Below are 57,671 nucleotides of genomic sequence, written 5' to 3'. Positions count from 1 at the left end.
AGCGTTGTGATATTTGGTTAATTTATTGGGATTGCTTGCTTAATCTAGGTTGAATTAAACGTTTTGTTTGAAGATTTTGATGTTTATTATTTCACCTTTGTCATTTTTTTCAAAATGCACCTGATAGCTTTTATCAATTATTTCTGAATAATAGCTTGAATCTTCATCGGAAATTGTAGAAGCTTTTGAAGCATCGTCCTCCATAAAGTCGTGAACATGTTCATTAATGGCATGAGCGTCTAATTTGGGATCCAAGGGTAGATCAGAAAAATCTTCTTTTACTACATTGATTGACATATCACTGTTAACACCATAAGTTACATAATCTAAACTTTTATCCTTATACGCTCCATCTGATAAGTTTTCACCTTTAGCAGTTAATTGACCATAGACTTTGTTGTCAGAACCTTTGTCTGAGTTGTTTTCGGATGATGAACCGTTTGTGACAGAGTGGGGATCGTTCTGATTTGATTCGTCGTTTTCGTTACTTGAAGAATTGGTCGAGCTTTCTGCATCATCTTCGGAGTCATCATCAGTTTGTGCTTCATCTTTAGGATTCGACCAGTTATCTTCTTGTGAAGAACTCGTCTTGGACGGAGATGAACTAAGTCCCGATGCATTAAAAAATATTATTACGAATAGGGCTAACAATATTGTGGTGAGTTCAATTAGCTTTAACGACTTCTTTTTGAACCATAAAATGATCCAAAGAATTATTGCGATAAAAAGGAAAATGACAGAGAGCAACAGCAGAAAGGCAAATACGTCGTTCATTATCGTAGACTCCAATAAAATTCAGCTTTTTATGTCGTCAGTATTTGGACTTGAGTTTATATGAGGCATTGAAAACTATTATGAGAAAAGATAGGAGGATGATTGAAATGATATGAAAACTTGCATAGTACGTCAATGACAATTATTAATAGGTTAAACAACAGCTTTTCAAAATTTACTTTTTACTAAAATGATAATCTAAGAAAATAATTGAATTGTTAAAAAATCCCCGTCTGCAATGTGATTTAAATGCAGCCAGGGTCAGTGTGCGATAATCCCTCTGTGGTTGTCAGATGAAATAATATAATTCATCTGATAGTTACGGAGGGATTTTTCGTATGCCCAGAACTAAACATACAGCTCCAGAAAAGCTGGCCATTCTAACTGAATATCAGCAATCTGCTTTATCCATGAAAGCCACGGCCAAACAATACAATATTGACGCCAGCACACTTAAGCGCTGGCGTGATAAATACAAACGTGATGGTTTAGAAGGATTGAAAGAAACCCACAAGAACAACCATTACTCTAAGCAACTTAAACAAATGGCTGTGCAGTCTTATCTAGCGGGCGACGGAACTTTACAATCACTAACAATGAAGTTTGATTTGCGTTCAGCGAAGCAACTGCAGGACTGGGTTTCACTGTATAATGGGGAAAAACCTTTAACGGCCTCGCCGTTTAGAAAGCAGGTCCCCACTATGAGCCGCAAAACGACATTTGATGAACGGATTGAAATCGTTGAATATGTGACTAAAGATAACCATTCATACACCGAAGCGGCTGCTCACTTTGGCGTGAGCTATCAACAAGCCCGTTCTTGGGTGCTCAAGGTAAAGGCCGGTGGTTATGAGGCTTTGGTTGATAATCGCGGACATCATAAGGAACTTAGTGAATTAACAGACCTAGATAAAGCCAACCGGCGGATTCGCGAGTTAGAAGACCAGCTAAAAGATCAAGAACTGAAGGATGCATTCGTAAAAAAATTGCTGGAACTTCAGCACAAGGGGTGAATGAACAACATCGGCTGGCCTACCGTGCAATCAAGGAAGTCAGCCACCAGCATCACGGTGCCATCACAAAACTCTTAGCAATTCTTGGAGTTAGTCGACAGGCATACAACAAGAGTTTTAAACGTGTTGAAACACAGTGGGAAAAACATGATAAAGTACTTAAGCAACGCGTCCAGTATTGGTTTGATTTTCATTACCAAGGGATCGGCGCTGGCAACTTATTGATTAACCTCGAACAAGATGAACAGATCACCTTTGCGGTGACCCCAAAGCAAGTTCGTCGTGTGATGCGAGCGCTGAATATTCGATGTCAGATACGGACAAAGAAACATAATCGAATTAAGCAGTCAGAGCAATATACGCAGGATAATCTTCTTGATCAGGAGTTTACCGTTGAGCAACCCAACCAGGTTTGGTTATCTGATTCAACAGAAGTCACTTATGGTGTCAACGGTGAGCATAAAGTGAGATTTAGTGGCGTGTTAGCTCTGTATGGACGTCGTTTGATGGCTTATCACCTAAGTCCGACAGAGACCAGTAAAGCTGAAATTGCGGTTTTCCAACGCGCGTTTGATGCCGTTGGTGAAGAAGTTCATCCGATGATTCACACTGATCGTGGTTCTGCATACACATCCAATGAATTCAATGACTTCCTGGTACCATTCAAAGTCACCAGAAGCATGTCGCGACCAGGCACACCGTACGATAACGCACCAATGGAGCGATGGTGGAACGAGTTCAAACTACGCTGGTTAGCACGTCACGCACGTCCTAAAACGTATGAGGAACTGCTTCAATTAATCGAAGCAGGTATCGAGTACTTCAATCACCAGAATCGTTCGGCGCAAAGAAACGGCCTCACTCCAGATGAATACTGGAATGAAGCCGCTTAGAGAATACCAAAACTTTATATTATTTCATCTGTCAACTTGACAGGGCACAGTGCAGTGAAAGGATTACTTATTTATTTTTGATTTTTCATACAACGATTCACGCTGCGTAAAATAATAGTAAGCACAGATACCAACGTATATCGCTATGGTCAGTACTGTGACAATGATATTAGTGGAGAAAAGAATACCAAAGAAAACGAGTACTAATGCAATTAAAGAAAAGTACGATGTCCATGGGTACAAGCTGACGTGGTAGGTAGTGTCATCAAATTTATAGCGACGACTGCGGATATGGCCCAGACAAAGCAGAATCCATATTACTAAAATTGTATAACTAATTGAGCCGACTAAATAATCAAACAATGTATTACCAATAAAGTAGGTAAGCAGTACACCGGCAAATAAAGATAATGAACACATGAGGACGGCCATGTAAGGGACAAAATGTTTATTCAACCGGGTTAAGGCAGTTGTAACCTTCGTTTGACGTTTGTTGCGTTGGTTTTGAACGAATAAGAGTCGTGATGCTGAGTAAATACCAGAATTGATGGAGGAAATCAACGCTAGAATAATCACGAAGTTAACGATGTCGGAGGCAAACGGAATGTTTAATAACCGGAACACTGAGACAAATGGACTGACTTTATCCGTTAATTGGTCCCATGGAAATAGAGTGACGATGATGAAAAAAGGAATTAGATAGAATGAAATGATCCGGAACATGATGCCGTGAACTGCGTGCGGGATGACTTTTTGTGGATCCTTCACTTCGCCTAATGTAATTCCGATTAATTCTGAGCCGGCAAATGAATAAATTACGATCAACATAGCGCTTAGAAAGCCAAAAGCACCATGAGGGAAGAAGCCACCGTGAACGGTTAAATTAACAAATGCATGGTTAGTGGTCATCATGTTTCGAGCAATTAGGAAGATACCAGCGAAGATGAAGAAAATAATAACCGCAATTTTCATAATGGCTAGCCAGTATTCCGTTTCGGCAAACCAGCGGACTGAAAGTAGATTAATGCCAGAAATGACGACCGCAATGACTAAAACAATTAGCCAGGTAGGAACGGTTGGAAACCAGATTTGAATAAAACTGGCCGCGGCCACGGCTTCAGCTGTTAAATCCACAAACCACATCGTAAAGTAGGCCCAGTCCACTAGATAAGCCGCAAAGGGACCAAGAATTGGTTGTAGCAAACCTGAAAAGCCGGTGGCGGATGGATTATTTGCGGCCATTTCAGCCATGCCTTGCATGATAAATAGCAGAATTAAACCACCAAGCAGGTAACATAAAATAACCGAAGGGCCGGCAGTATGGACGGCGTTGGCACTGCCTTTAAACAGACCAGCACCGATAGCACCACCTAATGCCAGCATCGTAATATGGCGGCTTGTTAATGATCGTTGCAGATGCGCGTTGTCGTTGCTTTTGGTTTCGTTTGTCATTGCAAACTCCTTTTCTCTATATCTGACTGTTTTGATTTTTAAAATGAAAAATAAAAACGTCCTTTGAATCAACATGGATTCAAAGGACGTTTACACGTGGTACCACCTTTGTTCGAGCAACAGGCAATTTGTCTGTTGCTCCTTACTGCACACGAATATGCAGTTTACGATAACGGGTAACACCGGTATTTCTCATAAAAAATACGCTCTAATGGGTCTTTAGTTAATCAGTCAACACACCGTTCCAGCCGTTGGTGCTCTCTTTAGATCACTAATTAACGCATCCACCACATCAGTTCAGCAGAAAAATTAAGTTAAAAACATATTAAACGACAATGAGAAACATGTCAAACGAAATTTATAAGATGACTACCCCAAAACTTGTTACCCAATGTGCCAACAGGCTTTTCTTTAGCAAAACCAATGGTTTCATGATACCAGCGAATAAAAATGCCAATTATGGTTTTAACACTGTGACATGGCGAATATCGTCAAGACGCAGAAAACCATTCTCTTCAATATACACACTGACATCGTCGTAGCCCTTCACATGACCGATGATGTCAGCGGAGAGCTTACCCTCACTATTGTGGGCGTAACATTGGATGCTGACACGATAAATATTGGCATATGCTGTGGCCAGCAGTTGACTTATTTCGGTCATAGATTGTAGTGGCTTGGGTTCAAAGTGACGCTGCTTTTCTTCTGCTTCTTTGTTTAAAGCACTTGTGTGATCTGATAAATAATAACCTTGCCACTTCAGCATGCCACGATCGACATAATGGTTATCGAAAAAGTCTTGCACAATTTTAGGATCGTAATCAGGATACCTTTCATCACTCATCCCAATGCTTCTTTCTTTGGATGATCCGTTGTGATTTTGGCCAATGCTGACCAGTAAAACCTTCAAACTGAATGCTCAATTGGGTGTGCTTTTGAATATCTTCAACAAGCTCCTCAAGATACGTTAAATCATAAATGGTGACAGTATGTAAGGGGACAGATTTCTCTCGATGAGCTTTTTTTAGACTGTCAAAGAAAAAATTATACGTTTTGTCATAGGGATCATCGACAATCTGTAGCCAATAGCGGGTATTGTACTGCCGTAGAAATAGCTCATCGATGCGTTGGCAAATTAAATCTAAATCTTTATTCATATGCATTTCCTCCGTTATGTCCACCTACCAGTGAGGCACGGTTAATAGCTGTACCGCCGTGAATAATACTTCGAGCAAAAACGATGGCACGAAAACCGTAACGGTCACGAATAGCATCAACAATGGCTTCAAAGCGGGCATTTTTAATTTGTCGTTGAGGGTCTGAAAATAAGTCAAGTTGCTGACCAGTATTAGGAGATAATCGTGAAGTATAAACAGCAATGTTACGAATAGTTTGACCCTGCCAGTGGTTGCGAAACATATTGGTTAGGTGGCTCACAATGATTTTGTTGCTGTCAGTTGGATCAATGCGGATCGATTGATGGAAACCACCTCGGCCATCTTGTTCGCTAGCAGCATAGGAAAAGCCAATGGAGAGGGAAAGACAGCCAGCTAATTTGTGATGGTGGCGCAAACGAGCCGTAACTTGTTCGCCAATCTCTTTAATAACTGTTTCAATTTCAAATTGATCATTATAATCACGTGGTAATACTTGTGAATTTCCTAGACTAGCTTCACGAACTTTGACACGTTTACGTATTTGGCTACGATCAATGCCCCATGCTAAAGCAAATAATTGGGCGCCAATAATTCCCATTTCAGCGGTCAAATCGTAGGGATCATGGTGAGCCAAATCGTTCATCGTGTGAATTCCCATTCGTTCTAAATGAGCGGCTGTTCGATGGCCGATACTCCAGACAGAGTCCAGCTGAGAAATCGTCCAGATTTGACTTGGAACAGTATCGTAGCGGATTTCACCGATTAAATCTTGGGCGTGTTTAGCGTATACGTCCAAAGCAATTTTAGCTTGCACAGGATTTTCACCGATACCAATTGTGACGTACAGGCCTAACTCTCTACGAATTGTGTGTTGAATGAGCTTGGCAACTTCTCGCGGTTGTTGTCCAAATAATTTATAAGAATGAGTCATGTCTAAGATGGATTCATCAATTGAATAGGGCCATAAATCTTCATCTGCAACAAAACGGCGAAAAATATCGTTAATTTGCAAATTCTTTTTAATATATAAATTCATTCGTGGCGGCACAACAATGAGTTTTTCGTCCTGGGGCAAGTCACGCTGGCGAGACACATTAGCTGTGAGATGGTACTTCTGCTTAGCATCAGGTGAAGTCGCCAGAATGAGACCACCATTGGTGTTTTTTTGTTCACTCATAACAACCAGTAATTCTTTTAGGGGATTGAGACCGCGTTGGACGGCCTCGACACTGGCATAGAAGGACTTGTTATCAATAAGAAAGTAAACGCCGTGTGGTTCCTTTGAAGCATCGTAATCATAGGGCATTAAGATCACCTCGAACATCCGTTTGCTATGAATAAATAATACAAACAAGCGTTCGCAACGTCAAGCGAAACTTTATGCTTTTTTAGCGCGATTGTGTACTAAGACACACTCTTATTAAATTGTAATTAAACCCATTACAGTTTAGACTCTGATAATCCCATTTTTAAGGGAGATTAAGCTCATAATGAGGAATGTGAAAATAAATGTTTGTGAAAATTTATTGCCATTAATTGCTAAGAAAGCCTTTTAAAAACTATAATGAAAGCGAATTCAAAGATAGTGAATAATCATTAATCCGCTTGGAGGTAAATAGTATGGCATATCAAACAGTTAATCCCTATACAAACGAAGTTGTTAAAACATATCCTGATGCAACCAGTGATCAAATCGAATCTGCGTTGGCAAGTGGCGATAAGCTTTATCATGAATGGCGACACACCGATATTCAGTCCCGTGCAGAGATCTTACATCGGATTGCAGATTTAATGCGTAAGCACGAAGATAGTTTGGCTAAAACAATGGTTATTGATATGGGAAAGCTCTTAAAGGAAGCTAAGGGTGAAGTTGAGTTATGTGCGATTATCGCGGATTACTTTGCTGATCATGGCGCTGACATGCTCAAGCCAACCCCAATTAAATCTGGCGCTGGTGATGCGTGGGTAGAAAAACACGCGACTGGGGTTGTCTTGATGGTTGAACCATGGAACTTTCCTTACTACCAAATTATGCGTGTCTTTGCGCCAAACTTTATCGTGGGTAACCCGATGATTTTAAAGCATGCCGCTAACACACCCGGGTCAGCAGTAGCATTTGAACAGCTCGTTAAAGAAGCGGGAGCCCCTGAGGGTAGTCTGATCAACCTATTCTTGAATTATGATCAAGTTGGTACTGTGATTGCAGATCCTCGTGTCCAAGGTGTTGCGTTGACTGGTTCTGAGCGCGGTGGTCGCGCTGTTGCAGCCGCGGCTGGTGAAAACTTGAAGAAATCGACGATGGAACTTGGTGGGATGGATTCATTCATCGTATTACCAGATGCCAACCTGGACGAGGTCATGAAAGTCACCCGTCAGGTTCGTTTGTACAATGCAGGGCAGGTTTGTACCTCATCTAAGCGATTCATTGTTGCAGAAAATTTGTACGACGAATTTTTGAAACGATTGGGGCAGGAGTTTGCCAGCGTAAAGCCTGGTGATCCGCTTGACGATGCTACGACATTGGCACCAATGTCATCTGCTAAAGCTAAACACAAATTGCAACAGCAAGTCGATGAAGCAATTGAAAATGGGGCAAACTTGTATCAAGGTAATCAACCAATCGATTTACCTGGGCAATTCTTTGAACCGACGATCTTGACAGATATTAAACCAGACAATCCAGCTTATTCTACGGAAATGTTTGGGCCAGTAGCACAAGTTTACAGAGTGGCTACTGAACAAGAGGCGATTGATTTGGCCAACGATTCACAGTTTGGACTTGGCGGTATTGTGTTTGCTGGCAGCAAAGAGCATGGCGCTAAGGTGGCTAGTCAAGTTGAAACGGGGATGGAATTTGTCAATACGTTCATGTACACATTGCCTGAATTGCCATTTGGTGGTGTGAAGAAGTCCGGTTATGGACGTGAAATGAGTACGTTAGGCCTCGAGGCATTTGTTAATGAAGAATTGATTGTAGCTAAAGATCATCCTGAACTGGATAATTTAGCCGGTGCCTTATTCTAAAAATTAAATTGATTAATGAAACAGGTTCGTTTGAGACAGGTGATTGCCTGAATCAAACGAACCTGTTTTAAGTTACATAGATTAACGAGATGAATCTTTAAAGTTAGGGTAGCCATATAAAAATATGAAAAGTGTTGAAAAAACATCAAAATAGCCTATTGTTAAAGGTGATTGAAAAAAGATGAAAAAAGGCACACTGATTACTTGCAGATTCCAATCAGTGTGCTAATATATAAATGCATGTTAGAATGATTCTAAACAGAGAGAACGTACCAATCTTCATTTATTATAAATGGTGATTCTGGTATTGAAAAGGGGCAATCACGTGGAAACGACACAACCGCAAAAAAGTAAAAAAGGTGCATCGCTTGCCCAGCGGATAAACATCATGCGGGCGAGCGTCATGGGTGCCAACGATGGTATTTTGTCCGTTGCCGGTATCGTTATTGGGGTAGCTGGTGCAACCAATAGTCCTCGGGCAATTTTCCTAGCAGGGATTGCTGGTATGCTGGCTGGTACAATCTCAATGGCAATGGGGGAATGGGTCTCCGTTAGTACGCAACGTGATTCTGAAAAGCGTGCGATTCAACGTGAGACAAGCGCAGTGGACAATCACGTGGATACAGAAATTGATTTTATTAAAGATAAGTATATGGCACAGGGTATTTCGGAACAGTTATCCAATCGCGCTGCTCATGAAATGATGTCTGGCGATCCGCTATATACTGGTGTACGTGAACGTTATGGGTTTGATCCAAAGGTTAAAACTAGTGCCATTGGTGCAGCGATTGCTTCTATGATTTCATTTCCGACAGGATCAATTTTACCGCTGGTCGCCATTACGTTCTTTCCAGCAAGAATTCGGGTGTTGGCAACCGTAATTTCTGTGATTATTGCATTATCAATTACGGGTTATATCGCTGCCTCATTGGGACACGCCAACCGTGGCAAGGCAACCATGAGAAACGTCATTTCAGGCTTATTAACCATGGCGGTCACATATGCCATCGGACTATTATTTGCCCATTAGTCATGTGTTGAAGAATGGCGTTTGAAGAGATAGAGAAAAGAGGTAGTGTTTTATGCAAGTAAGTCCAACTAAACCAAAGAAACGAACTAAAATGACCATGGCTGAGCGTTTAAATACGTTACGTGCCGGTGTTTTGGGATCAAACGATGGTATTTTAACCGTTGTCGGGGTGTTATTTTCTGTTGCCGTCGCAACGACGAATCAATTTACAATTTTCATTGCCGGATTGTCCGATTTATTAGCTTGTGCTTTTTCTATGGCATCTGGCGAATATGCCTCAGTTAGTTCACAAAAAGATACTGAGCGGGCTGCGGTTGCACAGGAAAGTGAATTGTTAAAGACGCAACCTGATCAAGAAGCTGCGATTGTTCGTGATTACTACGTTAGCCGGGGTGTCACCAAACAAACGGCGCAGGAAATCACTGACGAATTGATGACAAAAAATCCGCTGGGGACGCTGGCACGAATTAAGTATGACCTTGAACTAGGGCATTACATGAATCCATGGAACGCCGCTTTTTCCTCACTGATTGCCGCATCGACGGGTGGAATTTTCCCATTATTTGCCATGACTTTTTCACCGGTCAGCATCCAGTGGCCAATGACCATCTTGGCCGTTACACTATCAGTTGCCTTGACTGGTTATTTAAGTGCCAAACTTGGTGATGGTTTGACTAAGACGGCGATTATTAGAAACGTGATTGTCGGGTTGATTACGATGTTTATTCACTACCGTGTTGGGTTACTGCTCTAATTGAATTAGTTAGATCTCGAAAACTGTTATGGCTTTCGGGATTTTTTTATGATTGCAAAATGAAAGTTAGAACAGAGGTGACTTACGCCTACGGTTGGCAACATTGATACGCTCGCCGTGGGACCGGTTCAAGCCGCCTGGAACCAGCGTCTTTCACCTCGCCACAAAGCCTCGTGGGGAGCCGAGTCTTTGCGACCGTCCGTAACTTAAATTCGAGCAAACCACTCGAATTTAAGTTACCTTCACGGTTTGGTATCAATATTGCCGCCCTCCAGCTGAAGTTGTGGCAAGCTGTCTGTCATGTTCATCCGATAGTAACTATCAGAAAGCTTAATCGTTGATTATAATTGTTTACTATAGAAGTGAAGCTGACCTGAAACAGAGTTCCGTGTCGGAAACACTTGGCTGCGGGAATTTAGCCGCTTAGTGTTGCGGGATGACTTATGAGACGTGTACTTCGGCTCATAATCAAGGTAGAAGACTCCGGGCTTCAGGAGGCTGAGACCGATTCCCATGGAACGGCGTTTCGGGTCAGCGTAACGGCATGAAGGTTGTCTCCAAAAAAATTACTAGCGGTTTAATGGTTTTACACGTATGTGAGTTGTTTAGGCCACTTCAAACTTTCACTATTTTGCGGTAAAACTAGTGGTAATATAGTTAACAAATTTAACGTTAGGAAGTGGCCCAGCATGTTACAAGACGCGTTATTAGTGATCGATGCTCAAAAGGGAATGGTCAATGCAGCCAATTACGAACAAGTCATTAATCAAATTAATGATCGAATCGATGCCTATCGTGCGGAAAATAAACCACTATTATTCATTCAACATACGGATGATGAACTTGTTTATGGTTCTGACCCGTGGATGTTGGCACCGCAACTACATCGTCAACAAACGGATCAAGTCATGTTGAAGTACCATTCAGATTCTTTTTATGAAACAGGGTTGGCATCATTGTTGCATCATCGGGCCGTTCGATTTGTTGAAATCTGCGGTTTTCAAACGGAATATTGTGTTGATACCGCTATGCGAGTTGGTCATGACCAAGGCTTCGATATGTCAATTATGCAAGGATTGTCTTCGACGATGGCCAGTAATGGGTTGACAGCTGCTCAAATCATTAAGCATCATGAACAAATTTGGCAAGGGACGTTTGGCCACGTAATGCCGAATCCGACAGTCCAATCTGAATCAACGACTGAAGGTGCGGCGCATTAATGAAAATTTATTTATGTGGATCAGTTGGTAGTGGTAAGTCAACAATTGCTCGAAAATTGGCTAGTCAGACCGGGTGGCCCGCGTGGTCACTGGATGATATTACCTGGGTTCGTGGACCAGTTGCTCAAAAACGGCCAGAAGCAGAACGAATTGCAAGGGTGAATGAAATCTGCCAACGACAGGATTTTATCATTGAAGGCGCTCAACTAGGTTGGATTGGCAAGACGACAATATTTGAGCGTGCAGACTTATGTATATTACTCGAACCGAGTATCAAAAAAGTTCGTTGGCAGATTGACTCACGTTTTGTAAAGCAGTTGTTGCATTTAGAACACGCAGACTATCAGCCGACTTGGCAAGGATTAAAAGATATGCATCGGTGGCAGCGCCAATATAACCAAAATGATCGGCAAAAGGTTCGTTTGCTCATTGCTCAGGCCGCAAAAACGCCAACAATTTGCGCTAATTTTGTGGAAGTGCAACAGGCAGTTTTACGTTTTTCAGAAAAGGGTGGTCAGGAACATGTGGATAAAAGAATTTAAGGCGTTAACAACACGGGAATTATTTGAAATTTATCGTGCACGAACGGATGTCTTTGTCGTTGAACAAGCTTGTGCTTATCCCGAAGTGGACACCGTAGACTTAACTGCCCAGCATGTATTTTCAACAGCTGCAGACGGGCAGGTACAGGCGTACTGTCGAATTTACCGTGATGAGTCGCAAACAGACCATTGGCATATTGGACGCGTTCTGGTTGTTAAGACGGCTCGTGGTCACGGTGTAGCCCGTGAATTGGTCCAAACGGCGATTGACTGGATTAAAAAGCAACCGGAGGCCAAGGTTATTGATATTGAGGCACAAGTTTATTTATCTGCCTTTTATCAACAAATGGGATTTGAAATTATGAGTAAACCGTTTGATGATTTTGGTATTGCGCATCAGGAAATGTCACAAGCTTTAGTAAATTAATTGACTTATAGACTGGCTATGCCAGCAGGGCAGTAAAACGCGGTTTCGCTCAAGCAAATAATATTGTGTTTCACAGCCGTAGTTGGTATAATAGCTTGCGTTCACGTTTGAAGAAGTAGTCTGTATTGGTATTGTTAAGCGAGTCGCGTTGGTGGAAGGCGATCAAGAGAGCAGACGAAGCGTGTCAAACGGTTAAAGTTAAATATTAAATGAGTGGATTGGGTAATTACCTGATCAAAAAGAGTGGTACCGCGGAAAATCGCCTCTTACATACACATGTAAGGGACGTTTTTTTGTTTTTTAACACGACATTTAGAATTTGAACCATGAAAGGGAGATTTAATGAATAATCGCGAACAAGTTGCGCAAGCCATCAGTGAAGCGTTAGATGGTCAATTAACAGCTGAGGATATTGTTGTCAAAATTGAACAGCCGAAAACTTCTGACCTTGGTGACCTAGCATTTCCAACGTTTGTATTAGCCAAGACACTCCATAAAGCACCTAATTTAATTGCCGCTGATTTGGCAGATAAAATTGACCAAACGGTCTTTGAAAAGGTTCAGGCGGTTGGCCCTTATGTTAACTTCTTCCTAAAGAAGGGCAACTTTGCTGCAACTACGTTGGCTGCCATCTTAACTGATAAGGATCAATACGGTGCTCAAAACCTTGGTAATGGTGGTAATGTGCCCATCGACATGTCGTCACCGAACATTGCTAAACCAATGTCGATGGGTCACTTGCGGTCCACAGTGATTGGTAATGCGATTGCCAATATTTTATCTAAAACTGGGTATCATCCAATTAAGATCAACCATTTAGGTGACTGGGGTACACAGTTTGGTAAGCTAATGCAAGCCTACAAAATGTGGGGAACTGAAGCCGAAGTGAAGGCGGATCCCATCAATAAGTTGCTTGAATACTACGTTCGTTTCCATAAAGAAGCAAAAGAGCATCCGGAAATGGACGAAGACGCCCGTGAATGGTTTAAAAAGCTTGAAGATGGTGATGAAGAAGCAACTCGCCTATGGAAGTGGTTCCGTTCAGAATCACTTAAATCCTTTATGCGGATTTATGATGAATTAGGCGTGAAGTTTGATTCTTACAATGGTGAAGCTTTCTACAACGACAAGATGGACGAAGTTGTCCAGATTCTTGAAGATAAGCATCTTTTGCATGAAAGTAAGGGTGCGGAAGTTGTTGATCTGGACAAGTACGACTTAAACCCAGCGTTAATTAAAAAATCAGATGGTGCAACGTTGTACATTACACGTGATTTGGCTGCTGCTATTTATCGGAAACGTGAATACAAGTTTGTCCAGTCGCTTTACGTTGTGGGTGCGGAACAAGTTAACCATTTCAAACAATTAAAGGCAGTGTTGACGGAAATGGGCTTTGACTGGGCCGACCAGATTCACCACATTCCGTTTGGTCTCATTACCTTGAATGGTCAAAAATTATCCACGCGTTCTGGGCGGGTTGTTCTACTGGAAGATGTGTTAAAAGATTCCATTGATTTGGCCATGAAGCAAATTGAAGCGAAGAACCCATCATTAGCTAACAAGACTGAGGTTGCTCATGAAGTTGGTGTGGGTGCCGTAATTTTCCACGACTTGAAGAATGAACGGTTAAATAGTTTCGACTTTAATCTTGAAGAAGTAGTTCGTTTTGAAGGTGACACTGGTCCCTACGTTCAATATGCACGTGCGCGGGCCGAAAGTATGTTACGGAAAGCCAACAAGACGACGTTTGATTTGGATGACATCAGCATTGACGATCCAGCAGCTTGGAATACGATTAAGGCGTTGAGCGAGTTTGGTGATGTTATCAAACGGGCGGCTACAGAGTATGAACCATCTGTCGTGGCAAAATACGCGATAAATTTGGCGCGTGAATTTAACAAGTACTACGCTAACTCGAAAGTCTTAGTTGAAGATGATGGCTTAAACGCTCGTCTAGCACTTGTTAAGAGTGTCAGCATCGTGTTGAAGGAAAGCTTGCGGTTGCTTGGCGTTGAATCACCAGACGAAATGTAGGGCGGTGGTCACGCATGCAAAAGCAACAACGGCAAGCGGCCATTGTAAAGTTGATTGAATCAGCTAATATTACTAACCAAGATGCGCTGCAAAAAGCGTTGGTTGCACAGAATGTGCACGTAACACTGGCCACACTCTCACGTGATTTGAAAGAACTGCATATTGTCAAGGAACCTAATGCGGAAGGACACGCAGTCTATCGAGCTTTAAAAACGACTAGTAGTGTGTCGAATAATCGCTTTGAACAACGCTTCGGTGAAGTGGTGATTGACTTTACTCAAGTTGAGTTTATGAATGTTGTTAAGACGACGCCTAGTGATGGTAACGCATTAGCGGCGTTGATTGATGACATGGATGACGATGCTATAACGGGCACGTTGGCGGGTCATGATACGATATTAGTTATCAGCCCTAACCGTGAGGCAGCGAACACTTTGCATGACCGGTGGGCAGCGTATCAGCATTAAAAGCAGGATGTTAGGTAATTAAAGCTTTCTTAGTTGTAAGCTAAATTAAAGGTGATGTTTGAGAACGTTTTGCGACGTTTTTGAACATCACCTTTTTATCATCCATGCGGATAAAATGCGTGTTTATCGGGTTACATTCATAAACGGACTAATAAAAATTGTTAAAACTGCCGATTTCAACGCTGACGCCACGGTTTAGTGTGGTACGATACACTGGATTAATTTAGACAGAAGGGTACAAATTTATGAAGCGCAATCAGCATCCGGATTCCGGTCAGTCTTGGCGGGATTCCGCCTTTATGCAGGGCCTAAAACAATTTAAAAACTCTGCATTTATGCAGTGGTTAGGACGTTTGTGGCATGCCATGTGGCGTCACATTCGCCATTTCTGGCGTCGCTTTCAACTCACCCGTTGGGTTATTGTGGCTATCTTAAGCGTTATTTTCGTGATGAGCGCTTACTTTACATTCGAGGCAAAGACGGCCCACGTGGGTAATTTAAAAGCAGCATTGTCGCAGCCAACGGTAATTTACGACCGGAAGAGTCAAAAAGCCGGGGAGCTGTACTCACAAAAAGGGACTTATGTTTCATTAGATAAGATTTCCCCTAACATTCAAAACGCGGTGTTATCAACAGAAGATCGCAATTTTTATCACGAACACGGGTATTCGATTAAAGGGTTGGCACGGGCCTTCTTTCTGTTAGCTCGAAATAAGCTCCTTCACCGAGATTATATTAGTGGTGGTGGATCAACGTTAACTCAACAATTGGTTAAGAACGCTTATCTGTCACAAGAACAAACGGTGACACGTAAGGCACGAGAAATCTTCTTGTCTATTGAAGTTGAAAATGTTTATTCCAAACAGGACATTTTGGCAATGTATCTCAACAATGCTTATTTCGGACATGGTGTTTGGGGCGTTGAGGATGCATCTGAGCGATATTTTGGTAAGCATGCGACTCAGTTAACTGTTCCGGAATCGGCGGTATTGGCGGGGATGTTAACGTCGCCCAGCGGTTATAATCCGGTAGATCAGCCGGCCGCCTCGAAAGCGCGGCGAAACGTTGTGCTCGGCTTGATGGCAGACAACAAAAAGATTTCATCGGCTGACGCGGCTGCCTATCAAAAAACAGCCTTAGTGACGACGGATAATTATGCGCCGGATAGTTCTTACCGGTACCCTTATTTCTTTGATGCAGTGATTGATGAGGCCATTTCTAAATATGGCCTAACAGAAGCTGACATCATGAACCATGGGTACAAGATCTATACAACCTTGGATCAAACGCAGCAAACAACCATGCAGAACTTGTTTAAGAACTCTGCTAACTTCCCAGCTAACGCTAGCGATGGCACAATGGTTCAGGCAGCAAGTATTGCAATGGATCCTGATAATGGGGGCGTGTCTGCCGTTATGGGAGGCCGTGGTGAACACGTCTTCCGTGGCTTTAACCGAGCAACACAATCATTGCGTTCACCAGGCTCAACGATAAAGCCATTTGCTGTTTATACGCCGGCACTTCAAAATGGTTACTATTATGATTCTGAGTTGCAGGATAAGAAACAATCCTATGGCGCTAATCATTATTCACCAAGTAACTATGGCGATACTTATCGTGGTGAGGTGCCAATGTATCAAGCGCTTCAGAACAGTTACAATGCGCCAGCGGTTTGGCTGTTGAACAAGATTGGTGTTCAAAAGGGTTATGACTCTGTTCAACGATTTGGAATTAACTTGGATAAATCCGATAATAATCTGGCAATGGTGCTTGGTGGTATTAAGAAAGGTGTGTCACCTGAGACGATGGCACAAGCGTTCACGACGTTTGCCAACGGTGGTAAGTTAACTCAGGCTCACTTTATTACTAAGATTGTGGATGCTTCCGGAAAAGTCATCGTAGATAATGACTACGATCAGCCAAAACGGATTATCAGCAAGAATGTCGCTAACGAAATGACCAGTATGATGTTGGGGACATTTACCCATGGTACCGGTGTCTACGCCAAACCAGCGGGTTATCAAGTGGCTGGGAAGACCGGTACCACTGAAGCAGACGGTGTTGGCGACACTACTGGAACGACAGATATGTGGGTTGACGGCTACACGCCGGACTTAGTCATGGTTAACTGGGAAGGTTTCGACCAGACTAATAAGGGGAACCATCTAGATGTTCCCCAGGGGTTAGCTGTTAGTCAGCTCTACAAGGCCGAAATGACGAGCATGTTGCCGAATACCAAACAAACGGCGTTTACCGTTAAAGATGCCAATACGTTGGCAGCAACTGAAAGTTCAGCGGAAAGTGGCAACGTTTGGGATGAGGTGCAACAAGGCGCTGGTAAAGTCGGCAAATCAATTGGTAAGGGCGCCGATTCGTTGCTTCAAAAAGCTGGCGATCTTTGGAACCAGTTCACCGGTGTTCTAGGACGTTAAACGATAAGGCACTGACTGATTGAAAATTTGATGAGATTTTCAAAGCGAACAGCTGTTTCCTTTTGAAGGAAATGGTACACTAATAAGGAATTAAAAAATGAGGAGGCTACCGTTTATGGCAGCAGATATTTTGGCCGACGCAAAGTCCATGGCCACGACCCTAGAAGCAAGCGACGAATTTCAAGCACTGAGTGATGCCTACGATAAAATGAAACAAAACGATGAGGCTTATAAAACTTTTCAAGAATTTCAGTCAACTCAATTGAGTTTGCAACAAAAGCAGATGCAAGGTCAAAATCTGAGCGAAGACGAAATGAACAACGCCCGTGAGTTAGCCACGAAGTTTGGTAACTTTGAAGAGATCAAAACATTGATGCAAAAAGAAGAGGCTGTTAACAACTTGTTGAACGAACTCAACAATGTGATTACTAAGCCAATTCAGGATTTATACAGAAAATAATTAAGTTCGATATCGCAGTCTGGTAGTAACGGTTAGTCCCGTGACTGCCAGACTGTTTTTAGTAAGCGATAGGCGAGTATTGCGTTAAACAAAAAGTACCGAGGTAAAGGAGACATCAGCATGAAGTTCATTCATACGGCTGACCTACATTTAGACAGTCCGTTTTTGGGCCTTAAAGGTTTGCCGGATGCTTTATGGCAAAGAATTTATGAATCGCCTCTAACGGCCTTTAAACGGTTGGTTAGCGACGCCATTGACACACAGGTCGATTTTGTTTTAATTACCGGTGACGTTTATGATCGTCAGGAACGTGCGATTAACGCTCAGGCAGCCTTTTTAACCGAGATGGAGCGGTTGAATCAGGCACAGATTCCAGTGTATTTAAGTTATGGCAATCATGATTATCTGGATGCGGCAACAGATGGTCTTCAACTACCTGCCAATGTCCATTCGTTTGGTGAAGAGGTGTCTAGTTTTAAGCTGACGACGCGAGATCAAACAAAAGTTGAAATAGTCGGTTTTTCATATCCGGCTCGAGTTGTTGCCACAGATATGGCGGCCACATTTCCTGATCGCGATCCGCAAGCGGACGTTCAAATTGGCATGTTGCATGGTTCAATTGCTGGCAAACCAGGACCACATGACACCGATGCGCCGTTTACTGTTGATGAGCTTATGAGCAAGCATTACGATTACTGGGCGCTTGGCCACATTCACAAACGGCAGGTTTTATATGAGGAACGACCGTGGATTATTTATCCGGGTAATATTCAAGGACGCCACATAAACGAAACTGGTGAAAAGGGGTACATGCTGGTTCAACAGGAACAGAGTCGTTTGGTGCCAACTTTTCATGCGGTGGCTCCCGTCGTGTGGAATATGCAAACGGTGGACTGTGACAGCATTACCAGCACAAGCAGTTTGCAACAAGCAATCGCCAAACAGTTAAGCCAGTTAGCTGACCGAGTGAAAGCACATTCCACTAAACAGTCTTTAGAAATGTTGAGTCTTAAACTAATCCATACAGATCAATTGGCCGCTGAAACTAAGCAACGGTTGACTAACGGGAGTCTGTTAAGCTTACTTCAATCCCAAGAAATGGCCCGATTAGCTGAAGCTAACCAACTGGTTGTGGATCTGCAACTGGCAGATGAAGACAGTGAATCGACACACTTTACACAATTGGATCAACATTATTGGAATCAAGCGGCGGATTCAGTTTTTGCGGCGGAAAACATTGCGAAAACTGCTGATCAACTTTTTGCTGAGCCGACAATTGCAAGCGCGTTGGCTCACAGTGGCGAAGATCTGAAACAGGCTGTCATTCGACAAGTTAACGCGGCTGGAAGGAATGAGTAATCGATGAATATTACAGAAATCAATATCGACGGTTTCGGTAAATGGCAAAACAAAACTTTTCCGATCAATCCGCAGCTACAAGTTTTTTATGGCGAAAACGAAGCAGGAAAGACAACGATTCAAAAGTTCGTTAGCAGTGTGTTATTCGGCTTCGCGACGGCCAAACATCCGGCTGAACAATACTTACCGAAAACGGGCGCCGGCTATGGTGGTAGCTTGACGTTTACGATGGATGATGCCCAGCAGACACAATATCGGCTACGCCGTACTTCGGGTAAGAATGGTGGCGACATTCAGCTGACAAATTTGACCACTAACCAAGTAATGCCACCCGAGCTGTTGGACCAATTGTTAGGACCGGTTGATCGAACATTGAACGATGCTACGTTTAACTTTGACCTGAGTGGGTTACAACTCTTGACCACGGTGACGCAACCCGAGTTGATGGCAAATGTTCAACGTGTTGGGGCAGTCGGAAGTACATCGTGGATTGAGCTGGCTGAGCAATTTGATAAAGACGCAGACGATTTATACCGTCCTAGAGGTCAAAAGCCAGCCTTAAATCAACAGTTAACAGCTTATCATGATTTGCAGGCGCAACTTAAAGCGGCAGAAGCGAGCTATCCCGATTTTGTCAAACGTCAACACGACATTTTATCTGGTAAACAGAGGATTGCTCAACTTGGTGATCACATTAAAGAATTAACGAGTAAGCGGGACGAGTTAGCAAGAATTAAGCAGTTGTGGCCGGTCTTTGAAAAGTACCGGGACATGTCAGATGGTCTGCCTGACGTGAATGAAAAACTGATTACGGCAGAAGATTATGCTGACTTTTTAAAACTGCAAACACAGCGTGAACAGTTGATGCAAACGTCAGTCCGTCAGGTGGCTCAACTAAAGGAACAGACGGCAGAAACGCCTCACGACGTTCAATTCTATATTGATCATCAAAGTGCCTTTAAGTCGCAGGCTGCGTCGTTTGATCAGATTGAAACGGCAATTCATGAACGTCAGTATAGTCGACAGCAAGTTGCTGAGCAAAGTGATGAACGGGATCAAATCGTGGCAAAGCATCGATTTAATGCGCCGTGGCCGACACCACTAAATGATTCGGAATATGAGCAAGTTAGTCGACTTACTCAAGCTGGACAGCAACGGGCCACAAATGGTTCAAAGACGCGTGAACAGTGGTTAATGATGGGCGTCGGTCTTGTCCTTTTGTTGCTTGGACTGATAATGAGTAGCGGTGTGAAATGGGTGTTTGTCCTTTTGGGTATCGCTGGCTTGGCTGGTGGCTGGTTCAATGTTTTGGACTGGTTTCGGGCTCAACAGGCTCATGGAACGGCGGCAACAAAAGAAAGTAGCATATCCGAGTTAACCCAGCAACATCACATGGCCGGATTTCCGGTGGACACATGGTTAGCCTTACAACCGGACATTCAACGATTAAATCAGTTAACGGATCAAATTGATTCATTAAAAAGTAGAATTCAACAGTTGAATGCTGATATCAATCACTTCTTTGAAGGCTATCAATTTGCTGAGACACAATTGCCGTTAACGAATTTGTCAGCAGCAGATGCGTTATTAAAGGCACGACAGTATACATCGGAAAAGGAACTAGCCGTCGCAACTGTGCAGGGACAATCACAGCAGCGCTTGCAACTTATCCGTGAAAATAGTGACTTACAGTCCAAATTAAGTGAGGTAACGACATCGTTACAACAAGTGATGCAACGTTATCATATACAAACGCCAAATGATTTTGAAAATCTATATCAACAGCAACTTCAGTTAGCTGATCAAACAGCGGAACGTCGTGCACTTGGTAATCAGTTGACACCGGAGTGGCTAGCCAAACTAACTTCATATCAGGATCTATCAGCCGTTGACCAACGCCAGGCGGAAGTGACAGCAGATTTACAAAGCGATATTGAGCAACGTGATCAGGTGCAAGAAGACATTGCAAATCAACAGGCGCTGTTTGCTCGTCAGAGTGAAGATGACACCATGCCAATGCTCCGACAACGTTTGGCAAACATGGAAACTCAGCTAGTTGAAACCGCGCAACAATGGTTGGTTGACCGGCTAAGCGCACAGTGGATTGATGGGGCACTTAATGCTGCGTCTGCTGACCGTTTGCCAGCAATTGTAGAGCGCGCGCAAACATATTTTGCGACGTTAACACTGGCGCACTATACTAAGATTGAGTTTATTAACGAGGCGTTAACAGTGACGACGTCTCAAGGAACAGTTTTCGACGTTACTGAATTATCTCGTGGTACGACCGAGCAACTCTATATCGCGCTTCGACTTGGCTTTGCCAGTGTCATGGCCGACAGGACTGCAATGCCGTTGATTATTGATGATGCGTTCGTTGACTTTGATCGTCATCGTAAACAGGCAATGTTTAACTTGATGAAAGAGCTCGCTCAACAGGTTCAGGTAATTTACTTTACCGCGGATGCAGGGGCACTAACTACGTTTGACGACAATCAGATTACTGAGCTTTAGCGACTGCATAAGTTAGTGTTGGTTTCGGAGAGACAAAAATAAACGTAAGGAGTCGTGGACATGGCGGAAAAACAATTGCTGTCATTTCAAGTAGATGAACAATTTGATTTGTTCTTGTTACTGAAAGGGGCAGACGTAAGAACGGCTAAAAACGGAAAGCAATTTATTCGGATGACGTTTGAGGATCCTTCTGGCGAATTGTCCGGTAATTTTTGGGATGCAACGGATCAAGATATTGCTACGTTTGAACCGGGAAAAGTGGTCTTGGTTAGAGGCAAGAAAGAACTTTATCAGGGAAATCCGCAACTCAAAATTATGAATCTGCGGTTGGCTAATACCAGTGAACCCAATGATCCGTCTCAGTACGTCGCCCACGGGCCGATGACGCGGGCTGAAATGGAAGAGTCTGTCTCAAACATTATTTTTGAAATCACTGAGCCAACATGGAATCGGGTAGTTCGAACTTTGCTTCAGCGCCATGCAGATGATTTCTATAATTTTCCGGCTGCCAAGAAAAACCATCATGCATTTGCAGGTGGGTTAGCTTATCACACGATTTCAATTGTGAGACTGGCCAAGACTGTTGCCGATCTGCATCCAAATATTGATCGTTCATTGCTGTACTCCGGAGCGCTTCTACATGATTTGGGCAAAACCATTGAATTGTCGGGGCCAATTTCAACAACCTATACATTGGCTGGCAATTTAATTGGCCATATTGTCCTGATTGATGAAGAAATTGTGAATGTCTGTCAAGAATTGCACTTTGATCCCGAAAGTGAGGAGATGCTGTTGCTGCGGCACATGATTCTGGCGCATCATGGTTTATTGGAATACGGTTCGCCAGTGCGGCCACATTTGCTAGAAGCAGAAGTTCTCCATGATTTGGATGAACTGGATGCTTCGATTCAAATGATGACCACGGCAGTTGAACATACTGAACCTGGTGATTTCTCTGAACGAATTTTTGGGTTAGATGGCCGTAATTTTTACCGACCAACAGCATCCAAAGCTAATCAGTCAGAGGATGATTAGTGATTCGTTATTGAACATTAAAACGTGTTCAGCATGAGCCATGCTTCATTCGGTGGCAAACTTCAATGCACGATAAAAGGCAACCCCATAAATGAGGTTGCCTTTTATCGTGCATAAACTAATTCAATGACCTAATTGCTTAGTTTGCAGAAGATGATGAGGTTGAAGTGTACTGTGAAAGCACATTCTTCAAGTCATTGTCCTTAATGTTAACGTTACCTTTCTTCAATTCCTTAGCAATAACGGATTGAAGGACAGTACCACCGTTGCTGGTGTCCATGTCTTGGTTCCAAATTTGTTCCTTAAGATCTTGTTTGTGTTGTGTCCAAGTACCCTTAGAAGGCTTGTTCAACATCTTAATAACGTAGTAACTCTTTGTTCCAGTTTGTGAGTTAGTGTCTGTCACAGGAGTCTTCGTATATTCACCATTGTTCAATTTGAAGGCAGCTGTTTTAATACTGTCATCAACTGAAGAGGTGGCATTATCAAACGTTGGCACTTTTCCACCTTTATTTTTGGTACTCGTGTCGTCTGAATATTTCTTAGCGACTTTAGCAAATGAAGTACCAGAGTTTAATTCATCAATGGCTTTGGTGGCAGTGGCTTTCTTGCTAGTTAGGATAACGGCCGTTGAAACTTTAGGTTCCCAACTCTTGAACTGTTTCTTCAAGTCAGAGTTAGTAATCTTGACGTCGTTTTTCACGGCCTCTTTTAGTAACAGGTTCATGCGAAGGGTGTCTTTCAAGCTGGAAGCTGTCATCCCTTGTTGGGTCAACATGCTGTTGAAGCTAGAACCGTACTGTTTCTTAACCGTGTCATATTGCTTGTTGACTTTACTGCTTGAAACCTTGCTACCGTAATTCTTTTCAAGCACTTTTTTGATGATCATTTGTTGCAGGACTTGCTTACCCTGACTAGTGGTCTTCATACTTGAGTAGTATTGGTCCTGGGTGATTTTACCACCATTGGTCGTTGCCACAGTTTTGTTTCCACACGCAGCAAGTGAAAAGGCCATCATTAAACCAGCTGGAACAAGAAGCCATTTTTTCATAAAAAATATTCACATCCATTTCGATTTTTGTTTGCCATGTCAACATGGCGAAACGTACAAAGGCTATATTAACATAGATTAATGCCGATGTAGAAACAAGCTGCCGCCTTAACGGAAACTTTTACTTGCGTTAAGGTACCGTTAAGCTACTGAATAAAAAATGCACTAAGGCCTAGATAGCAGGCATCAGTGCATGTAAACAACATTATTTTTTATCCTTGTGACGATTAATGGCAGCTAAGTCATCATTCAACTTGTCCAAGTTTTCTTGAATGACTTTTTCATGAGCTGCTGTTTTAAACTGAAATTGTTCAACGGATTTCTGAATATCATTAACCGTTTCTTGTGCTTTAGCTGTTGATTCAGACAATTGCGAAACACTATTTTGCAAGCGATGTAGTGCGGTGGTGAAGCCTTGAACTGAAGCAACGAGTTCTCGAATGGGCGCAGTTAGTTTAGCAAACATGGATTACGCCCCCATATGTGCCATGATGTCTTGCTGAATTTTGCGGTAGGCCGCATCATCATAGTTATCACTGTTATCTTTAAAAATCATTTTGAAATCATCGTCATCGCTATAGCGAGGAACAATGTGAAAGTGTGAGTGGAACACAGACTGATAAGCGACCTTGCCGTTGTTGTTGACAATGTTCATGGCAACAATATTAGGGTTTGATGCACGGACAGCACGGGCGATTTTAGGAATCCTGGCAAACACACGTTGTGCCAAATCTTCGTCATAAGCAAAGATATCTGGTACGTGTGTCTTAGGAATGACCAAAGTGTGGCCTGGCGTGCCTTGTGAGATATCTAAAAACGCTTTAACTTCGTCATCTTCATATACCGTGTAGCTTGGAATTTCGCCTTTAATAATCTTACAAAAAATGCAGTTATCGTCTAGCATTACAGTTCCTCCTCATTTACGTATAGGTGCACACGTTTCGTTTGATTTAACGATTCGTGATTTAACCCATATGCACCTATACATCTTTTCACTTATCTTGATTATACACATCTGTCTTGACTGCGGAAAGGATTGTGAGACGTAAGTGTGTTAATCACTTGCACCACGCAATCCGTTTTTGAGGGGGATATATGCTATAATCAGGGACAGCATTTTTAAATGTAAGCACCAATACTAATGAAAATAGTGTTGTAACAGGTTAACGTTTATTTGCGCCGAGACCTAGTCTAAATATGGCACGATGATCGGAACAGAATAACAAAATAATATGAATGTAGATAAAATAATTGAAAGGATATAACTATGGGAATTGAAGTTGAACATTTAGTGGGCGGTTATTCGCAGGTTCCAGTACTAAAAGATGTCAGTTTTTCCGTTGCAGACGGCGAAGTGGTCGGCCTCATTGGTTTAAACGGGGCCGGCAAGTCGACGACGATTAATCATATTATTGGTTTGTTAACACCAATTCGAGGACATATCCAATTAGGCGGGGTGGACCTCAAAACGGATCCGTCTGCGTACAAACAGCAAATTGCGTATATTCCAGAATTACCAGTGTTATACGATGAGCTAACCCTTCAAGAAACACTCACGTTGACCATGATGGCTTATGGTTTAGATGTCGAGAAAACGTGGATTCGGGCACATGAATTATTAAAGACATTCCGTTTAGATAACAAGTTGAACTGGTTTCCTGCCAATTTTTCTAAGGGAATGAGACAAAAGGTTATGATTGTGAATGCATTTATGACCAATGCGAAAGTTTTTATTATTGACGAACCGTTTTTAGGCTTAGATCCGGTTGCTGTGCATGACTTGCTTCAATTGATTGAGGAAGCACGTGGCCGTGGGGCAGCCGTTCTCATGTCGACACATGTGCTTGCAAACGCTGAAAAATATTGTGACCGATTCATCTTGCTAAACCAGGGCGAAGTGAAGGTTTCTGGGACGTTAGATCAGTTAAGGGCCGCTTTCCCAGACGTAGGTGATTCTCTGGATGATATTTATTTGGCACTTGCAAATGGTGAACGTAATGACTGATTTGCAGAAACTGTTTTCCCAACGTTTATCACGCCATGCCGGCCAGTTATTGAAATATTTACGGCTTGTCTTTACCGATCACTTTGTTATTGCGTTATTTTTCTTCTTTGGCGCGTTGGGATTTGCCTACCAGAATGAATTAAAAACGTTAACATTAGGTGTCTGGTGGGGACCATGGTTAACGATGCTGATCTTAGTTATTACACTACAAATGGGAAGATTAGCAACCTTGTTGGAACCTGCTGACGCTGTCTTTTTGCTGCCCGCAGAAACAACTCTTCATCAGTATTTAAAGCATGCCCGCAATTATAGTTTGTTAATGGCAAGTTTCATTCAAATTGCGGTTGGCGTGGTTTTATTACCATTTTTAGCTCGTGGCGACCAGATGACGTTGCTTGAAGCGGCTATCCTTATTATGACTCAGTTAATTACTAAGGCAGCATGGATGAATTGGCAGCTACAGCAAGGCGTTCAACAGGTAAAGCATTCGATTGGCCAAGTTCGATTGGTGAACTGGTTGGGCGCAATTGTTATTTTCGGCCTCAGTTTGTTTGTGTCTGTCTGGGTTGGTTTGATCGCAGCTTTACTAGTTTTGAGTGCCTCAATTGCTGGTCTTGGAAAGCGTTGGCACAATGGTCAGTTGGCTTGGCAGTCGCTAATTACAAATGAAAATGGACGCATGATGGTTTTGTATCGTTTCTTTAACCTATTTACAGATGTTCCACAGGTTAAAGCAACGGTTAGAAGACGACGTTATTTAGACCCATTGTGGAAGCTCGTTATCGGTCATTCGACCAATCCGTATTTGTTCCTATTTACGCGAGGGCTTGGCCGTGATAGCGATACGTTTGGACTCATCACACGATTGACAGTTATGGGAATGATCATCTTAATCTTTTTGACTAATCAATGGGCCAGCCTTGTTGTGATGCTGCTAGCAATCTATTTGATTGGTTTTCAATTGTTACCTTTCTATCGCGAGTATGAGGGAAAGGTATTTACTCATCTGTTTCCAGTTACTAAGGGACAACAGTTGTCGGCTTTCAAAACAGTTTTAACTGACGTTTTGACAATTTGCGCCGTTTTGTTTGTCATCGTTGATGTTGCGGTCAACTGGTCATGGCTACGGCTTCTGATTGATGTCGTTGCGATGGCGGCTGAATTGATTATCTTTATTGGCTGGTATAGCGGTTGGCGGTTGAGAAAAAGCTAGGCTTAAACTACTGATAAAGTATAAAAACTGGACTCAAAGCGCCATTCACAATGCGAAATGCTGAACAGTTTGGTATGCTCAACAATCAACTCATTATCTGAAAATCACATAACTTGTTAAAAACAGTACAAGGAGAACCTTTTATATGCGAGTAAGAAACAAACCATGGGCGGACGATCTTATTGCTGAAAACCCTGCAGCCATTGTATTAGATCCTGCTGCTCACCGAGGTCATTGGCAAGATCGTTTTAAACAGCAACAGCCGCTACAAGTAGAGATTGGCACCGGTAAGGGTCAGTTTCTGATTGGTATGGCAAAAGCCCATCCGGAAATTGATTTTGTCGGTATTGAATTACAAAAGTCAGTCTTGGCAGCAGCCTTAAAAACGTCTTTGCCAGAAGCGTTAGATAATTTACAGTGGGTTTTGGCAGACGGTGACGGTGTTGAAACTTTCTTTGAGCCAGGTGAAGTTGATCAACTCTACTTAAACTTTTCTGATCCATGGCCGAAGACTCGACATGAAAAGCGGCGCTTGACGTACAAGACTTTTCTGGCCAGCTATCAGGCGGTTCTGCGTGACAATGGTAAGATTCAATTTAAAACAGACAATCGCCATCTATTTGAGTATTCACTCATGAGCATGACGACATTTGGGTTGCGACTAACTGAAGTTTCATTGGATCTACATGCAGACATTGCGGCTAGTGATGGTAAGCTGGAAAACATTGAGACAGAGTACGAACAAAAATTTTCAGCAAAAGGTCAACCCATTTATCGACTCGTTGTTGAAATGCCGGACAAGGCTAAGTAACCACTTAGTCGAATTAGAAATCAAAAGAGGTTGCGACATAAGTTTATTTGGGACGAATAATGTGAGCAGTATCGCGCTCCAAAGTCCTGAGGATTCCACTTAAGCCAAAACTGACCCATTCCCAAGTTCGGGAATGGGTCAGTTTTGCGTTAATGCTTGTTCTCAAATCAGACTTATGCTACAGCTCGTTTTTGATTATCACGAAAAACGGTTTCCGCTTGCACGTCGACAGAGCAAGCGGTATAAAGAACGTGACATATTATGAGGACGTGACTGTAATGATGAAACAACTTGGAAAAGATTTTCACATACGTAACGCAGAAGTAGCTTTATTTTTGCGAGACCGACCAATGACGTCTGTTATTCGTCACTCGTTAACAATTTTGTTTCCGTTTGTCTTAATGGACGTCTTATTGAGTTGGATTGATGGGGCGTGGTTGCGGCCAGATGGTTTTTACTATCAAATTTTTCAATTCAAACGTGCTGGTAGTGCATTAATTGAGGCCGGTTACTCGCTGAGCGATTTAGTTATCATGCTAAATGTGGTTGTCAGTATTTGCGCGGCCTATCTTGTGGGTTATTACTACGCAGAGTTTTTTCACAAGGACAAAATGACGACTGGACTCGCCAGTGGTGCAGCGTACATTATTTTAAATTATGACTATCGAAGTCCAGATAACTTATTCTTATTTGATAATTTTGGCTTGCGCGGTCTGTTCTTGGCGTTTGTGACTGGTATCATTGTCGGCCTAATATTCCGAATTCCTTTTAGCAATCACTTCTCCAGTCATCAAGTTGTAACGGAGGATGACCGACTTTTTTCGCGTTCTCAACGCATGTTTTTTCCGTTGGCAATCGTAATTATTTTGTTTGTGGGAATCGGTTTTAGTTTGAGTTTGGTTACTGCGGCTGGGCCACTTGGCATCCTCAATGAAGGGATTGCAACCCTTACTTTGGGCAAGGCGACAACGCATGTTTTTGCTATTCTGGCATCCGCTGTAATTAGTAATCTGTTAATGTTTTTTGGCTTGGCTAGTCCAATCGCGCAACCGCGATTAACTGGTTTTACGACGTACTCCGGTGCAAATTATCAATTTTCACAAGCGCATCATACATCGTTTGGTGCACCATACCCGATTACCTTACATACGCTGTATGATGTGTTCGGTAATATTAGTGGCGTGGGTGGCATGTTGGCGCTGATGATTGCGATTTTACTAGTCGGGATCGTTCATCGTGAACGGCGAGTCGCTTATCGTGGACTCCTACCAACGTTATCTAATATGTCGGGGATAGGGTTGGTTGGCTTACCAATGATTTTTAATTCAATTTACTTACTACCAATGCTGATTGTTCCTGTATTCAATATGTTGGTTGGGGCGGTGTTGATCAAATCGCGCATTATTCCACCAGCAGTTTATCGAATTCCGTGGACGACCCCAGGGATTCTTCAGGGATATGCAGGCACGGGTGGTGATATTGCCACATTAGTTGTGGCGATTATTCTCTTTTTCTTGGACATTATTTTCTTTATACCGTTTGTTAAAAACGGAAATCGCCTGCAGGCATTATTAATAACGCGTGAGCGGAATCATAAGACAGAGACGGGACGTGATCAAAATGACCAATAAAATCAAACGATGGTTGTTTGTCGGCGGTCTGTTTGTGTTTGTTATTGTAGTGACTTGCTTCACGATTCCGTGGGTCAAGAGCTCAGTCACTAAGCCGCGAACCATTCGACAATCCCAAATGTCGCCAGTTATTTTTATTCCTGGATCGTCGGCTGGACAAAACCGCTTTGATGATTTATTTAAAACGATTAATTCAGGTCAGGGCGTGGCCAAAAATGTTCAGGGTGGTCAAAAGTCAACGCCAGTTCAACATAGCATTGTTAAAATTACGGTTAAGGAAAATGATACCCTCCAAGTCACGGGTCAAGTTCGGGCCGGTGACAACACGCCGTTTTTCGTCGCGGCGTTTGAAAATAACCATGACGGCTATGAAAATATCAAAAAGCAGGCCAAATGGTTTAATATCGCTTTTAACTATTTAGCAAAAACGTATAATTTTAACAACTTTTCTGGGTTTGGCCATTCTAACGGTGGGCTGATATACACATTGTTTCTAGAAAACTATTTCAACCAGTCTAAGTTTAAAATGCACGAATTGATGATGCTGGGCTCACCGTTTAATCTCGAAGAAAAAGATCAGAGCAAACGAGTCGCTATGCTAGATGACATGGTCGATAACCGTAATAAATTGCCGGCCTCATTAAATGTGTATTTGGTTGCTGGTACGGAAAACTACACAAATGACGGGATTGTGCCCGTTGATAGTGTGTACGCCGGTAAATATGTCTATCAAGATCAGGTCGCACATTTTACAGAACTCACGGTGACGGGCAGTGACGCGGAACATTCTGATTTGCCACAAAACAAGCAGATTGTGTCATTAATGTCACAAAACCTGCTACAATTCCAAGAACGACAGCCACGCATGAATAACGGAACGACTAATCAAAAATCGAAGAACAACTATAATAATCCTGACAATAATCAGCCATCTTCAAGTCAATCAAGCAGTGGTAGCAGTAAGAAAAAATAGAATTGCTATGGTATGTAAGGTTAGATTGATGTATTCGTAGATGAAGCACGATAGCGAAGAAGCCACCGAGATTGTGATTAATCTCGGTGGCTTCTTCACTATATTATGCAGATAATTTTTCATGCTAACAAAGATCATGGTTATGATTGGAGTTGTGAAGTTACCTTCCAAACGTCGACTACTTTGCCGGTTTTTGTATCGGCTAAAAACTCATAAGCAACAGGCTGACCATCCTCATGTTTGATGACACCGCCACGATAGACGAGCGTTTGAGAAGCAAAACGTTTAAAGGGTACAGGATGATGTTCAATCCAAGCACCATCAAGAGCGCCTGATTTACGGAAGGAAGTTTTAACCTCCGTTAAAATTCGATCCGGACGTTTTAGATGTAGATCCTGGATAAGCGCACCAAGAGCAAGACCGGCTGATATCCCCAGTCCTGCTAAGATGGCTAATTGGCTAAAATGCTGATTGTTTGTCAAGGCAATCCCTCCAGTTGTGGTCAAAATGAATTGCTCATAGTGTACACCATTTTAGGAAAACAGGAAAATGTTGTCTGAACGATTGACCACGTAAGTGCAAGAGGCTAAACTTTAATAACGACATTATATTCGGAGGAAGAACATGTTAATTGCAAGTATGAACCAGCAAGCATCCCCAGATGTACTGGTGGTCATTTTGGCTCCCAATGTGGCGGAGCAGTCTGTGGAAACCAGTCAGAACATTGCGCGTATCTATGATCCTAAAACCGATACAACCTTGGGTTTTAACTTTATTGGTGTTAGCCATATTGACAAGAGTATCGCCGGTAATGGACCAATCGAATTGTCAGATGATCAAATCAATGCCTTAAAGGCAGCAGTTGAACAAGCTGGCTTTGACGCTACAGTTTTAGTTGCTGACCGCACTCCAAAGTTTGTGGTTGGTTATGTTGAATCAACAACGAAGCATCCTGATTCTGATCACTTGTTAGTAACAAAAACGCGTGTTGACAATGATGAAACGCTGCAAATTGTGAGCGGATCACCAAACATGCAGGAACACATTTACGTTGTTGTTGCCAAAGTTGGTGCAGTGATGCCAAACGGTGAAATCATTTGGCCTGGCGAATTGCGGGGCGTTTCCTCAAATGGTATGATTACTAGTGGTCGTGAGCTTCATTTGCAGAATGCACCTCAGAAAAAAGGGGCACTGATTCTACCAGACGATTTTGCAAAAGTCGGTGATCCGTTTGACTTTGAACGCGGCAATAAGCTTTTTGTGTAATGCATTTAATTGTTAGTTAGTCCTTTTTCATGTTTTAGAAGTCTGAATTGCATGATAAGGATGCGAGGGGGCAGAGGCCTCCTCTTTTGCTAGTTCAAATTTTTATTCAAGCTGGGTTGGTGGACTGTTGTTACAAGAATAGTGATGACGCTCACTTAGAATCCGATTTAATTTGAAATTAGTGGATTGCAGAGATGGCTGTTTGAAAACGATACTCAATAATTTGACTTAGGTGATTCAATGAAACATTACGATGGTCCGGCGTTTCTCCGGCAACATCCAGAAGAATTAACAAGAATAAAACAGCATCGGCATCATGTTCTACACGCACCTAATGGTACCGAACGTCAAGTTGGCGGTAGTCAGCGCGTGTCTGAGAATCGACAGGAGACGTCTCCTGTCAATGGCAGTCAAGAAAGGACGCCAACTAGTGCGCCAGTTCGTTTCGGTAATGATGAGGTTCAAATAGATCGTGCAACTGCAAGCATGTATGCTTCCCAGCAGGCACGAGCTCTTGAGCAGACAATTCGTCCTCGTCGACGTCCTTGGCAACCCAAGCCTAAGTCGGCTGCTCGTGATACGCAGTACGTATCTGCACTGAATAAACCATTTGCGCCAGCATCCGCAGCATATTCCGCAACCTCTGATAAGACAACCAGTAGTTGGGGTAAAGATGACTGGTCACATAAAAAAGAGGATGTAGCAACAAGTTCAGATTCGGCGACAACATCGGCGAAACGTGAACCAAGCAATAGTGCTTCGAGCGCTGAGGTAGTTGCTCATCAGGATTCTGATCAGTCGTCAACTAGTGCCGTTTCGGCTCATTCTGCCGTTTCTGAAACATCAGTGCAGGTAACGAATGCGGTAAGTTCGACACAAACTAGCCATCAAGATGATAGTTATGAGACGAAAAGTATTCAACATTCGGATAGCTCCGCCGCTCTGCAGGAATCCGTCGCAAGTAGTGAGGAACATTCAGCGCAGAGCATGGTCAATGTTACTTCTCATGCAACTGAAAGTGATGCGGTCGCAACAAGTTCACCAGCTGCACGTTCGCAAACAGCACTTGGTCATGGATTAGCTGATATTTTGAATGAAGAGCAAAATGGTCAGAAAGACTTGGCGTTGTTTAATCATGATCATGCTGATTCTGATAGGACGACGGATGGTTTGGATCAACAATTTGTTCCAGAAAGTGCTCAAGCGAAGAATAGTACGCAGACCGTTGAGCAAACGGTTGCGCAGCTTTCTGGTCGGACGTACGCATCTGAAAGTGATAAGGGCCTAATGAACTATCATTTTCCAAGTTTAGACTTGCTTAAGCCGCCAGTACTGCGTGACGAAGCGAAGTTGGACGCTTGGATTGAGAAACAAATTGATGTGCTAAACAGTACCTTGTCCGCCTTTAACGTGGATGGGGAAGTGGTTGATTACACGGTTGGACCGACTGTTACTCAATTTCAGGTCAGTCTTGGCCCTGGGGTTCGGGTAAACAAGATCACTAATTTACAAGATGATCTTAAACTGGCTCTGGCGGCTAAAGATATTCGAATTGAAGCGCCAATTCCCGGTCAATCGACGGTGGGAATTGAAATTCCTGACTTGAAATCTCGGCCAGTTATGCTGTCTGAGGTTTTGCGTTCTGACGTGTTCCAGAACAGTTTGTCACCGCTGACAGTTGCGTTGGGTGTTGATTTATTCGGTAAACCTCAGGTAACTGATTTGCGCAGCATGCCACATGGGTTAATTGCTGGGGCAACGGGTTCTGGTAAGTCCGTATTCATCAACAGTTTGCTTATGTCAATCATGTACAAGGCAACGCCACAGGAAGTTAAGTTGATTTTAATTGATCCTAAGGCCGTGGAAATGGCACCGTATAACGGTATTCCGCATTTATTATCACCAGTAGTTTCCGAGCCACAGGCAGCTGCTGCCGCTTTGAAGTGGGCTGTTAATGAAATGGAAGAACGTTACCAGAAGCTTGCTGCTGGTGGTGCCCGTAACATTGAACAGTTTAACGAGAAGGCCATGGCGAGTGGTCATCCTGAACAGAAGATGCCCTATATCGTGATTATCATTGACGAACTGGCTGACCTGATGATGGTTGCCGCCTCAGAGGTGCAAGACTACATCGCCAGGATTACTCAAAAGGCGCGTGCTGCTGGTTTACACTTATTGGTCGCTACTCAGCGGCCATCTGTGGACGTTGTTACAGGAACGATTAAAAACAATATTCCGACACGGGTAGCCTTTATGGTATCTAGTCAAATTGATTCACGAACAATTTTAGATACAGCTGGTGCTGAAAGTTTGCTGGGACGAGGGGATATGCTGTACCTCGGTAACGGCAAGAGTCAACCGATCCGATTACAGGGAACTTTTGTTGACGATGAAATTGACACCGTAACTGATTTTGTCCGCGAGCAGATGGCGCCACATTATGCCTTCGAACCGAAAAAATTGTTAGCAACAGAAATTGCCGCTGAGGATCAAGACGATTTATGGCCCGATGTTCTAAGCTACGTTGCAAATGAGAAGACTGTCTCTACTTCCAAACTGCAACGCGTCTTTTCTATTGGTTACAACCGTGCAGCTAACCTGGTTGACCAATTAGAAAGTCACAGTTATGTGTCCGCTCAACAAGGTTCTAAACTTCGAGAAGTTTTCCTGACACCGGATAAGTTAAAAAAGAGTGATGAAGATTAGCTTAAACCTGTAAAGAACCTTGATTGTTAACGATTAATGTTGTTACATTAGATTTGTTCATTACAAAATATAGATAGTTTGTAATATTAAGGAGCCCATTATTCATGGATAACACAGACACAACTTATTACTTTGTTGGTATTAAAGGGTCAGGAATGGCCTCGTTGGCATTAATCTTACATGATCGTGGGGACCGCGTTGAAGGCTCTGACATTGAGCAGTACACCTTTACACAACGACCTTTGGAACAGGCTGGCATTAAGATTTATGGATTTAATCCAGACAATTTGCATGCCGGTTTAACCGTTATCGCTGGGAATGCTTTCCCTGATACTCATCCGGAAATTGTTCGTGCCAAAGAATTGGGATTGACCGTGGTTCGTTATCACGAATTTTTAGGCCAATTGATGAGGGGTTACACAAGTATTGGGATTGCCGGTGCACACGGTAAGACCAGCACGACTGGTTTACTTTCACATGTTTTGAGTGGCATTGCACCAACCAGTTATTTGATTGGTGATGGTACAGGTAAAGGCACGCCTAACTCACGTTTCTTTGTCTTTGAAGCTGATGAATACCGTCGTCATTTCTTGGCTTACCATCCAGATTATGCCATCATGACGAATATTGACTTTGATCACCCAGATTATTACAAGGGCATCGACGATGTTTACAGTGCCTTTGAAACATTTGCTGGCCAAGTTGGTAAGGCAATCTTCGCATGGGGCGATGATCCTGAATTGCGCAAGCTTACGGCTAAAGTCCCAGTTTATTACTACGGGGTTAACGATACAGATGACATTCAGGCCCGTAATGTCAAACGCACTACGAAGGGTTCAAACTTTGATGTTTATATCCATGATGAATTTATCGGAAACTTTGAAATTCAGTTGTTTGGTGAACACAATGTGCTGAACAGTTTGGCCGTTATCGCTGTCGCTCATTTTGAAAAAGTGGACATGGACGATTTACGTAAGGAATTGCTTTCTTTCCAGGGTGTCAAGCGGCGTTTCTCAGAACGTAAAGTTGCCGATATGACAATCATCGATGATTACGCTCATCATCCGTCAGAAATCAAGGCAACAATCGATGCTGCCCGTCAAAAGTATCCTGATAAGGAATTAATTGCTGTCTTCCAGCCGCATACGTTTACGCGGACAATCGCGTTGATGGATGATTTTGCCAAGAGCCTTAATTTGGCAGATAAAGTTTACCTAACGAATATTTTTGGTTCTGCCCGTGAAAAGACTGGGGATGTCTCTAGTGCTGATTTGGGAGCCAAAATTACCAAGGGTGGTGAAGTGCTGACGTTGAATAATATGTCACCTTTACTGGACTATCATGACGCTGTGGCCATCTTTATGGGGGCTGGTGACGTTCAGAAGTATGAACGTGAGTATGAAACGCTTCTGAGTAACACGAGCTTGAATAATGGTTAATGTTGATTAAATACGATTCTTAGACATAAAAATACCGTCGCGAAGTTAAATTCGTAACGGTATTTTTGTTTGTCCATGTCTTTTTATAGATCCTTGTTGCTAGCTGTTGAGCGACTAAAGTGTAGCAAGATTAATCCCAATGCTTCAAAAATTGAGATAAGAATAATCATTGGGTAGGCAGTGTTGGAGCCAAATAAACCGACAAGCGGCGAAGCTACACCACCGACTAATTGAGACAGAGTACCTAAGATTGCTGAGGCTGTGCCAATGTTTTTAGTTGTGCTTTCCATGGCAATAGCAGTGGTGATAGTGCTATTGAAACCGACCGACGAAACGACAAACCACAAAGCGACTGCAAACAGCCAGAGCTGGTTGATTGTTAATGCGTTGATGACTAGGATGACACACCCGATTAGAGGGACTAGGAAACCGACTTGGGCAATTTGATGCTCGTTGAGGAATTCAGAAACACGGCCGACAATTTTACTTCCCAGTGCGATTCCTAGACCATTAATAGCATAGATAATACTGAAAGCAGTTGTACTTAGATGATAGTCTTGCTGAAAGATAAACGAAGAATCTGCAATGTATGTAAACAAAGCACCGTACACAAGTGCTAACAGACTTGCATTGAGCATAAAACGTCCGTTTGAAAAGACGCTCTTGAAATCGAGCTTTTCAACAGGCCCGCCGATGCTAGTGGCTGTCTCTGGCAGACCGAAGGCACTGGCGATGACGAGTAAAATGCCAACAATTGTTAATGTCACAAACACTGATTCCCACGGGAAGAAACTTACTAGAACAGCTCCTAAAATTGGGGCGATAACTGGGAAAATTCCGTTGATGGACATTAATGTGGCGTAGAAAGTAGTTAATCGGTGTCCGGAGAAAAGATCTCTGGCTACTGCCCGCGACAGCACCTGACCAGCCGCACCAGCAAGGCCTTGAATAACACGAAGAACTAGAAAGACTACGATACTATGGACAAAGATAAGTGCCGCTGACGTGAGCGTGAAGACAACCAGCCCAATCAATAAGGGTTTCCGTCGCCCAACCCGGTCACTCCATGGGCCAATAATTAATTGACCAACGGCCATGCCAATGAGGCAGGCACTAATACTTGCTTGAACAGCTGCTGAACTGGTGTGAAAACTAGCTTGCAGCTGGGGTAGTGCAGGCAGATACATATCTAGGGATAATGGGCCAAACGCAGATAGCGTACCCAATAAAAGTGTTAAGAACAGACTGGGTTTTACAGTCTGTTGTTTTTCGACTGGCATAATGGCTCCTTACACTAAATAGTTTATAAAACAAGGTAGACATAATTTTAAGCGTCTTGTGGTCAAAAAACTAGAGGGGATGGACAGTTATCTATAAGGAATTCTAAAGTTGCGTATTGCACAGGTAAAACGCTTGCGTGTTTGGGTAAATCTGTTAGAATACATCTTGAACATGAATTAGTCAGTATTTGTCAAACGACAATTAGTTAATTAATAAGAAATGAGGGATTTTTGTGAATAACAATGAATATCAACAACCTCGCCGAGAGGTGAACTCACAGGCTTCTGGTTTATCAGCCTTCATGAGTAAAGTCTTCGGTTACATGGGTGGAGCAGTGCTGATTTCCGCAATCGTTGCCGTGCTTGCCGGCGTTGTTTTCCAACAGCAATACTTTAGTTTTATTGCTGCTAACCGCTGGTTCCCAATTGTTCTAGTGGTGGCTGAATTTGGACTCGTAATTGGCACTAGTTTTAAGGCCAATCGGAGTGCAGCAGCAGGGCTGACAATGTTGTTTGGATTTGCGGCAATCAACGGGTTGATGCTGTCCAGCATTTTCCTTCAATATGCGAGCGCGACAATCTTCTCTGCGTTCTTTGCTTCAGCTGCTATCTTTGGTGGAATGGCTTTTTATGGCTCAACGACCCACCGCGATTTGACTAAGATTGGTACGCAAGCAATGTTTGCACTGATTGGGATTCTTATCGTTAGTTTGATTAATATCTTCTTACGTTCATCCTTTATCAGTTTCATCTTTAGTTTTGTTATCGTGGCTGTCTTTGTTGTTTTGACGGCTTGGGATACACAACGGATGCGCAAAATTTATGAACAATACGGCAATCAGATTTCGTTGAGTGGCCTAGCCGTTCAGGGTGCCTTTCAGTTGTACCTAGACTTCATCAACATTTTCATTTACATCCTGCAGATTTTTGGCTACGGTAGCAACCGCAACTAATTAAACCTGAATGACTAAAATCATGCTATGAGCAGGGCTTTAATGTTTGTGAATAAAATGCTCGAATAAATCATAACTAGAAACCGTGTTGACATTGTTGTCGGCACGGCTTTTTGTTTGCCAGTGTTTCTTGAACAAGTGGAATCTTTTTTCTACAGGGGGTGCGACTACGCCAGCAAAATCAGAATCAGTCGATAATTATCAGCATCGAGCTCACTTAAACATTCAATTACGCTTCTGCTTCAAATTGGTGCGAGAGCGCTTAATTTGTTAAAATGGAATCATTAAAATCAAAGAAAGCGACGGCCTCTATGAGCGAACAATTAACGTTATCAACAAAGAAAAAACTATTACTGATTGACGGCAACAGTGTGGCCTTTCGTGCCTTCTTTGCACTGCATCAACAATTGGATCGATTTACTAACCATGATGGCTTACATACGAACGCTATTTACGCGTTCAAGACGATGTTGGATAAAGTAGTTAAGGCTGTTCAACCAGATAAGGCATTAGTGGCATTTGACGCCGGGAAAACAACTTTTAGAACTGGTAAATTTTCCGACTACAAAGGTGGCCGATCTAAAACACCGGAAGAATTATCAGAGCAAATGCCTTACTTACGAGATCTTTTGACCGGTTACGGCATCAAGAGTTATGAACTTAAGGATTGGGAGGCCGACGACATTATCGGCACCATGGCCCGTGAAGGCGAAGCAGCCGGATATCAAGTGATCATCGTAACTGGGGACCGTGATCTGACTCAGTTAGCAACAGATCAAGCAACGGTGGCAATCACGCAAAAAGGTGTTAGCGAAATCGAATATTACACACCTGCTCACGTTCAGGATAAATATGGCTTAGAACCCAAACAAATTATTGATATGAAAGGACTCACGGGTGACACTTCCGATAATTATCCGGGTGTTACCAAAGTGGGTGAGAAGACGGCGATTAAGTTACTGACGCAGTTTGATTCCGTTGAGGGTGTCTACGATCATCTAGATGATATTAAACAGAGCAAGATGAAAGATCACTTGATTGAGGATCATGATCAGGCCCTGATGAGTAAAGATTTGGCGACGATTCGCACCAATGCGCCGTTGGCAATTCATTTGGATGATATCGATTATAACGGTCCTGATATTCACAAGTTGATTGCCTTCTATCAACAGATGGACTTTAACAATTTCCTGAAACAGTTGCAGAATGCCGGTCTTTCTTTGGATTTAGGCGACGATGAAACAAGCACAGCTTTAAAGACTGTCAGTTGGACTGAATTAACCAAAGATAATCTAGACTTGGTTGATAATTTTACCGATGAAGTTAGTTTTATTTTGGAAATGCCTGATGAAAATTATCATCTCAGTGCATTTGCTGGTTTTGTGATGACCGATGGCAAACAGACATTGGTTAGTCGAGAAGTCGATCTGCTTCAATCTGCCCAAATTAAGAAATTGATGGAAAATGGCAATATTGAAAAGAACGTTTTTAATGCTAAAGCTCAGTATGTCGGTCTACACCGTCTCGGAGTCAAACTTATTGGTGTTGATTTCGATTTGTTACTCGTTTCTTACTTGCTGGATACGAATGATAATTCAAATGATTTGGGGAGCTTGGCACAACAACATGGTTACGACCAGGTTGAAACAGATGAAGCCATTTACGGCAAGGGTGCCAAACGGGCGATTCCTGACGATGATGAACAATTCTTCGACCATTTGTCGCGGAAGGCATTGGCCATTCAAAATCTCCATGAAGAGCTGTTTAAAGAACTTGATCAAAATGAGCAGCGTGATTTATATGTCAACATTGAATTGCCGTTAACTTTTGTGCTGGCGGATATGGAAATTGCCGGTGTTTATGTGGATACTGACCAATTGACCAATATGCGAGAAAAGTTCAAGGAACAATTGTCATCGCTGAAACAAACCATTTACAACGAAGCTGGAGAAGAATTTAACATCAATTCGACCAAGCAATTGGGCCAAATTTTGTTTGAAAAAATGAAGTTGCCAGTGATCAAAAAGACTAAGACGGGTTATTCAACTTCAGTTGATGTCTTAGAACAGCTGGCGCCTCAAGCGCCTATTGTGGAAAATATCTTGGCCTACCGTGGCTTGTCTAAGTTACAGTCGACCTATATTGAGGGACTGTTAAAAGTCGTTCATGGCCATGGTCACAAGGTGCACACGCGCTATTTACAAACTCTGACGCAGACAGGTCGCTTATCGTCAGTTGACCCGAATTTACAAAACATTCCGATTCAAACTCAGCAAGGACGTGAAATTCGGAAGGCGTTTGTGCCAAGTCATGATGGCTGGGAAATCTTTTCTTCAGACTATTCACAAGTTGAATTACGTGTGTTGGCTCACATTACTGGGGATGCAAACTTGCAAGAGGCCTTCCGTGAAGACGAAGATATTCATGCGGCAACAGCTCGCCGAATTTTTGGGTTAACTTCTAATGATGAAGTGACGCCATTAATGCGGCGGCAGGCCAAGGCAACAAACTTTGGAATTGTTTACGGAATTAGTGATTATGGATTATCACAAAATCTGGGAATTTCCCGTCCTCAGGCAAAACAATTTATTGATACTTATTTCCGCGAATACCCAGATGTCAAAAAATATACAGAAGACGTTGTTGAACAGGCAAAGAAGCAGGGCTACGTGGAGACAATCACGCATCGCCGCCGGTATTTACCTGATATCAATGCGAAGAGCTTTAATCGCCGTTCGTTTGCAGCACGGACAGCGATGAATACGCCAATTCAGGGATCAGCAGCAGATATTATTAAGATTGCTATGATTCAAATGCAGAAGGCATTAACTGATCACGATTTAAAGGCTACTATGTTGCTGCAAATTCATGATGAGCTGGTCTTTGAAGCACCCAAGGAAGAGATTCCGATTCTTGAAAAATTAGTTCCAAGCATTATGGATTCAGCTGTTAGTTTGGACATTCCGTTGAAAGTTGAAAGTGCTCACGGATCTACTTGGTATGATGCGAAATAACGATTTATCGCAAGATTGAATTTCAAAATGGAGGCATGAATGATGCCAGAATTACCTGAGGTTGAAACGGTTCGTCGTGGGCTAACACGGATGGTTGTTGGAAAAACGATTACTGGAATTGACGTTTATTACCCGAAAATGGTGTTAAACGATGCCGACGCTTTTGTGACGCTGTTAACTGGACGGACAGTTACCCGAGTCGATCGACGTGGCAAGTATTTGTTGTTTCGTTTCGATGGTGGGCTGACGATGGTTTCTCATTTGCGAATGGAAGGCAAATACTTTGGGGCACCAGCCGACACGCCAAGGGATAAACACACCCATGTTGTTTTTCATTTAAGTGATGGTCAGTTACTGTGTTACAACGATACACGTAAATTTGGGCGCATGGTTGTGATTCATACTGGTGATGAAGACACGGTCGGTGGGCTAAAAACGTTGGGGCCAGAGCCCACACCTGAAACCTTAAGCGTGGCGTATTTAGTTGCTAAAATGGCAAAGAGTCGTAAGGCAATCAAGTCTTGGCTGCTGGATCAAAGTAACATTGCAGGGCTGGGCAACATTTACTGTGATGAAGTACTGTGGCTCAGTAAAATTCATCCGGAACAACCGACAAATACAGTGACCACTGCGCAAATCAAACGATTACGGTTGAGTATTTTTGTTGAATTGCAATTGGCAATCGAACATCACGGTACGACAGTGTTCACTTACAGTGCGTTTGGACATGCGGGAGAATTCCAAAATGAACTTCATGCATATGGTCACGGCGGTGAACCTTGCGAACGGTGTGGCACCACAATGGTGAAAATTAAAGTTGGTGAGCGGGGCACCACTTTTTGTCCCAAAGAACAAAAATTACGTGTTGTGAAGATAGCTGCTTCCAAGGCACGTTCTGCAGCAGCGACTAAGGAGACTTCTAAGTGACAACGGTAATTGGACTAACTGGCGGTATCGCCAGTGGCAAATCGACAGTTTCTAAAATGTTTGCAACGGCAGGCATCCCAATTATTGATGCAGATAAAATCGCTCACGAGGTGGTGGCGCCTAATACAACCGCTTTGGCAGATATCATTAGTACGTTTGGGGATACGGTTTTGACAGCAACGGGTCAGTTAGATCGTCATAAATTAGGCAACCTAGTCTTTAATAATGACGACAAGTTAGCTGAGCTTAATGCAATTGTTCAACCCGTTATCCGAAAAGTAATTCGGTCGCGAATTGATCGTTTTAAGAGCAGAAACACGCCCGTAGTTGTCTTGGATGCGCCATTGCTCTTAGAACAACATTATGAAAAGGACGTTGACCTGATTGTGGTGGTCAGTGTCCCACTCAAGATTCAACAGGCTCGGTTGATGGCACGTGATAACTTGTCGTTAGCAGAGGCGAATGAACGAATTGAAAGTCAATTATCCTTGGCTAACAAAGTTGCCAAGGCAGATGTGGTTATCGATAATTCCCAACAACTTGAAGAGACCCGTCTACAAGTGGTAAACTTGCTTGACAAAGTCCGTCAGACTGCGGATTAAAACGATTTAGTATTGATTAAAGGAGCACAGACAGGCTATGCAATGTCCACGGTGTCACCATAACGATACCCGAGTTGTTGATAGTCGTCCGACCGCAGAGGGTCAGGCGATTCGTCGACGACGCGAGTGCGAAAAATGTGGTTTTCGATTTACAACGTTTGAACGGGTTGAAGTAGCCCCATTATTAGTCATTAAAAAAGATGGCACCCGTGAGGAGTTTAGTCGCGAGAAGATTCTTCGCGGAATTATTCGCTCTGCAGAAAAACGACCGGTTACCATGCAGCAAATGAATACCGTAGTTGATAAAGTCGAGTCAAAGGTCCGCGCATTGGGCGAGAACGAAATTTCTAGTCAACTGATTGGTGAGTACGTTATGAACGAGTTGGCTGATGTTGATGAGATTGCATATATTCGATTTGCCAGCGTCTATCGTCAGTTTAAGGACATGAGTGTCTTTTTGGATGAAATGAAAGAAATGGTTGAGCGGGACAAGCGCTCGGATAAACGTTAATTGCTGAATACAAGAAGGGAGTGTCAGTCATGAATGTTGCACCAACTTTAACACCGCGGTCAGGATTTGTGGTTACACTGCCACCTCGTGATGAGCAGCATCTGTTGAGTTGGCAAACGTTGTACGCACCGATACTGGGTGTTACTGCGTTTGGCTTATACACAGGGTTGACTACGTTCGCTAGCCAGCACCCCCAGTTGTCTAATCGCCGTCAACACAGTGAACTGTTGACATGGTTGCGATTGGATTTGGATCATTTTCTGTCTGCCCGTAAGCGATTGGAAGCGGCCGGTTTATTGGATAGTTTTTACCAACAAGACGCACTAGGGGATGTTTACGCTTATCAACTGCAGTCGCCACTTTCGGCGACTGCGTTTTTTGCTGATGATTTACTCAGTGTCTTGCTTTTACAATCTGTTGGTCAAACACGGTACGATGAACTGTTAGCAAAATTTGAACAGAAAACGGTTAACGTAAGTCAGATGAAAAATGTATCAGCTAATTTTTTATCTGTATTTCATATGAGTGATGCTCAATTGACTAACCGTCCAGCGCAGTTGTTGATTCAGTCCGATAATCATCGCACCGAGCGTGAGTCTAGCTTGGTTCAGGTTGACTTCAAACTGCTAAGCGATTATTTAAAACGAGAGTACGTTGAGTTGGATTCGGTAATGAATCAACGCGATTTAATTGCTACCGAAGCGACAATGTATGGGTTAAATGAGCGAAGCTTAGCTAACTTTATTGTTCAGGCGACAAGCGTGACAACAAATCAGTTTGATGCTAACCGTTTCAAACAAGTCGTTGCTGCTCAATTTCAAGCGACTCAGGCTGTGGACAATACTGTGAATGCAAACGATGGTGATGCCCAGGAACAACCGGTGACAACAACTGGTGATAATCAGGATCAGGCACAAATTAAAGCATTGGTGGCGGCCGTTAAGGCATACGCGCCAGCTGATTTTTTGGCCAGTTTAAAGACTGAAAAGAATCAGTATGTTAGTGATGGTGAACAACGCGTTTTGGCTAAATTCATGGATCGACATTTGTTTGCTCCCAGCGTTGTGAACATGCTAATTTACTACCTCATTAGTGATAGGGATAAAAACGTTCTTTATCTTAATGATGTTGATCGAGTCGCCAATGACTGGGCCAAGGCCAAAGTGCAGACGCCTGAGCAAGCAATTGATCACATGCGAAACTACAAGGAAGAACAGGAATCGCAGCGGATTCAACGTCAAAATGGCCGAGCACCTAGGGCACGAGAACAACTGACGGATTGGAATGCGCAGTCACAGACACCAACTTCAGAAGTGGCTGCTTCTGAAGATGACGCTAATGAAATTCAAAAATTACGTCAACGTTTAAATCAGGCTAAAAAGAATCAGGAGGATCAATAATCATGCAGGACTTAGGAAAATCAATGCGCGATTTACTTAATCGCCAGAATCTGAACTCTGATTACCAACGGCTGATTGCAAATGCGATTAATGATCCCGATGTACAAGCGTTCATTAAGGCACATCAAGATGAGTTGGCAGAGGATGTGTTGGAGCGTAATGGGTCCAAGTTGTACGAATATGTGAGCCAGCGTGATAAATTACGTGCCGGTCACCAGGTTTTTGCACCTGGCTACGAACCGAAATTAGTGGTCAGTGACCATTATGTGGAAGTGACCTACGAACCAACGGAAGACACGTTACTTGCACAAAAACAATCAATGCTTAAGAAGCGCGTTCACGCAGTCTCCATGCCAAAAATGATTGAACAAGCGTCATTTGGGGATTACAACGTGGATGGTGAAGAGGAGCAGCGTGCAAAAGCCTTGCGGCAAGCGATGCAATTTGTAGCTGACTATTCACAAAAGCCACATGAATTTCATCAAGGCTTGTATTTCTATGGCAATTTTGGAGTCGGTAAAACATTTTTGCTCGGCGCTATTGCCAATGAACTTGCTACATTGGGATACCAGTCAACGTTAGTTCACTTTCCCAGTTTTGCTGTGGAAATGAAAAATTCGATTGGTAAAAATAATGTTGCCGAAAAGGTTGATGCCATTAAACAGGCGCCAATCTTGATGATTGATGATATTGGCGCGGATTCGATGAGCTCATGGGTTCGCGACGAAGTGTTAGGCGTTGTTTTAGAGTATCGAATGCAAGAGGAATTGCCCACTTTCTTCAGTTCAAACTTTTCTATGCAACAGTTGTCAGATCAGCATCTCTCAATTAATCAGCGTGGTGAAAAAGAAGAAGTTAAGGCTGCGCGGTTAATGCAGCGGATTCGTTTCCTAAGCCACGAAGTCGTGATTCAGGGACCAAACCGTCGGCCACAATAAAATATTTAAGAGTAACTGTGACAGAAGTCCGACTTGAGAACGAGCATTAACAAAAACAGACCTATTCCTGAACTTGGGGAATAGGTCTGTTTTGAACTAAGCGGAATTCTCAGGACTTTGGAGCGCGATATGGCTCACATTTTTCGTTCCCAATAAACTTATGCCACAGCTTTTTTGTTTGCCACAATCATAAATAACGGTTAAAAGAGGTTCACTTTAGGAATTTGGCGCGATTTCAACTCAAAATCATAAGAAAGTTCAGCTTTTAATGGAATTAATGACATGTTTTGCAGATAAAGTTCGACTTTAAACGGAATATGTTCGTGTTTTACATTTAATAATAAAAATGGTACGATATTACTCGTTCTTTAATGAACCATATCCGAACGATCACTAACGGCCGTTATGTGAATTTTAGGAATAATTATCTAAGGGAGCTTGTACTCGTGATTGAAAAATTGAATCATTATTTTATGTTGGATGAATTGCACACGACTGTTCCTCGAGAAATGCTAGCAGGATTCACAACTTTTATTTCAATGGCATACATCATGTTTGTGAACCCGAGCGTTTTAGGAGCCGCAGGTGTGGATAAAGGGGCCGTGTTTACGGCAACGGCATTGGCTAGTGCTATCGGCTGTATTCTGATGGGAGTTCTAGCACGTTATCCAATTGCGACCGCTCCGGCACTGGGTATCAATGCATTTTTTGCTTATTCAGTTGTTATCGGAATGAAAGTTCCGTGGCAGACGGCAATGGCTGGAGTGTTTGTAGCTTCGCTGATTTTCTTGGTAATTACAATCTTTAAGCTTCGTGAAATGATTATTAATGCGATTCCATCGGATTTAAAGTATGCGATTTCGAGTGGTATTGGTTTGTTTATTGCTTTTATTGGGCTACACGATGGTGGCTTGATTGCCGCCAACAAATCAACTGTGGTGGGCTTAGGATCATTTTCAACGGCGACAACTTGGCTAACGATTTTTGGTCTTATCCTAACGTCGATTTTAATGGTCATGCGCGTCCCTGGTGGTATTTTTATCGGGATGGCGGCCACTGCAATTGTTGGACTCATAACGAAACTGATTCCGATGCCACATCAGTTGGTTGCTGGTGCGCCGAGTTTAGCACCTACATTTGGTGTTGGCATTAAGCACATTGGTGATATTAATTCCGTTCAAATGTGGGTGGTTGTGTTGACGTTCCTGTTAGTAACCTTCTTTGATACGGCAGGTACGTTGGTGGGGCTTGCCCAGCAGGCAGGGTTTATGAAAAACAATGAAATGCCACGAGTTGGTAAAGCGTTGATGTCTGATTCTACAGCGATGCTGGCAGGCTCTGTGTTAGGTACATCACCGGTTGGTGCGTACGTTGAATCATCAGCTGGGATTGCTGTTGGTGGACGAAGTGGTCTAACTGCCATCACAACTGGTATTTTGTTTGTCCTTGGGATGTTCTTTTCGCCACTTTTGACGGTTGTGACTAGTCAGGTGACAGCACCTGCGCTCATTATTGTTGGTGTACTGATGGCGCAGTCGTTGGCACGAATCAATTGGACAAAGATGGAAATTGCCATTCCATCATTTTTAATTGTCCTGGGCATGCCGTTGACGTACAGTATTTCAGACGGATTAGCGCTGGGTGTCATCACTTATCCAATTACAATGATTGCTGCCAAACGTGGTCGTGAAGTTCATCCGTTAATGTACGTTTTGTTCTTTGTCTTCATCGGCTTCATGGGCATTTTAAACGTCAATCATTAATTCTTATTGTTGATTTTTGTCAGTCATTTTATCGTCTAGTGATTGACAAGCAATTATTTTGTGGTTTAATAAGTTTTGTAAACCAATCAGATATGATGTCAGTTAACAAACCTTTTAGAGAGCATCCGGTGGTGAAAGGATGCAGGTGTTAAGTGGTGTTACCCCTGATTCAAGCGTCCGGTGATCAAGCCGGGCCGATTGACCGCGTTATTGGTCACTAGAGGCAGTTATTGAGCGCGATATGCTCTAACTGTGAATTTTGGGTGGAACAACGTTAATGACGTCCCTGACCGCGATTGCGGTTAGGGACGTTTTTTTGTTTCATGTCATAAACAAGCAGAACTGCAAAGTGTAATTTCAAGGAGGAAAAGCAGAATGGCAGATATTAAGATTACGTTTCCAGATGGCGCTGTTAAGCCGTTTGCCAATGGCTCAACGACGGCAGATGTTGCTAAGTCAATCAGCATTAGCCTTGCTAAAAAGGCCGTAGCCGGAAAGTTTAACGGTGAGTTAGTTGATTACGAGGCACCGTTAACAGAAGATGGCAAGATCGAAATTGTCACGAAAGATACACCAGAAGGTTTGACTGTACTTCGCCACACTGCATCTCAAGTATTGGCTAACGCACTTCACCAGCTTTATCCAGAAATGCATTTTGGTCAGGGTGAGGCCAGTGATGACGGTTTTTCGTTTGATACGGACAATGCCGATCACCAAGTTAGTTCTGATGACTTGCCAGCCATTGAAGCCAAAATGAAGGAAATTGTGAAGGCCAACTTGCCAATTTCCCGTGAAGTATTGGCTGAGGCTGACGCGCTTAAATTGGTTGATGGAGACCCTTACCAAACACAATTAGTTAAACAAGCGGCTGCCACCAATGATGGCCAGGTTGCTGTTTATCGTCAGGGTGATTTCGTTGATTTAAGCGACGGTGTGCAAATGCCATCAACTGGTGACGTCAAGATCTTTAAGCTGCTGTCTGTTGCCGGCGCGTACTGGGAAGGCAAATCATCTAACCCAATGTTGCAACGGGTTTACGGAACGGCCTTCTTCAATCAAAAAGACATGGACGCCGATGATGTTCGCCGTAAGGAAGCTCGTGAACGCGATCACCGTGTGATTGGTAACGACTTGGATTTGTTCTTTGTTGATCCTAAAGTCGGTGCCGGTCTGCCATACTGGATGCCAAATGGTGCAACGATTCGTCGTACCATTGAACGTTACATTATTGACAAGGAAATTCAGCATGGTTATGAACATGTTTACACGCCAGTTCTCATGAACTTGGATGCTTATAAGACATCTGGTCACTGGGAACACTATCGTGAGGACATGTTCCCACCAATGGACATGGGTGATGGCGAAATGTTGGAACTGCGTCCCATGAACTGCCCAAGCCATATTCAAATTTACAAACATCACATTCGTTCTTATCGTGAATTACCATTGCGGATTGCTGAATTAGGCATGATGCACCGTTATGAAAAATCCGGCGCGTTATCTGGTTTGCAACGTGTCCGTGAAATGACATTGAACGATGGTCACACATTCGTTGCTCCTGATCAAATTCAGGATGAATTCAAACGTATTTTGAACTTAATGGTTGAAGTATATGCAGACTTTGACATTAAGGATTACTCATTCCGTTTGAGCTACCGTGACCCTAAGAACACCGAAAAGTACTTTGCCAACGACGAAATGTGGGAAAAGGCTCAGAAGATGTTGAAGGGTGCCATGGATGATCTTGGCCTTGACTACGTTGAAGCTGAAGGCGAAGCAGCCTTCTATGGTCCTAAGTTGGATGTACAAACTAAGACAGCCTTGGGCAATGAAGAGACATTGTCTACCATTCAGTTAGACTTCATGTTGCCTGATCGTTTTGACCTTCATTATGTCGGTGCTGATGGTGAAGAACATCAACCTGTTATGATTCACCGCGGATTGGTTTCAACGATGGAACGTTTCACCGCCTACTTAACAGAAATGTACAAGGGTGCTTTCCCAACGTGGTTAGCACCTCATCAGGTATCTATCATTCCAGTTAGTGAAGAACATCAAGGCGATTACGCTGAAAAGTTACGTAAACAATTAGCAGCTGCCGGTGTGCGCGTAACGGTCGATGCTCGTAATGAAAAGATGAACTTTAAGATTCGTGATGCCCAAACGCATAAGATTCCTTACACGTTAGTTGTTGGTGACAAGGAAAAGCAAGACGACACGGTTTCTGTTCGTCGTTACGGTCATGATGAATCTACAAGTGAAGCAAGTAAGGACTTCCTGAGTGATGTTCTGAACGATATCGCTTCGTATTCTCGTGAAAATTAATTGCAGTTAAGTTTCAATAAGTGTCGCCATGTTAATTTGGCGGCACTTATTTTTGTGATTTGACTATTTTATGTTGTTTTTACTTATTGACTTGTAATATTCTAATACTATTCTAATGTTTCATTAAACGGATTGCATGCAAGACAGTCTGTTTAGCGAAGATACACATGTTAAGGAAGCGAAAGCCTAAATGTAAGTTTTTCCTTTAATAAATGGACAAAATTCGACTGTGTGATGATGAATGGCCACAGAAACGAACGAATCTATAATTTAATTTTTTTTGACCATTTGACGCAGCTAAATTTCGCCATTTAATCTCTGAATGAATTCACAGATGATTTTTATAGGGAGAAATTGAAATGTGGCAAGTATTGGTTAAACCTCAAAAAAAGTTATTTAGTCTCTTTTTCTTAGTGACGATAATACATGCGATTGTGACAACGGCTTACACGTTAATTATTGCTTTTTTAACGGCTTATATGACGCGTAAAATCAATATGTCCTTTGGTCAGGTTGTGACGATCACTTTATTATGTACGGCGTTTATTGCATTAGTAAACGTAATTGGTGGTTATCTTAAGGGTAAGGTTACCAATGGTGCAATGTGTCATTTAAGACGGCAGATATTTGAACGATTGATGTTAACGGTGGATTTTGGTGATCGGCGCAAGGTTGGCGAAAAAGTGGCACTGCTGACGAGTAAGTTAGACGTCGTTGAGCAGAGCTACGTCAATAATTTTCTGCTTGGTTTATCGTTAGTCATGCAGTTTGTTTTAGGCATATTGCTCGGCGTGGTAGTGGATGTACGGCTGACATTGATTGTTATTAGTCTTGATGTTCCAGCAATATTATTACCACTTATAACACAGCGACAATTAAAGCGAGCTAAACTGCCGGTGCTAAACAACCTAGATCGTTATACCAGTGCGATCACAAACTGGTTTTCAGGTTTAACAACAATTAAGAATTTTGGCCGTGAGCACACCTTTATCAACATGCACGCGTCCATATCAACGGATGTAAAGGTTAGCGAGAATCACGATATTTTAGTGCGTAAGGTTGTCAGCGGTATTTCACAGTTTTGTGGAGATTTAGTTTACTTTGGTACTTGGGTCGTTGGTGGTTACTTTATTTTGAATCACAGTCTAACGCTAGCGGCGTTTATGACTTTTACGCAGTTATCGGTTCAAATTTCATTTCCATTGGAAACGGCGGCAGATGTTTTTTCTGATTTTTTCGGTGGTCAACGGGCTTATCAACAACTACGTTTGGTTATTGAAGCGGTGGCCCAAAATAATGAAAGACTTGCTCAGTTGCCAGAGCAGGACGACGTATTCATTGATTATGTTCACGCTACGATTGGCGGGGCAGATAAAGATACAAGGCCACTACTAAAAGACGTTAACTTACAGATTAACCAATCAGATAAGGTCATCATTATTGGTGATAGTGGATCTGGGAAATCTACATTAATCAACGCTCTGTTTGGCTACCGACCATTGTTGGCTGGCTCGATTTTTGTTGATGGACGCTCACCAATCGTTGGCCGGTCCGCGGATATTGCTAAGATGATTGGTTATCAGAACCAGCAAACGTTCATTTTTGATGGTACAGTTAGGGATAATTTAACGATGTTTAGTGATCAATACACTGATCAAGAGCTTATCGATGCGTTAAACAGGGCTGAGCTGCAAACGGCTGGCGGACATGCTCACACTAATGCTTGGTTGAGTATGATTCTTCATACTCAAGGTGGACCGTTGTCCGGTGGTGAAAGACAACGTATCGGCTTAGCTCGCAATTTATTAACGCACAAACGGTTTATGATTTTTGACGAATTGTCTAGTGGGCTAGATCATAAAACAGCTGAAACAATCGAGAAGCGTCTATTCAGGTTGAACATTGGTTTTATTTACATTACGCATAGTTATAACAGGTCATTATTGAAAGCAGCTGATAAAGTTTTCGAAGTGCACGACAAACGTGTTACGGCGGTATCACTAGACTAATTTACTTGACCGATCGATTGAAGTTGTTTATGATTTACTCAACATGATGAACCTTTAATGTAGTCCTGTGAGGCTAACAAGGGAACGGCTGTTGTGACGTTTAGAATAGCGCGATTTGTGCAATTCTAGAACATCTTCACACGTAAACCAGACCACTTGCCTTCCGGGTGAGCGGTCTTTTTTATTTGGATGATCAAACGTTTAGGCCGGGACGGGGTTCGCGTGAAGTGAGGAAGGGAGCGTTTTAAATGACGCAAAAAGAATTTCACGATGACGCTGCAGTGTTGGATATCCATGATCGGCCTAAATTCTGGCCATGGGTAGGCTTATCGATTCAACACATGTTTTCAATGTTTGGCTCAACTGTTATTGTGCCGTTACTGGTTGGTCTTAGTCCAAGCATTGCTTTATTTTCATCTGGGGTAGGTACGCTGTTACATATTATGATCACCCAGCGAAAGATTCCGGCTTACATGGGATCGAGCTTTGCGTTTATTACACCAATGCTCGCTTTAATGAAGACCACGGGGTATCCAGGCATTGGGCAAGGTGTTGTGGCGGTCGGAGCTGTGTATCTCATTGTCGCATTACTGATCGGCATGATTGGATCTGATTGGGTTGATAAGGTACTACCACCAATTGTTGTCGGGCCGATTGTCATGGTCATTGGCCTTTCTTTAGCGGGCAGTGCGGCGACAGATGCAATGATGAAAAACGGTCATTATAATTTGGAATACTTTGCAATTGCGATGACCACATTATTGTTGGCAATTTTCTTTAACATGTTTTTAAAGGGATCATTAGGCTTAATTCCTGTATTGTTGGCGATTGTGTGTGGTTACTTGATTAGTGTATTTGCTGGCATCGTTGATCTACATACGATTGCTGTGGCGCCATGGTTTAAGTTGCCTAAATTTCAGGTTCCTGGATTAACCTATCATTTTCATTTGGAATGGGGCGCGATTGTGACCATTGCACCCATTGCGTTTGTTACAATGACGGAGCATATGGGTCACATTATGGTTCTGGATAATCTTACACACCGAAATTTCTTCAAGGATCCCGGCCTAAACAGAACGCTTGCTGGGGATGGCACGGCTTCTATCGTTGCGGGACTGATTGGTGGACCGGCAGTTACCAGCTACGGTGAAAATATTGGTGTGATGGCAATTACTAAGGTACACAGTGTTTATGTGTTGATGGGTGCTGCCATGTTTGCGATTATTTTTGCCTTCATTAACAAACTGAACGTTTTGATTATGGCCATGCCGTTGCCAGTGATTGGTGGCATCAGCTTCTTGCTATTTGGTACGATTGCAACAAGCGGCGTTTCTGTGATGATTGATCATCATGTAGATCTGGGCAAGAAACGGAATTTGATGATTGCGTCGTCCGTGATGGTCATTGGAATTGGTAATGCCTATCTGCAATTAGGCAATTTTCAGTTCACTGGATTAGCGTTTGCGACGATTTTAGGAATTGTGTTAAACTTAGTTCTACCACAGAAAGCTGCTAGTGAAAGAGCAGACGCGAATACGCTTGACAAAGCCAAGTAGCTCCTGTAAACTTATTAACTGTTGAGAAAAGCAGAAGCACCCGCTTCTCGCCTTGGTAATTTTGTTGCCGGGCTAAAGATGAGTTGAACCGTACTGTTTCAGTGCGGACAGCGGGTGGCGATGGCCATCCGCTATTTTTCTGTTTAAATCTCACCATTGTTGATTCGTTTAGAATTTTATGGAGGTGAATACCATAGCTCAAGATACTTTGGTAAATAACGCAATCCGCGCCCGCGAGGTTCGGTTGATTGCCGCTAATGGTGACCAGCTCGGGGTTAAGCAGACCAGAGAAGCACAACAGCTTGCGGATGATGCAAACTTAGATTTGGTTCTGGTTGCCCCTAAGGCAAAGCCACCAGTTGCCAGAATCATGGATTATGGAAAGTACCGCTTCGAGTTACAAAAGAAGCAGCGTGAAGCTCGTAAGAATCAAAAGACGGTCGAAATGAAAGAAATTCGTCTTAGTCCGACGATTGACGAGAATGACTTCAACACTAAATTGAAGAATGCAGAAAAGTTCCTGTCAAAAGGTAACAAAGTGCGTGTCTCAATTCGGTTTAGAGGTCGTGCAATCACGCATAAAGAAATCGGTCGCGACGTGTTGAACAAGATGGCAGCTGCAACTAAAGAAGTAGCTGACGTTCAACAACAAGCTAAGATGGATGGTAGAAGTATGTTCTTAGTACTGTCACCAAAACCAGAAAAATAGTTATCAATATTTAGGAGGACATTCTTATGCCAAAGCAAAAGACAAACCGTGCCGCTGCTAAGCGGTTCAAACAATCTGCAAAGGGCGGCTTCATTGGTGCCAACGCTTACACGAGTCACCGTTTCCACGGTAAGACAAAAAAGCAACGTCGCCAATTACGTGGAACTAAGATGATGGACGCAACTACGGTTAAGACATACAAGAAGTTATTGTTGACCAAGTAGTTTTTAAACAGGAATCTGACCAGACTTGGTCAATTATTGGAGGATGCAATTATGCGTGTTAAAGGTGGAAGTGTTACACGGCAACGTCGCCGTAAGATGATCAAATTAGCTAAGGGTTACCGTGGCCCAAAGCATATTCAATTTAAGGTTGCTAAGCAACAAGTTTGGAAGTCATGGCAATACGCTTACCGTGACCGTAAAAACACGAAGCGTAACTTCCGTAAACTCTGGATCGCTCGGATCAATGCCGCTGCTCGTCAAAATGACATGAGCTACAGCAAGTTGATGCATGGTTTAAAGGAAGCTAACGTTGAAATGAACCGTAAGATGTTAGCCGACTTGGCTGTTAACGACCCACGTGCGTTCACTTCTTTAACTAAAGAAGCTGCTAAGGCACTTAAATAATTCATGATTAAGCACTCATTCTTGAAAGATATTCAGGCGTGAGTGCTTTTTTATACGGAAATAACGTTCAAGTCCTGCCTCAGAAACCCTTGTTTATCAGTTTGACGAACGTCTCTTGACGATTCACAGCAAAATATAATCTATCGTTCGGGTCTGGCTGTTGACGACAATAGGCTGAACCTGATAAATTAGTAACAATTTATTTCATTAGGAGGAATTGTTCACCATGACCAACTGGAACGAGAAATTTGCCAAACAGGGATTAACGTTTGATGATGTACTGCTGATTCCTGCAGCAAGTGATGTTTTACCAAATCAGGTTGAATTGCATACACAACTTGGAAAAAACTTGAAGCTGAATATCCCAATTTTAAGTGCCAGTATGGATACGGTGACCGAAGCACGCCTTGCAACAGTGATGGCGCAACAGGGTGGTTTAGGTGTTATTCATAAAAACATGAGTAAGGATGACCAGGCTGCAGAAGTTAGCAAAGTTAAAGCGACAACAGTTGATACTGCTGTTACACCTGAAGCCGCTGTCGATGCTCAAGGCCGTTTACTGGTCGCAGCCGCTGTCGGTGTCACAGCAGATACGTTTGAACGCGCAGAAGCGCTGTTTAGCGCTGGTGCTGATGCAATTATCATCGACACAGCACATGGTCATTCGAAAGGCGTGCTGGACAAAATTGCGCAAATCCGTGAGCAGTATCCAGACCAAACATTAATTGCCGGGAACGTTGCGACGGCTGCTGGTACCCGAGCTTTGTTTGACGCTGGTGTTGACGTGGTTAAAGTCGGTATTGGGCCAGGTTCGATTTGTACAACACGGGTTGTTGCTGGTGTGGGTGTTCCTCAAATCACTGCCATTTTCGATGCCGCTCAGGTTGCTGCTGAATACGGCAAACAAATTATCGCTGACGGCGGCATCAAGTACTCTGGTGACATTGTTAAGGCGTTGGCTGCCGGTGGTAACGCAGTTATGCTAGGCAGCATGTTGGCTGGTACCGATGAAGCGCCAGGTGAAGTCTTTACAGCTGAGGATGGCAAAAAGTATAAGACCTACCGCGGCATGGGATCCTTAGCTGCCATGGAACATGGTTCTTCAGACCGCTATTTCCAAAGTGGTGTTAAGGAAGAGAAAAAGCTTGTGCCAGAAGGTATTGAAGGCCGAACGGCTTATAAAGGTGCCGTAGCGGATGTTTTGTTCCAGATGATCGGTGGTTTGCGGTCAGGCATGGGCTACACGGGGGCGCATACTGTTGATGATTTGATTGAAAAGGCTCAGTTTGTTCAGATCACTAATGCCGGACTGATCGAATCACATCCACATGATATTCAAATCACAAAAGTTGCACCAAACTACAAGCGTAATTAGATCAGCTAACTATTTAAAAATGGAGAAAAACATGCAAACAGTGGACCAAACTAAATTTGATCGGGTGATTGTATTAGATTTTGGTAGTCAATATAATCAACTGATTACACGACGAATTCGTGAATTCGGTGTGTATTCAGAATTAAAACCACATACAATTTCAGCCACTGAGCTTGCGGCCATGAATCCTAAGGCTGTAATCTTTTCCGGTGGACCGAATAGTGTTTATGGGGAGGATGCTTCAACGGTTGACCCCGCAATTTATGATATGGGTTTGCCAATTCTCGGTATTTGTTACGGAATGCAGCTAATGGCAAAAGACCTTGCCGGCGGTGTGGTTGCGCCAGCTGAAGATAATGGTGACTACGGTCAGTCAGAAATGCACATCACTAACATCAATTCACCTTTGTTTAAGGAAATGGCAGCAGATCAAGAAGTTTTGATGAGTCATGGTGATTACGTCAAAACTGTGCCAGATGGTTTTGAGCAAATCGGAACCGGTGCCAACTGCCCAACAGCCGCCATGCAGGATGTCAAACGGGGATTTTACGGATTGCAATTTCATCCCGAAGTCCGTTTGACAGAAAACGGTAATGATATTTTACGACATTTTGTTTTCGATGTAGCTGGTGCCAAAGCCAACTGGACCATGCGTGATTTCATTGATCTGCAAATTGCTAACATTCGCCAGACTGTTGGTGATAAAAAAGTATTGTTGGGTCTTTCAGGTGGTGTTGATTCTAGCGTTGTCGCTGTCCTTTTGCATGAAGCTATCGGTGATCAATTAACCGCGGTTTTTGTCGACCATGGTCTGTTACGCAAGGATGAAGCGCAACAAGTGCTCGACAGTCTTAATGGTAAGTTTGGCGTCAATATTGTCGCTGTGAATGCCAGTGACAGATTCCTGGGAGCTTTAAAAGGCGTTTCCAATCCTGAACGCAAACGTAAAATCATCGGTAAAGAATTTATTGATGTGTTTAGTGAAGAGGCTCGTAAGTTAGATGGCGTAGAGTTTTTAGCACAGGGTACGCTTTACACAGATGTCATTGAATCTGGAACCGATACTGCTCAGACAATTAAGTCACACCATAATGTGGGCGGACTACCAGAGGACCTTAAGTTTAAATTGATTGAACCATTGAATAAATTATTCAAAGACGAAGTCCGTGAGTTAGGTGAACAGCTGGGTATGCCACATGACCTTGTCTGGCGTCAACCTTTTCCTGGTCCAGGACTTGCTATTCGGACGCTGGGAGAAGTAACGCCCGAAAAGTTGACATTGGTGCGGGAATCCGACGCGATTTTACGTGCAGAATTCGCTAAAGCCGGGTTGGATCAAACCGTTTGGCAATACTTTACTGCACTGCCAGGCATTCACAGTGTTGGTGTCATGGGGGACGGACGTACTTATGATGAAGCAATTGTCATTCGTGCCGTGACTAGTGTTGATGGTATGACTGCTGAGTTTGCAGAAGTTCCTTGGGCCGTGTTAGGTGAGGTATCGACCAAGATCGTTAATGAAGTACCGGGAGTTAACCGTGTACTGTATGACATCACCGGTAAGCCACCTGCCACGATTGAATATGAATAGCCTAGAAAAAAATCAGTCATTATCTATGGGTGTCTATCCCTTGATAATGGCTGATTTTGTTATGGCCTGGGAATTTCAAAAACGGATATAATCGGACGGTTTGGAAATGTTTTGAAGGATTTTGTTACAGCTATTATGATTGCGTGAAAATTATATTTGACTTTAATTGATTGATCGATTAAGATGTATTCAATTAATAATTAATCAATCAATTAATAAAGGAAGATCACTATGACAAAATTACAAACAGCGCAGGCAGCCACAGTTTCGCCATCGGCACAAAAAATGTTAGCCGGTTTTAAGTATTTGGCAAATTACAAGTTTAATCCGAACAAGCCCGGAAACTTTCAATGGCAGTCTGTTGATGATGGATTTTTAATGGTCGTTGATTAATAAGCTCAAGTGCT

At 42.9% G+C, this 57,671-nt stretch carries 50 protein-coding genes and 1 other annotated feature; of the genes, 40 read left to right on the top strand and 10 right to left on the bottom strand.

Annotated elements, in window-relative coordinates; translation table 11 throughout:
* Positions 1-54: 54 nt before the first annotated feature.
* Positions 55-774, bottom strand: a complete 720-nt coding sequence (locus GB992_RS05005; RefSeq protein ID WP_161001474.1) for a hypothetical protein — start codon at positions 772-774, stop codon at positions 55-57.
* 338 nt (positions 775-1,112) lie between these two features.
* Between GB992_RS05005 and GB992_RS05000 the strand changes: the two genes are divergently transcribed.
* Positions 1,113-1,787: a helix-turn-helix domain-containing protein gene (locus GB992_RS05000; protein WP_161001473.1), complete on the top strand. Its 675-nt coding sequence runs from the start codon at positions 1,113-1,115 to the stop codon at positions 1,785-1,787.
* The gene (locus tag GB992_RS04995) at positions 1,748-2,680 is read left to right on the top strand and encodes an IS3 family transposase (RefSeq protein ID WP_161001535.1); all 933 of its coding nucleotides are present in this window, start codon (positions 1,748-1,750) and stop codon (positions 2,678-2,680) included. Before GB992_RS05000 ends, GB992_RS04995 begins: the two co-directional genes overlap by 40 nt.
* Before the next feature lie 63 nt (positions 2,681-2,743).
* Here GB992_RS04995 and GB992_RS04990 read toward each other — a convergent pair whose 3' ends face one another.
* From GB992_RS04990 to GB992_RS04975, 4 genes are all read right to left on the bottom strand, one after another.
* Positions 2,744-4,132 (bottom strand): amino acid permease, encoded by a 1,389-nt coding sequence (locus GB992_RS04990; RefSeq protein WP_161001472.1) that lies wholly within the window; start codon positions 4,130-4,132, stop codon positions 2,744-2,746.
* Between the two features lie 457 nt (positions 4,133-4,589).
* Positions 4,590-4,976 carry a hypothetical protein gene (locus GB992_RS04985; protein WP_161001471.1) on the bottom strand — a complete coding sequence of 129 codons (387 nt, stop codon included), beginning with the start codon at positions 4,974-4,976 and terminating at the stop codon, positions 4,590-4,592.
* Complete coding sequence (locus GB992_RS04980; protein ID WP_161001470.1) at positions 4,969-5,289, bottom strand: acetyl-CoA carboxylase; 321 nt, start codon at positions 5,287-5,289, stop codon at positions 4,969-4,971. Before GB992_RS04980 ends, GB992_RS04985 begins: the two co-directional genes overlap by 8 nt.
* Positions 5,282-6,595 (bottom strand): Y-family DNA polymerase, encoded by a 1,314-nt coding sequence (locus tag GB992_RS04975; protein WP_161001469.1) that lies wholly within the window; start codon positions 6,593-6,595, stop codon positions 5,282-5,284. The genes GB992_RS04980 and GB992_RS04975 overlap by 8 nt, the downstream gene beginning before the upstream one ends.
* A gap of 314 nt (positions 6,596-6,909) precedes the next feature.
* On the opposite strand from GB992_RS04975, the gene GB992_RS04970 reads away from it, so the two are divergent.
* The 13 genes from GB992_RS04970 to GB992_RS04910 all read left to right on the top strand — a co-directional run bounded on the left by GB992_RS04970 (position 6,910) and on the right by GB992_RS04910 (position 22,587).
* Positions 6,910-8,313, top strand: a complete 1,404-nt coding sequence (locus GB992_RS04970) for an NAD-dependent succinate-semialdehyde dehydrogenase (RefSeq protein WP_161001468.1) — start codon at positions 6,910-6,912, stop codon at positions 8,311-8,313.
* A gap of 388 nt (positions 8,314-8,701) precedes the next feature.
* Entirely contained in the window at positions 8,702-9,343 is a 642-nt protein-coding gene (locus tag GB992_RS04965) for a VIT1/CCC1 transporter family protein (RefSeq protein WP_236402451.1), read from the top strand.
* Between the two features lie 52 nt (positions 9,344-9,395).
* Positions 9,396-10,097, top strand: a complete 702-nt coding sequence (locus GB992_RS04960) for a VIT1/CCC1 transporter family protein (protein WP_161001466.1) — start codon at positions 9,396-9,398, stop codon at positions 10,095-10,097.
* A gap of 689 nt (positions 10,098-10,786) precedes the next feature.
* Positions 10,787-11,317, top strand: a complete 531-nt coding sequence (locus GB992_RS04955; protein ID WP_161001465.1) for an isochorismatase family protein — start codon at positions 10,787-10,789, stop codon at positions 11,315-11,317.
* Positions 11,317-11,859 carry a P-loop NTPase family protein gene (locus GB992_RS04950; RefSeq protein WP_161001464.1) on the top strand — a complete coding sequence of 181 codons (543 nt, stop codon included), beginning with the start codon at positions 11,317-11,319 and terminating at the stop codon, positions 11,857-11,859. Before GB992_RS04955 ends, GB992_RS04950 begins: the two co-directional genes overlap by 1 nt.
* Complete coding sequence (locus tag GB992_RS04945) at positions 11,840-12,286, top strand: GNAT family N-acetyltransferase (RefSeq protein ID WP_162855617.1); 447 nt, start codon at positions 11,840-11,842, stop codon at positions 12,284-12,286. Before GB992_RS04950 ends, GB992_RS04945 begins: the two co-directional genes overlap by 20 nt.
* Positions 12,287-12,628: 342 nt before the next feature.
* Positions 12,629-14,320, top strand: coding sequence for an arginine--tRNA ligase (gene argS / locus GB992_RS04940; protein ID WP_161001462.1), 1,692 nt, complete (start codon positions 12,629-12,631; stop codon positions 14,318-14,320).
* Positions 14,321-14,334: 14 nt separating this feature from the next.
* Entirely contained in the window at positions 14,335-14,787 is a 453-nt protein-coding gene (locus tag GB992_RS04935; protein ID WP_161001461.1) for an arginine repressor, read from the top strand.
* A 299-nt stretch (positions 14,788-15,086) separates the two neighbouring features.
* Positions 15,087-17,219, top strand: a complete 2,133-nt coding sequence (locus GB992_RS04930) for a PBP1A family penicillin-binding protein (RefSeq protein ID WP_431188828.1) — start codon at positions 15,087-15,089, stop codon at positions 17,217-17,219.
* Positions 17,220-17,334: 115 nt separating this feature from the next.
* Positions 17,335-17,679, top strand: a complete 345-nt coding sequence (locus GB992_RS04925; RefSeq protein WP_161001459.1) for a YlbF family regulator — start codon at positions 17,335-17,337, stop codon at positions 17,677-17,679.
* A gap of 120 nt (positions 17,680-17,799) precedes the next feature.
* On the top strand, positions 17,800-19,038 hold the full coding sequence (locus tag GB992_RS04920) for a metallophosphoesterase family protein (RefSeq protein ID WP_161001458.1): 1,239 nt from the start codon (positions 17,800-17,802) through the stop codon (positions 19,036-19,038).
* Between the two features lie 3 nt (positions 19,039-19,041).
* Positions 19,042-21,552, top strand: coding sequence for an ATP-binding protein (locus tag GB992_RS04915; RefSeq protein ID WP_161001457.1), 2,511 nt, complete (start codon positions 19,042-19,044; stop codon positions 21,550-21,552).
* Between the two features lie 60 nt (positions 21,553-21,612).
* Positions 21,613-22,587, top strand: a complete 975-nt coding sequence (locus GB992_RS04910; protein WP_161001456.1) for a 3'-5' exoribonuclease YhaM family protein — start codon at positions 21,613-21,615, stop codon at positions 22,585-22,587.
* 139 nt (positions 22,588-22,726) lie between these two features.
* Here GB992_RS04910 and GB992_RS04905 read toward each other — a convergent pair whose 3' ends face one another.
* The 3 genes from GB992_RS04905 to GB992_RS04895 form a co-directional block, all read right to left on the bottom strand.
* Positions 22,727-23,638, bottom strand: a complete 912-nt coding sequence (locus GB992_RS04905) for a peptidylprolyl isomerase (protein WP_161001455.1) — start codon at positions 23,636-23,638, stop codon at positions 22,727-22,729.
* Positions 23,639-23,843: 205 nt separating this feature from the next.
* Positions 23,844-24,104, bottom strand: a complete 261-nt coding sequence (locus GB992_RS04900) for a hypothetical protein (RefSeq protein ID WP_161001454.1) — start codon at positions 24,102-24,104, stop codon at positions 23,844-23,846.
* A gap of 3 nt (positions 24,105-24,107) precedes the next feature.
* A complete protein-coding gene (locus GB992_RS04895; protein WP_017261673.1) occupies positions 24,108-24,542 on the bottom strand; it encodes an HIT family protein in 435 nt (144 codons plus the stop codon).
* A gap of 363 nt (positions 24,543-24,905) precedes the next feature.
* On the opposite strand from GB992_RS04895, the gene GB992_RS04890 reads away from it, so the two are divergent.
* The 5 genes from GB992_RS04890 (at position 24,906) to GB992_RS04870 (ending at position 30,271) form a co-directional block, all read left to right on the top strand.
* A complete protein-coding gene (locus GB992_RS04890) occupies positions 24,906-25,643 on the top strand; it encodes an ABC transporter ATP-binding protein (RefSeq protein ID WP_161001453.1) in 738 nt (245 codons plus the stop codon).
* Positions 25,636-26,856 carry an ABC transporter permease gene (locus GB992_RS04885; protein ID WP_161001452.1) on the top strand — a complete coding sequence of 407 codons (1,221 nt, stop codon included), beginning with the start codon at positions 25,636-25,638 and terminating at the stop codon, positions 26,854-26,856. The genes GB992_RS04890 and GB992_RS04885 overlap by 8 nt, the downstream gene beginning before the upstream one ends.
* Before the next feature lie 145 nt (positions 26,857-27,001).
* Positions 27,002-27,667: a tRNA (guanosine(46)-N7)-methyltransferase TrmB gene (trmB, locus tag GB992_RS04880; protein ID WP_161001451.1), complete on the top strand. Its 666-nt coding sequence runs from the start codon at positions 27,002-27,004 to the stop codon at positions 27,665-27,667.
* A 278-nt stretch (positions 27,668-27,945) separates the two neighbouring features.
* Positions 27,946-29,298: a PTS sugar transporter subunit IIC gene (locus GB992_RS04875; RefSeq protein WP_161001450.1), complete on the top strand. Its 1,353-nt coding sequence runs from the start codon at positions 27,946-27,948 to the stop codon at positions 29,296-29,298.
* Positions 29,288-30,271 carry an alpha/beta hydrolase gene (locus GB992_RS04870; protein WP_161001449.1) on the top strand — a complete coding sequence of 328 codons (984 nt, stop codon included), beginning with the start codon at positions 29,288-29,290 and terminating at the stop codon, positions 30,269-30,271. Before GB992_RS04875 ends, GB992_RS04870 begins: the two co-directional genes overlap by 11 nt.
* 140 nt (positions 30,272-30,411) lie before the next feature.
* Here GB992_RS04870 and GB992_RS04865 read toward each other — a convergent pair whose 3' ends face one another.
* Positions 30,412-30,753, bottom strand: coding sequence for a hypothetical protein (locus GB992_RS04865; protein ID WP_161001448.1), 342 nt, complete (start codon positions 30,751-30,753; stop codon positions 30,412-30,414).
* A gap of 142 nt (positions 30,754-30,895) precedes the next feature.
* Here GB992_RS04865 and ytpR point away from each other — a divergent pair, with 142 nt between their 5' ends.
* From ytpR to murC, 3 genes are all read left to right on the top strand, one after another.
* The gene (gene ytpR, locus GB992_RS04860) at positions 30,896-31,537 is read left to right on the top strand and encodes a YtpR family tRNA-binding protein (protein WP_161001447.1); all 642 of its coding nucleotides are present in this window, start codon (positions 30,896-30,898) and stop codon (positions 31,535-31,537) included.
* Between the two features lie 240 nt (positions 31,538-31,777).
* Complete coding sequence (locus tag GB992_RS04855) at positions 31,778-34,243, top strand: DNA translocase FtsK (RefSeq protein WP_161001446.1); 2,466 nt, start codon at positions 31,778-31,780, stop codon at positions 34,241-34,243.
* 104 nt (positions 34,244-34,347) lie between these two features.
* Positions 34,348-35,682 (top strand): UDP-N-acetylmuramate--L-alanine ligase, encoded by a 1,335-nt coding sequence (murC, locus tag GB992_RS04850; protein ID WP_161001445.1) that lies wholly within the window; start codon positions 34,348-34,350, stop codon positions 35,680-35,682.
* A gap of 83 nt (positions 35,683-35,765) precedes the next feature.
* Here the strand turns inward: murC and GB992_RS04845 are convergent, their stop codons facing one another.
* The gene (locus tag GB992_RS04845) at positions 35,766-36,962 is read right to left on the bottom strand and encodes a multidrug effflux MFS transporter (RefSeq protein WP_161001444.1); all 1,197 of its coding nucleotides are present in this window, start codon (positions 36,960-36,962) and stop codon (positions 35,766-35,768) included.
* 233 nt (positions 36,963-37,195) lie between these two features.
* On the opposite strand from GB992_RS04845, the gene GB992_RS04840 reads away from it, so the two are divergent.
* The 17 genes from GB992_RS04840 (at position 37,196) to GB992_RS11610 (ending at position 57,657) form a co-directional block, all read left to right on the top strand.
* Positions 37,196-37,915 (top strand): Bax inhibitor-1/YccA family protein, encoded by a 720-nt coding sequence (locus GB992_RS04840; RefSeq protein WP_017261684.1) that lies wholly within the window; start codon positions 37,196-37,198, stop codon positions 37,913-37,915.
* Between the two features lie 311 nt (positions 37,916-38,226).
* Positions 38,227-40,929, top strand: a complete 2,703-nt coding sequence (polA, locus tag GB992_RS04835) for a DNA polymerase I (protein ID WP_161001443.1) — start codon at positions 38,227-38,229, stop codon at positions 40,927-40,929.
* A gap of 42 nt (positions 40,930-40,971) precedes the next feature.
* Positions 40,972-41,856 carry a DNA-formamidopyrimidine glycosylase gene (gene mutM, locus GB992_RS04830; RefSeq protein ID WP_161001534.1) on the top strand — a complete coding sequence of 295 codons (885 nt, stop codon included), beginning with the start codon at positions 40,972-40,974 and terminating at the stop codon, positions 41,854-41,856.
* Positions 41,853-42,458 (top strand): dephospho-CoA kinase, encoded by a 606-nt coding sequence (gene coaE, locus GB992_RS04825; RefSeq protein WP_161001442.1) that lies wholly within the window; start codon positions 41,853-41,855, stop codon positions 42,456-42,458. Before mutM ends, coaE begins: the two co-directional genes overlap by 4 nt.
* Positions 42,459-42,495: 37 nt before the next feature.
* The gene (gene nrdR / locus GB992_RS04820) at positions 42,496-42,969 is read left to right on the top strand and encodes a transcriptional regulator NrdR (protein ID WP_017261688.1); all 474 of its coding nucleotides are present in this window, start codon (positions 42,496-42,498) and stop codon (positions 42,967-42,969) included.
* A 29-nt stretch (positions 42,970-42,998) separates the two neighbouring features.
* Positions 42,999-44,369, top strand: coding sequence for a DnaD domain protein (locus tag GB992_RS04815; RefSeq protein ID WP_161001441.1), 1,371 nt, complete (start codon positions 42,999-43,001; stop codon positions 44,367-44,369).
* A gap of 2 nt (positions 44,370-44,371) precedes the next feature.
* Complete coding sequence (gene dnaI, locus GB992_RS04810; protein WP_161001440.1) at positions 44,372-45,307, top strand: primosomal protein DnaI; 936 nt, start codon at positions 44,372-44,374, stop codon at positions 45,305-45,307.
* Between the two features lie 473 nt (positions 45,308-45,780).
* Entirely contained in the window at positions 45,781-47,070 is a 1,290-nt protein-coding gene (locus GB992_RS04805) for an NCS2 family permease (RefSeq protein ID WP_162855629.1), read from the top strand.
* A gap of 375 nt (positions 47,071-47,445) precedes the next feature.
* The gene (gene thrS, locus GB992_RS04800) at positions 47,446-49,395 is read left to right on the top strand and encodes a threonine--tRNA ligase (RefSeq protein ID WP_161001438.1); all 1,950 of its coding nucleotides are present in this window, start codon (positions 47,446-47,448) and stop codon (positions 49,393-49,395) included.
* A gap of 359 nt (positions 49,396-49,754) precedes the next feature.
* The gene (locus GB992_RS04795) at positions 49,755-51,404 is read left to right on the top strand and encodes an ABC transporter transmembrane domain-containing protein (RefSeq protein WP_161001437.1); all 1,650 of its coding nucleotides are present in this window, start codon (positions 49,755-49,757) and stop codon (positions 51,402-51,404) included.
* Between the two features lie 248 nt (positions 51,405-51,652).
* Entirely contained in the window at positions 51,653-52,960 is a 1,308-nt protein-coding gene (locus GB992_RS04790; protein WP_161001436.1) for a uracil-xanthine permease family protein, read from the top strand.
* 22 nt (positions 52,961-52,982) lie between these two features.
* Positions 52,983-53,106: a sequence feature (ribosomal protein L20 leader region), on the top strand.
* A gap of 32 nt (positions 53,107-53,138) precedes the next feature.
* Positions 53,139-53,669: a translation initiation factor IF-3 gene (infC, locus tag GB992_RS04785; protein WP_081495841.1), complete on the top strand. Its 531-nt coding sequence runs from the start codon at positions 53,139-53,141 to the stop codon at positions 53,667-53,669.
* Positions 53,670-53,695: 26 nt separating this feature from the next.
* Positions 53,696-53,893, top strand: a complete 198-nt coding sequence (rpmI, locus tag GB992_RS04780) for a 50S ribosomal protein L35 (protein WP_017261696.1) — start codon at positions 53,696-53,698, stop codon at positions 53,891-53,893.
* A gap of 51 nt (positions 53,894-53,944) precedes the next feature.
* A complete protein-coding gene (gene rplT / locus GB992_RS04775; protein WP_017261697.1) occupies positions 53,945-54,298 on the top strand; it encodes a 50S ribosomal protein L20 in 354 nt (117 codons plus the stop codon).
* Positions 54,299-54,524: 226 nt separating this feature from the next.
* Positions 54,525-55,673: an IMP dehydrogenase gene (gene guaB / locus GB992_RS04770; protein WP_161001435.1), complete on the top strand. Its 1,149-nt coding sequence runs from the start codon at positions 54,525-54,527 to the stop codon at positions 55,671-55,673.
* Positions 55,674-55,704: 31 nt separating this feature from the next.
* Entirely contained in the window at positions 55,705-57,264 is a 1,560-nt protein-coding gene (gene guaA / locus GB992_RS04765) for a glutamine-hydrolyzing GMP synthase (protein WP_186337562.1), read from the top strand.
* Between the two features lie 231 nt (positions 57,265-57,495).
* Positions 57,496-57,657 (top strand): hypothetical protein, encoded by a 162-nt coding sequence (locus tag GB992_RS11610; RefSeq protein WP_162855616.1) that lies wholly within the window; start codon positions 57,496-57,498, stop codon positions 57,655-57,657.
* Positions 57,658-57,671: the final 14 nt, after the last annotated feature.

This window comes from Furfurilactobacillus milii (assembly GCF_009863985.1).
In the GTDB taxonomy this organism is placed as follows: Bacteria; Bacillota; Bacilli; order Lactobacillales; family Lactobacillaceae; genus Furfurilactobacillus; species Furfurilactobacillus milii_A.
Note: the sequence above shows the minus strand (reverse complement) of the source record. Positions and strands in the feature narration are given on the sequence as shown.

Excerpts from the sequence above, each read along its gene's own strand:
- GB992_RS05005 (WP_161001474.1), bottom strand. The coding sequence starts at position 774 with ATGAACGACGTATTTGCCTTTCTGCTGTTGCTCTCTGTCATTTTCCTT.
- GB992_RS05000 (WP_161001473.1), top strand. The coding sequence starts at position 1,113 with ATGCCCAGAACTAAACATACAGCTCCAGAAAAGCTGGCCATTCTAACT.
- GB992_RS04990 (WP_161001472.1), bottom strand. The coding sequence starts at position 4,132 with ATGACAAACGAAACCAAAAGCAACGACAACGCGCATCTGCAACGATCA.
- GB992_RS04985 (WP_161001471.1), bottom strand. The coding sequence starts at position 4,976 with ATGAGTGATGAAAGGTATCCTGATTACGATCCTAAAATTGTGCAAGAC.
- GB992_RS04980 (WP_161001470.1), bottom strand. The coding sequence starts at position 5,289 with ATGAATAAAGATTTAGATTTAATTTGCCAACGCATCGATGAGCTATTT.
- GB992_RS04975 (WP_161001469.1), bottom strand. The coding sequence starts at position 6,595 with ATGCCCTATGATTACGATGCTTCAAAGGAACCACACGGCGTTTACTTT.
- GB992_RS04970 (WP_161001468.1), top strand. The coding sequence starts at position 6,910 with ATGGCATATCAAACAGTTAATCCCTATACAAACGAAGTTGTTAAAACA.
- GB992_RS04965 (WP_236402451.1), top strand. The coding sequence starts at position 8,702 with ATGCGGGCGAGCGTCATGGGTGCCAACGATGGTATTTTGTCCGTTGCC.
- GB992_RS04960 (WP_161001466.1), top strand. The coding sequence starts at position 9,396 with ATGCAAGTAAGTCCAACTAAACCAAAGAAACGAACTAAAATGACCATG.
- GB992_RS04955 (WP_161001465.1), top strand. The coding sequence starts at position 10,787 with ATGTTACAAGACGCGTTATTAGTGATCGATGCTCAAAAGGGAATGGTC.
- GB992_RS04950 (WP_161001464.1), top strand. The coding sequence starts at position 11,317 with ATGAAAATTTATTTATGTGGATCAGTTGGTAGTGGTAAGTCAACAATT.
- GB992_RS04945 (WP_162855617.1), top strand. The coding sequence starts at position 11,840 with ATGTGGATAAAAGAATTTAAGGCGTTAACAACACGGGAATTATTTGAA.
- argS (WP_161001462.1), top strand. The coding sequence starts at position 12,629 with ATGAATAATCGCGAACAAGTTGCGCAAGCCATCAGTGAAGCGTTAGAT.
- GB992_RS04935 (WP_161001461.1), top strand. The coding sequence starts at position 14,335 with ATGCAAAAGCAACAACGGCAAGCGGCCATTGTAAAGTTGATTGAATCA.
- GB992_RS04930 (WP_431188828.1), top strand. The coding sequence starts at position 15,087 with ATGCAGGGCCTAAAACAATTTAAAAACTCTGCATTTATGCAGTGGTTA.
- GB992_RS04925 (WP_161001459.1), top strand. The coding sequence starts at position 17,335 with ATGGCAGCAGATATTTTGGCCGACGCAAAGTCCATGGCCACGACCCTA.
- GB992_RS04920 (WP_161001458.1), top strand. The coding sequence starts at position 17,800 with ATGAAGTTCATTCATACGGCTGACCTACATTTAGACAGTCCGTTTTTG.
- GB992_RS04915 (WP_161001457.1), top strand. The coding sequence starts at position 19,042 with ATGAATATTACAGAAATCAATATCGACGGTTTCGGTAAATGGCAAAAC.
- GB992_RS04910 (WP_161001456.1), top strand. The coding sequence starts at position 21,613 with ATGGCGGAAAAACAATTGCTGTCATTTCAAGTAGATGAACAATTTGAT.
- GB992_RS04905 (WP_161001455.1), bottom strand. The coding sequence starts at position 23,638 with ATGAAAAAATGGCTTCTTGTTCCAGCTGGTTTAATGATGGCCTTTTCA.
- GB992_RS04900 (WP_161001454.1), bottom strand. The coding sequence starts at position 24,104 with ATGTTTGCTAAACTAACTGCGCCCATTCGAGAACTCGTTGCTTCAGTT.
- GB992_RS04895 (WP_017261673.1), bottom strand. The coding sequence starts at position 24,542 with ATGCTAGACGATAACTGCATTTTTTGTAAGATTATTAAAGGCGAAATT.
- GB992_RS04890 (WP_161001453.1), top strand. The coding sequence starts at position 24,906 with ATGGGAATTGAAGTTGAACATTTAGTGGGCGGTTATTCGCAGGTTCCA.
- GB992_RS04885 (WP_161001452.1), top strand. The coding sequence starts at position 25,636 with ATGACTGATTTGCAGAAACTGTTTTCCCAACGTTTATCACGCCATGCC.
- trmB (WP_161001451.1), top strand. The coding sequence starts at position 27,002 with ATGCGAGTAAGAAACAAACCATGGGCGGACGATCTTATTGCTGAAAAC.
- GB992_RS04875 (WP_161001450.1), top strand. The coding sequence starts at position 27,946 with ATGATGAAACAACTTGGAAAAGATTTTCACATACGTAACGCAGAAGTA.
- GB992_RS04870 (WP_161001449.1), top strand. The coding sequence starts at position 29,288 with ATGACCAATAAAATCAAACGATGGTTGTTTGTCGGCGGTCTGTTTGTG.
- ytpR (WP_161001447.1), top strand. The coding sequence starts at position 30,896 with ATGTTAATTGCAAGTATGAACCAGCAAGCATCCCCAGATGTACTGGTG.
- GB992_RS04855 (WP_161001446.1), top strand. The coding sequence starts at position 31,778 with ATGAAACATTACGATGGTCCGGCGTTTCTCCGGCAACATCCAGAAGAA.
- murC (WP_161001445.1), top strand. The coding sequence starts at position 34,348 with ATGGATAACACAGACACAACTTATTACTTTGTTGGTATTAAAGGGTCA.
- GB992_RS04845 (WP_161001444.1), bottom strand. The coding sequence starts at position 36,962 with ATGCCAGTCGAAAAACAACAGACTGTAAAACCCAGTCTGTTCTTAACA.
- polA (WP_161001443.1), top strand. The coding sequence starts at position 38,227 with ATGAGCGAACAATTAACGTTATCAACAAAGAAAAAACTATTACTGATT.
- mutM (WP_161001534.1), top strand. The coding sequence starts at position 40,972 with ATGCCAGAATTACCTGAGGTTGAAACGGTTCGTCGTGGGCTAACACGG.
- nrdR (WP_017261688.1), top strand. The coding sequence starts at position 42,496 with ATGCAATGTCCACGGTGTCACCATAACGATACCCGAGTTGTTGATAGT.
- GB992_RS04815 (WP_161001441.1), top strand. The coding sequence starts at position 42,999 with ATGAATGTTGCACCAACTTTAACACCGCGGTCAGGATTTGTGGTTACA.
- dnaI (WP_161001440.1), top strand. The coding sequence starts at position 44,372 with ATGCAGGACTTAGGAAAATCAATGCGCGATTTACTTAATCGCCAGAAT.
- GB992_RS04805 (WP_162855629.1), top strand. The coding sequence starts at position 45,781 with ATGTTGGATGAATTGCACACGACTGTTCCTCGAGAAATGCTAGCAGGA.
- thrS (WP_161001438.1), top strand. The coding sequence starts at position 47,446 with ATGGCAGATATTAAGATTACGTTTCCAGATGGCGCTGTTAAGCCGTTT.
- GB992_RS04795 (WP_161001437.1), top strand. The coding sequence starts at position 49,755 with ATGTGGCAAGTATTGGTTAAACCTCAAAAAAAGTTATTTAGTCTCTTT.
- GB992_RS04790 (WP_161001436.1), top strand. The coding sequence starts at position 51,653 with ATGACGCAAAAAGAATTTCACGATGACGCTGCAGTGTTGGATATCCAT.
- infC (WP_081495841.1), top strand. The coding sequence starts at position 53,139 with ATGGAGGTGAATACCATAGCTCAAGATACTTTGGTAAATAACGCAATC.
- rpmI (WP_017261696.1), top strand. The coding sequence starts at position 53,696 with ATGCCAAAGCAAAAGACAAACCGTGCCGCTGCTAAGCGGTTCAAACAA.
- rplT (WP_017261697.1), top strand. The coding sequence starts at position 53,945 with ATGCGTGTTAAAGGTGGAAGTGTTACACGGCAACGTCGCCGTAAGATG.
- guaB (WP_161001435.1), top strand. The coding sequence starts at position 54,525 with ATGACCAACTGGAACGAGAAATTTGCCAAACAGGGATTAACGTTTGAT.
- guaA (WP_186337562.1), top strand. The coding sequence starts at position 55,705 with ATGCAAACAGTGGACCAAACTAAATTTGATCGGGTGATTGTATTAGAT.
- GB992_RS11610 (WP_162855616.1), top strand. The coding sequence starts at position 57,496 with ATGACAAAATTACAAACAGCGCAGGCAGCCACAGTTTCGCCATCGGCA.